Raw genomic sequence first — 57,671 nt, forward strand, 5'->3', positions numbered from 1 at the left:
CGAGACCCTGCACGACAGGACCATCAGGTGCATGGGCTACACGTCCGAGAACGGCACGGTGAACTGGTTCGGCTGCGTACCTCGCTGACTACTCGCCGGGGGCTCCCGAGCCGGCGCCCCTGCCCCCCAGCCTGGTCGGGCCTTCCAGACCGCCGTCGTATGGCTTGCTGTCCGGGAGTTGGTGCGTCACAGGTTCAGTAATGACATACGTTGTATGGAAAGTCGAAGCCGGCCCTGTCGGCACGGGAGAGATCCGTCTCCCACTGATGACGAACGGGACCGGGTGGCGCGACCTGATGGATGGCGTGAGGCGTACGCAAAGAGCCCCGCCTGCCCGCGGCTGTCGCGGGCAGGCGGGGCCCAAACGTGGAACGGCCGACGACAACGTTCGGAACTGACCGGAACCGGGGTGCGGCGCTGCTCAGGCCCAGGTGACGGCGTCATGGACGGGCACGCGGGGCAGCCGCGGGAACCACGGGTCGGCCCCGGGGTGACCTATGTTGACCACCAGATGCGAACGCCAGCTGGTACCGGCGAAGAACTCCTCACCCCTACCGGACCTGTCGAAGCCCGCCACGGGACCGGCCGCGAGCCCTGCCGCGCGCACCGCAGCAGGAACATCCCGGTCTGCGGTGCCGAGTTGTGGGCGGCGAGGCGCTCGCGCCTCTCGGTCCGGCCGGCGAACGCTGCTCGTAGCGCGGCGCCGCGGGCCGGGAACACCACCGGCATCTGCTCGTGGAAAGCGACGTCGTACGCCAGGATCGCCACGGCCGGTGCACTGAGCGTTTTGGCCCTGTTGCCCTCGTCGAGATGCCCGGCCAGCCGGTCCTTGCCCTCGCGGGTGCGCACGAAGAGCACACGCAGGGGCTGACCGCTGGCGGCGCTCGGCGATCAACGGGCGACTTCCCAGATCGTGGTGAGTTCGTCGTCGGTAACGGTCGGCCGCGGTGAAGGTGTTCGCCGTACAGGTCTCGGTGAACAGCAGCTATCGACCGGCGTCGTCGAGCACATCGAGGGGCTGCGGTTCGCGATCGGTCATGCTCACGGTTTCTCTCTTGCTTCGGTGCGTGGATGGTGTGGTTCCTGGCCGCTTGCGCCGCTCCGCGCCCAACCGGGCGAAGTAGGCGACCAGTTCGGGGGCGTCGACCGCCCCCGGGCTGAGGACCCGGTCGGCGGGGGCTCCCTGGAGGAGGCGTTTGACCGGGACTTCCAGTTTCTTGCCGGTGCGGGTGTGCGGGATGGCCGGCACTGCCACGATCTCGTCGGGGACATGGCGGGGTGAGGCGCCGCTGCGGATCGCGGCGCGGATCTTCTCGCGCAGGGCGTCGTCCAGGCCGACCCCGTCGGCGAGGACGACGAACAGGGGCATCCAGTAGCCGCCGTCGGGTTCCTCCGCGCCGATGACGAGGGCCTCGGTGATCTCGGGGAGACGCTCGACGACGTCGTGGATGTCGGCGCTGCCCAGGCGCACGCCGTTGCGGTTGAGGGTGGCGTCGGAGCGGCCGTGGACGATCACCGAGCCGTGGGAGGTGAGGGTGATCCAGTCGCCGTGCCGCCACACGCCCGGGTACGCGGCGAAGTAGGCGTCCTGGTACCGGCTGCCGTCGGGGTCGTTCCAGAAGTGCAGCGGCATGGACGGCATGGGGCGGGTGACAACCAGTTCGCCGACCTGGTCGACGACCGGCCGCCCCGCGCCGTCGTACGCCGCCAGCGCCACACCCAGGTTGGGCGCGGACAGCTCCCCCGCCCGGACCGGCGTCGTGGGGGCGCTGCCGGCGAAGCCGGAGACGACGTCCGTACCGCCGCTGGTGGAGGCGAGCCGGATGCCCGCGCCCACGTGGTCACGGACCCAGGGGTAGGCGGAGGCGGGCAGCGTGGAGCCGGTGGAGCCTATGACGCGGACGGCGGACAGGTCGTGCACCGTGGGTTCGACGCCGAGCTTGGCCATGGCCAGCAGGTACTGGGGGCTGGTGCCGAAGACGGTGACCTTGTGGCGGGCCGCCAGCTCCCACAGGATGTCGGGGCGCTCGGGCGGCACCGGGCTGCCGTCGTATGTGCAGGTGGTCCCACCGGTCAGCAGGGTGGAGACGACCAGGTTCCACATCATCCAGTGGGTGGTGGTGTACCACAGCAGGCGGTCCCCGACGCGCAGGTCGCTGTGCAGGCCCAGGATCTTGAGGTGCTCCAGCAGGACGCCGCCGTGCCCGTGGACGATGCCCTTGGGCAGGCCGGTGGTGCCCGAGGAGAAGACGATCCACAGCGGGTGGTCGAAGGGCACCGGAACGGCGGTGAGGTACTCGGTCCGGGTGGCCGCGTCCTCCCAGGAAAGCGTCAGTCCGGTGTGCCGGGTCTCGGGCCGGCCGAGCCCCAGGTGGTCCACGAGCACCGTGGCCTTCAACGAGGGCAGGGCGTCGGCCAGTTCGCGCGAGGCGGCGCGGCGGTCGTGTGCGGCGCCGTTGAAGAGGTACCCGTCCGCCGTGATCAGCACCGTGGGCTCAAGCTGCGCGAAGCGGTCGGCCGCGGCCTTGGGTGCGTAGTCCTGCCCGCACACCGACCACACCGCGCCCAGGCCGGCGGTGGCCAGGAAGGCGACGACGGCGTGGGGGGTGTTGGGCAGGTAGCCGACGACCCGGTCGCCCCGGCCGACGCCGACGTCGCGCAGGGTGGCGGCGACGGAGGCTACCTGGGCGCGCAGCTGCCGGCCGGTGATCTCGTAGGCGGCGCCCGTCTCGTCCAGCGCGGTGATGGCGGGAGCGTCCGGGTGCAGGTCGCGCAGTGCGTGGTGGGTGTAGTTGAGGGTGGCGCCGGAGAACCAGCGGGCGCCGGGCATGGACTCCTCGGCCAGCACCCGCTCGTAAGGAGTCGTCGCGTCGATGTCGAAGTAGTCCCACACCGCGGCCCAGAAACCTTCCAGGTCGGTGACGGACCAGCGGTGCAGGGCCGGGTAGTCGGTGGGGTCCTGGACGGCTTCGGCGCCCCGGTGACGGGCGGCCCATCGGGCGAAGTCCGCGATGCGACTGGCGGCGGCCGCCCGCGGGTCGGGCGAGAGGAACGGCTGCGGATACGGCGTGGGGTGCGGGGTGGTCATGGTGTGGTGCTCCTCGTCAGCGAACCGGCGGGGCGACGGGCCGTGTGCAGCAGCGGTGCCCAGGCGACGGTGTCGGTGAAGCCGCCGGTGCCGGCGGGGACGGTGTCCAGTACGACGCGGTCCGGGCGCAGCAGGACGGCGTCGGCCCGGCCGCGTCCCAGCCAGGCGGCGAGAGTGCCGGCGTCGCCCAGTGCGTCGAGGCGGACCGTGGACGCGCCCAGAGCCGAAGCCACGGCCGTCATCCGCGCGGTGGGCGGCACAGCGGTCAGTACGGCGAAGCCGTCCCCGAGGACGTCGTCCAGACGCACTCGCCTGGCATCGACGATCACCCAGGGCTGCGGACAGAAGGTGCCGGCCAGCGCCCGGACGGTCAGCCCGGGACGGCGCCGTACCAGGGGACCGGAGGCCAGCGCGGGGCTGAGGTCGCGGCTCACCGTCGAGGTCACGCCGGGGATGCGGCAGGCCGCGCCCACGACGGCCCGGCGGAGTGCCGCGCCGCGGTCCTGTCCGCCGGTCATCGCCCAGCCGACGGCGACCGCGACGCGGATCATGTGGCGGGTGTGCGGCTTGCGCTCCTGCTCGTAGGTCTCCAGCAGCCGTTCGTCCGCGCCCTGTTGGAGTACGCGGGCCAGTTTCCAGGTGAGGTTGTGGGCGTCGCGCAGGCCCGCGCACAGCCCCTGCCCGATGAAGGGCGGGGTGAGGTGGGCGGCGTCGCCCAGCAGGAAGACGCGTCCCCGGCGCCACCGGTCGGCGAGGCGGGCACGGAAGGTGTACTGCGCCTGCCGGATCACCTCGAAGTCGTCGTCCGTGGCGTCGTATGGCGGCAGGTCCACCCAGGGGGCGACGAGTTCGCGCAGGCGCTCCCGCCCGTCCGGGCCGTCCAGCTGCTCGTTCTCGGGCAGCCGGAACTCCCAGCGGTAGCGGTCCTCGCCGACCCGCATGAAGGTGGCCGGCCGGGTGGGGCAGCAGATCTGCTCGGCGCCCTCCCAAGTGCGCAACCGGCGGCCGGTGCGCACGTCGATGACCCTCCAGCTCTCCTCGAAGCGCAGGTCCTGCCACGCAGCGCCGATGGCGTCTCGAGTGACACTGCCCGCGCCGTCGCAGCCGAGGACGGCGTCGGCCCACACGTGTTCGTCCTCGTCGCTGCCGTCGGGGCGGAAGGTGACCCGGACGGGGCCCGCCGGACGGTGCGATCCGTCGGTGTCCTGGCTGACGGACACGACCTCCACCCCGCCGCGCAGCTCGCACTCCGGGCGGCGCGCCAGGGCGTCGCGCAGCAGGCGTTCCAGCTCGGGCTGGTCGAACATGCTGGTCTGGGGGAAGCCGTGGTGTCCGTGTGCGGACCGCGCGAACTCGACGATCACGCGGTGCCGGGCGTCCAGCAGCCGCAGTCCGCGGGCCGGTCGGGCGATGGCGGCGAACTCCTCGTGGACGCCGACGCGCTGCAGGATCCGGCGGACCTCGTCGTCCACGACGACGGCGCGCGGCAGGGGGTAGACGTCCCGGTGGCGTTCGAGAAGGAGACTGCGAACTCCGCGCCGGGCGAGCAGCAGGGCGGCCAGGACGCCTACGGGCCCCGCGCCGACGATGACTACTGGTCTCCGGGAGGCGGCGCTCACCTCGCGTCCGTCACGGGGGTCCGCTGCTCGCCGAGGTCGATCCGCCCGTCCGGGGTGGCGATCGTGGCGGTGATGATGTCACCGCTGCGCAGATAACGGGGGTTCTTGGCCTGGCTCTTGAAGAACGCCTTCCACTTCACCGCGGGCGGCAGCAGTGCGCTGATCTTCTCGACCGGCCTGGGCGGAGCCTTGAGAGCCGTGCCGCCGGGCGTGCCGGTCAGCAGCAGGTCGCCCGGATCCAGGGTCTGGAAGCGAGCGAGCAGGGTCAGCGCCTGCGCGGGCCGCACGATCATGTCGGCGAGCGTGCGGTCCTGGCGCGATACGCCGTTGACCGACAGCCGCAGCCGCAGGTCGAGCAGGCGGTCGAAGTCCTCGGGGTCCAGCAGGGCCAGGTACGGCCCCGTGGGCGTGAAGGTCGGGTAGGACTTGCTCTCGTAGAACTGGGTCTTGGTCAGCTGCACGTCGCGGGCGCTGACGTCGTTGGTGATGACCAGCCCGGCGACGTAACGCGGCAGGTCCCGCTCGCCCACGACGGTGCCCACCGGCAAGGGGGCGCCCAGGACGAGGCCCAGTTCCACCTCGTAGTCGAGGAAGTTCACATGCGCGGGGCGGACGATCGTGTCGTACGGGCCGCTCACCGAGCCGGACGCCTTGCGGAAGAAGGTGGGCGGGATGTCACCGCGGAAGCCCGAATCGCGGGCGTGACTACGGTAGTTGACCATCTGGGCGACCACCCGGCAGGGGGTGGTGACCGGAGGCAGGGCCACCAGGTCGGCGACGGGCGTGCCGGTCTCGGCGGACGCGGCGGCCTCGCGGACCGCGTCCCGGTCGGCGAGCAGCTCGGCGGTGGTGACCGCCTTGGTCTCGACGCGGACGGCGCGCTCGCCGCGTACGACCCACCAGCCGTCCGTGGTACGCAGAACATTGGTGCTCATGAGCTCATCGCTTTCATCAGGCCCAGCAGCCGTGCCGGGTCGAGTTCGTTGTCGCCGCGCAGGGCCGTCATGACCTCGCGGAGCTTGGCGGGGGACGGGCCGGCGCCCAGGAAGTCGCGGGTGACCGGCGGGCCCCACTGGGCCAGGCCGCTCGCCGACATCGGCGCCCAGCCGGGCTCGACGTCGCAGGAGAACAGGTCGCCGTCGGCGAAGTGCTCCAGCATGAAGTGGTCGGGGTCGCGCCAGTAGTCGAAGAGCTGGCTGCCCTGGATGTGCCGGCCGATGCCCCAGCTGCGCCGGTAGCCGCGCTCGGTCAGGTACTCCCCGCCGACGGCGATCGCGTCCAGGTCGGTCACCTGGTAGGCGGAGTGGACGTAACCGGTGCCGGGCCCCAGGTGCAGGGCCAGGGTGTGGTGGTCCACGGCCAGGCTGCCCTGGTCGCAGCGGATGAACGCCATGGTCGGGCCGCGACCGCGCTGCCCGTCGAGGAAGAGGAAGTCGGACACGATCAGCCCGAGGGTGTCCAGGTACCAGTTCAGGGCCCGCAGGAACACGCGGGTCTCCAGCACCACGTGCCCGAGCCGCTGGATACGCGAGGGCTCGCGGGGCGGTCGCTGGGTGGCGTTCGTACGGCGGGTCTCGGTGCCGGTGTTGAGGATGAGCGGCGGCTGCTCCGGCAGCGCGGGCAGCTGTTCCGCGCAGTGCACGACCCGGACCGGGAAGCCCGAAGGGTCGAGCAGGGCGACCGACTGTCCGCCACCGGGTACGCCGATGTCCTGGACCGTACCGCCGGTGGCGCGGGCGAGCCGGTCGAGATCGGCTCCTTCGGCCGCGCGGAACGCCGGCCCGATGAACCGGGAGGCCGGGCCCCTCCGGATGACCATGCAGGGTGAGCCCGCGAACGTGCCGCGCAGCCACAGTTCCCGCTCAGTGCGGGCGGCGATCGCGAATCCGAAGTCACGTGCGAACACCTCGGCCCGCTCCAGGTCCGGCTTCTCGAACTCCAGCCATGCCAGGTCCGTGACCTTGATGACCGGGTTGCGTGCGCGTCCGGGGTGCTCGCCCCGCAGGGCGCCCACCTCGCTGTGGAGATCTTGGTGAGGCGTCTGGAGATCGGCTCTGTTAACGGGGATGTGGGACATGGTGTCCTCCAAGCAACACTGCCGTAATGAGGAAATCATCAACTTTGCCGGTACCCATCGTCAATAGGGTGAACCCAAATAATTGATGATCTCATCAGTAATGGCAGATCCATCGCATCGGTCGTTACACTCGGCGTATGCCGATGTCAGCCCCGCCCAGGAACCGCTTCGAGCGGCGACGTGCCGAAACCCGGCAGGCGCTCGTCCGCGCGGCCCGGCAGATCCTCGCGGAGACCGGGGGCATCAGCGCCAGCCATGTGCCGCTGAAAATGCTGGTCTTCGACCGCCGCGATGCTCTCGTTCCGCTCACCGCCGGCGCCGACGGCCTGCGCAGCACTGCCGCCCTCGTTCACCGGTCACCGCTGTGCGACGCCCTCGTCGAACTCTTCGAGGCGAGCTGGCAGCGGGCCACCCCCGTGTTCGGCAGCGAGGCCCAGGAGCCGCACGAACCGGAAGACCATCCCGACCTCGGGCAGGCCGACCGTGCTCTGCTCCACCTGCTCCACGCCCGGGCTGAAGGACGAGACCATAGCCCGCCAACTCGGCCTCAGCGAACGCACGCTGCGCCGCCGGAGCACCGACCTGACCGCACGCCTGGGGGCGACGAGCCGATTCCAGGCGGGCGCGCAGGCGGTCCGGCGCGGGTGGCTGTGAAGAACCGAGGGGGCCCGCTGTGCGGAGCCGGGGGGCGAATAACCGTGGGCGCCGGTGCTCCCTCAAGCACCGGCGCCCACTCACCCCTGCCCGAGGTGGCTGTGATGTCCCACTGAACGGGTGTCAGGGGACGAGGATGAGGCGGATCGGGTGGCCGATCTTGTTCGCCAGCCGGTTGACGGCATCGGGGGCGTCGGCCAGCGGTATGTGGTCGGTGATGGAGGGGGCCAGGTCCAGGCGGCTGTTGGGGGCCAGCCGCACCAGCTCGGAGACGGACTCGGATGAGCTGCCGTAGTGTCCCCGTACCTGCTTCTGCAGGTAGTTGAAGGTCAGGCCCTCGGTGATGGTGAGCGGCCTGGGTGTGATGCCCACCGGGATCAGGGCGCCGCCCAGGCCGAGCACGGAGGCGGCCTGCTCGCGTACCGCGGGCACGCCGGCGCAGTCGAAGGCGAAGTCCAGGCCGCGTCCGCCGGTGGCCGCGCGTACCTGGTCGGCGAAGGCGGGGGCGGCCGGGTCCAGGGCGAAGTCCGCGCCGAAGGCCAGGGCGCGCTCCCGGGCGCCGGGCAGCGGGTCGACGGCGATGATCGGCGCGGCGCCGACCAGGCGGGCGGCGCGGACGTTGTGCGCGCCGACTCCGCCCACGCCCCACACGCCCACGGACTGGGCGGGACGGACGCCTGCGGTGGTGACGACGGCGGAGTAAGGGGTGGACACCGCGTCGGGGATGATCGCGCCTGGTCGTAGGGGAGGCTGTCGGGGATGGGGATGAGGGTGTCCTCGCGGGCGACGGTGTACTGGGCCCAGCCGCCGTCGTAGTCGAAGCCGGCGGTGAGCATCTGGGTGCAGGGGCGGCGGCGCACGCAGCCGGCGCACTGGCCGCAGGTCTTGCCGGCCTCCAGAGTGACGCGGCTGCCGACGGTCAGGCCGCGTTTGAGGCCGGGGCCGAGGGTGTGGATCACACCGGAGACCTCGTGGCCGACGGTGACCGTGTCGGAGGTGGCGAACAGCGGGACGAGAGAGCCGTCGATCAGGTGGACGTCGGAGAGGCAGACGCCGGCGGCCTTGACCTCGATGAGGACCTCGCCCGGACCGGGCACCGGGACGGGGACCTCCTCCACGACGAACTTCTTGCTGTCCAGGTGGAAGCGACCGGCGAGCATGGTGTCCATGGTCATCTGCTTTCTGTGAGCGGCACTTCCGGCGATGCGGGCCGAGCGGTGCCATGAGTCCCTGACGGGCTTGTGATGGCCGGGAGGCGTGCGGGGCGGCAGGACAGGCCGCACGCCTCCCGGTGTCCGGGGGCAGGAGGTCAGGCGAAGACGTCCTGCTGGTAGCGCTCGTCCGCCTCGAGCTGGGCGAGCCACTGCTGAGCGGCCTCGTCGTCGCCGCCGGTCCGCTCGCGGTAGACCGCGGCGAGGGCCTCGCGCACGGCGGGTGCCATGCGGCGGCCGTCACCGCACACGTAGATGTACGCGCCGTCCTGGATCGCCTGCCACACCGTCTCGGCGGAGTTGGCGATGGCGTTCTGCACGAACCGGGCCGGGTGGCCGGTCACCGCGGAGTAGGCGGTGTGCACCTGGGCGATCCCGGCCTGCTCCCAGTCCTGCATCTCCTGGCGGTAGAAGTAGTCGTGCTCCGGGTGGCGGCAGCCGACGAACACCTGCGACAGGCCCACCTGCGTGCCGCTCTCGTGCTGCTGGGCGCGCTCCTCCAGGAAGCCGCGCAGCGGCGCGATGCCGGTGCCGGGGCCGACGAGGATCAGCGGTGTGGCGGGGTCCGCCGGCGGGGCGAAGGTGGGGGAGGGCACGCGGACATAGCCGTAGACGACGTCACCGGGTTCCAGGCCCGCGATGTAGGAGGAGCAGGTGCCGCGGTACCGCCCGTCGCCGGACAGGGCGGGGCCCTCCAGCAGGCCCACGGTCAGGCGGACATGGCGCGGGTTGGCCAGCGGGGCGGAGGAGATGGAGTAGAAGCGGGGCCGGATCGGTCCCGTCATCTCCAGGAAGACGGCCAGCGGAAGTTCGACCGCGGGGAAGCGCTCCAGCAGGCTCAGCACCGAGACCCGCTTGCCGAGGACGTCCTTCTGGTAGCGCTCCTCGGCTTCGTCGGTGTCGGCGACGTAGGCCTGCAGTTGCGGCCGGGTCCACGGGCACTGGGTGTACTCGGACAGGGTCTGGATCTGGGAGCGGGTGGCCACGTCCTGGAGTTCCAGGAACTCGCTGAACAGCAGTCCGGCGGTGACGGGCGCGCCCACGGGCAGGTGGGTGCGGCCGCCTGCGGGCTGGTCCAGGCGGAGCACCTGGTCGCGGTCGACGCCGAGCCGTGCCAGCGCGCGGTCTACCAGCGGGGGCTCGTTCTTGGCGAAGACGGCGAGGTGGTTGCCGGTGTCGTAGGTGACACCCTCGGGCAGCTCGATGGTGATGGACTTCGCGGACGGGCGCGGCGGTTCGATGCTGAAGTCCCACAGGCCGGTGGCGTCGGCCACGAGTTCCTCGTTGGCCACCACGGTCAGCGGGTAGGCCTGCTCGGAGACGATCGCGGGGCGTACGTCCGCTTCGGTCAGCAGCTGCACCTGGTAGCGCGGGCCACTCGCTTCCGAGGTGTCGGCGGCGTACTCCTCGGCGAGGGTGGCCCACAGGGTGTCCAGCCAACGGGTGGCCATACCGTCGAAGTCACCGGCGGCGTCGGCGATGCCGCGCTCGATGACGGGGGTGGCACCGGCGGCCAGGAGGCCTTCCTCGATCCGCCTGGGGAAGGCCTGGTAGGTGGCGACCCACTGGGTGTTGCCGGCGCCCAGCAGCGCGAACCGCACGTTGGACAGCGAGCCCTCGGGCAGCCCGGCGGCGAGCAGGTCGTCGAAGCGCTGGGCATTGTCGGGGGCCTTGCCGTTGTAGCTGGCGGCGACGACGGCGAGCAGGCCCTCGGTGGGCAGGTTGTCGCCCAGCGCGTCCAGGCTGATCAGCGTGGTGCCGAAGCCGGAGCGCTCAGCGCGGTCGGCGATCGCGTGTGCCAGGTCCTCGCAGGAGCCCAGGCTGGAGCCGTAGGCGACGGTGAGGTTGACCCCGACGCCGCTGACGGCGGCCTGCTGCTGCGTGTCATCGGTCTGCAGGTCGGCGGTGCCGAACACGGTGCGCTCGTGCTCCTGACGCCTGCCCACGACCAACTGGAAGCCGCTGGGCTTGCGGGTCAGCGTCTCCAGGGGGTCCATCTTGTAGTCGGTGGTGTCGGAGAACTTGAACTTCTGCAGTATCAGCGCTACGGCCAGACGGGCCTCGACAAGCGCGAACTGGCGGCCGATGCAGGCACGCACGCCGTTGCCGAAGGACTTGTAGGCGTGCGGGTGGTGCTGGACGCGGTTCTCCGGCAGCCAGCGGTCGATGTCGAAGTCGTGCGGCCGCTCCCAGGCCTTGGGGTGGGTGTGCAGCGGGCCCATGAGGATGTTGACCCGCGTGCCCTTCTTCAACTCGTAGCGGCCGCCGAGGACGGTGTCCTCCAGCGGGGCCTTGCCGATCGACGGGATGGGAGCCCACAGCCGCAGGGTCTCCTCCAGGACGCGCGGGATGACGTCCAGCTGCATGATCGTGTCGTAGTCCGGGACGGTGTCGCCGGGCAGCAGACGGTCCACCTCGGCATACGCCTGGGCCAGCACGGACGGGTTGCGCATCAGCGAGTACGTGGCGAACGACAGCAGACCACTGGTGGTCTCGTGACCGGCGATGAGGAACGTCAGCACCTGGTCACGGACGTTGTCGACGTCCAGCGACTTGCCCGTCTGCGGGTCGCTGGCCTCCAGCATCAGGCCCAGCAGGTCCTCCTCACCGCTGGACCTGCCCTCGCGGCGTTCCTTGATCACGCTCTCGACCAGGTCCTGCATCAGCCGGATGTTCTCGCCGTACTTCCTGGCATCGGCCTTGCGGAGCTTGGTCATCATCGGCAGCTCCTGCGAGCGCCGCAGCGACTCCACCAGCGACTCCAGCAGTGCACTGAGGAAGGGGTGCAGCTCCTCCTTGTCGAAGGACTGGAACCGGTAGCCGAACCCGGACAGGGCGATGGTGTCCAGGGTGAGCCGGGTGTAGTCGTCGGTGATGTTGACCGGCTGGCCCTCCCTGCGCCCCCACTTGCCCGCCAGGTTCTGGGCGATCTCCAGCATCTGGCCGTAGTAGTTCCTCATGGCCCGCTGGCTGAAGGCCGGCAGGAGGATCCGGTGCGCCATCCCCCATTCCTCTTCGTACTGGTGGGCGGTGAACAGTCCCGCACCCGCGAAGTCCCGGACGTGGTAGAGCGGCGTCTTGTCGATCTGCTTGAAGAACCGCGTCTCGTCACAGACCTCGGCCACCAGGTCCGGGTCGTAGACGAAGACCTGCTCATGCCCGGCGATGTCCATGCCGTAGATGCCCTCGGGGAACTGCTTGGAGAGCTCACCGAAGTACTCGATCGGGTTGGTGTCCGGGATCTGCGGCGTGTGGCCGAGGAGCGGGATCCCGCGCGGGGAGCGGATGGGGCGGAGGTCGTTCGCGGAGTGCGTGGTCATGGCTTGCTCCTTTGGGTGGAGGAGATGGGCAAGGGCGCCGGTCGATGCCGCGGTGCACCACAGAAACATACGTCGTATGGAATTGGTACCATACGATGTATGGAAATGCGAGCGCAAGTCCGGTCCGAGGCGCGACCGATGTGATCGGGCTCCTTTCCGTACGTCGTACGAAACTGATATCGTACGAGGTATGGAAAAGCCCAAGCGCCCCCCGCGGGGAACCAGGAAGAGGGACGTGCCTCTGACCGAGGCAGGGATCTACACCGCCGCGCTGCGGCTCATCGACGCGGACGGGGTCGAGGCGCTCACCATGCGCAAACTCGCGACCGAGCTGGATGCCAACCCGATGTCGCTGTACCACCACGTGCCGAACAAGGAGGCTGTGCTGCGCGGTGTGGCGAGGGTGGTCGGCACCCAGTTCCGCACCGTGACGCTGGAGGACGCTCCCTGGCAGGAGCGCATCCGTCTGCTCGCCACGGACTTCCGGACGCTGGCGCACCGTCACCCCAAGCTCATGGCCTACTCCTTCAGCCACCAGCCGGACTTCATCCAGCCGGAGGACCCGTTCCTGGCGACGCTCACCGCGATCCTGGCCGCCGCCGGGGTACCGCGCTCCGAGATCCCGGAGACGTCTGCTGCGGTGAGCGCCGTCGTCACCGGTGTCCTCACCGCGGAACTCAACGGCGCGCTCCGCCAGTGGGCGAACATCAAGCCGCCCACCGTCCCCACCGCCGACGAGAACGGCCACATGAATCCAGGCCCCGATGAGGACCGCATCTTCCGCCTGGTCCTGGACACGATCATCACGGGCCTGGAAGGCCGGCTCGCCGCCGAGCGTGACGGCCAAGGCGCGGGCCGTTGAGGGCTGCAGCGCGTAGATGAAGAGGCAGCGGCGCTGAGCACGGAGAGGTCGTGCGGTCAGGTGGCTGCTGAGGGAGGCCGGAGGGCATCCGCCGGCGCGGATGCCCTCCGGCCTCCCGATTGACACCCCCAGTCGGTCACATCACCCGCACTCCGGTTGATACGGCGTCCCGCGTGCCGTCGTCTTCCTGGGGCAGCAGGCCACGGAACGTGGCCACCAGGCGCGGCACGTCCGCCATGCCGACGGCGCCGCCGAAGACGTAGTGGTCGGGGCGCAGCAGCAGGGCCTGTCGCCCGGTCCGGGCCAGGTAGCGCAGGTAGGTGCCGTCCACGTCGATGACATCGGCCGGCCCGTGTGCCGCCTGGTCGTCGGTGACCCGCAGCAGGCGGATCCCGATCCGCTCGCACCAGGCCAGGGCGTCCTCGTCGAGGACCTCACGCGAGTCCCGGGTGGCCAGGAGGGTGAACCCGGTACCGACGGCCTGGTCGAACAGGCCGGTACGGATCCGATGGCGCACGCGTCCCTGCGGCCCGAGCTCCCCGGCCGGCCCCACCGGCGCACCGGTGGCGTCGCAGGCCAGCAGGCCGACGGTCAGGGGGCGGTGCGGCACGAAGGCGTCCGGGTCGCTCTGCTCGGCGAGCAGGCGGGCGTCACGTTCCTCGGCCGCGACCGGGTCCGGCTCGCAGATGATCCTGCCGAGGTACATCGACGCCCGGATCGCATGCTGCAGGTGCTGGGACCGTTCGACCGTGTAGGTGTCCAGCAGGTCCGCGCCGGCCCGCCCGGACATCACCAGGTCGAGCTTCCAGGTCAGGTTGGCGAGGTCCCGGATGCCCGAGCACATGCCCTGCCCGGCGAACGGGGGCATCTGGTGGGCCGCGTCACCGGCCAGCAGCAGCCTGCCCGCGCGCCAGGAGTCGGCCCAGCGGGCCTGGAAGGTGTAGACGGTGTGGCGCTCCAGGGTGGCGTTGCCGGGGTGCATGTCCCAGGGTTCCAGGAACTTCCACGCGGTCTCGGGCCGGTTGAGTTCGGCCATGCTCTCACCGGGCAGTCGCATGAACTCCCAGCGGCGGCGGCCCGGTCCGCCGGAGACGACCGTGCTCGGCCGCGCCGGATCGCACGCCTGCAGGTTGCGCGGCGACCACACGCGGTCCCGGTCGCGGGGAATCACGTCGACGACGAGCCAGTCGTAGTGGAAGCCGAGGTCGGTCATGGAGGTGCCCATGCGGGAGCGGACGAAGCTGTTCGCGCCGTCGCAGCCGATCAGGTAGGCGGCCTGCAGGTGCCGGCGTACGCCGTCGCGCATGAGCGGCGTGTCTCCGGCGCTCTCCGCGACCGTGAGGCGCACCGAGGTGGCGTCCTGGTCGATGTCCACGGCCTCCCAGCCGCGCAGGATGCTGCCCACGTCGGACGACGCCTACAGCTCACTGGAACTGCGCCTGGCACTGGAGATCGCGCAAACCCTGTAGGTCGCGCCCCGATGTGCCGTGCAGAGAATGCCGGTCCTGGCCGGTCAGGCCACCGGCCGACGCCAGCGCAGGACCGCCCGGGTGCCGCCCGTCGCGACGGCCGTCAGTTCAAGGCCTTCCCGGGTGAACCGGACGCTGCGTTCAAGGACCGTCCCCACCCATTCCCCGTGGTGGCTGACCTGGACGTGATGAAGTACCGCTCCGTCCGGTGTGCGCTCCCAGGGCCCGGCGTACGCCACGGTCCCGCCGGCGATCTCCGGCAGCCCGGAGGCACGCACACCACGGCCGGGGTCGGCCGTGAGCAGGGCGCTCATCCAGCCGTTCGCCGTGTAGAGGAGCATGCCGCCGGGACGTTCCCCGAGGGGGTGGGAGGTCACTCCTCCCTGTTCGACCGTGAAGTCCTCCAGGACCCAGGTGCCGACGATGTCTTCCATGATCACCTCACATGTGGTTCGCGTGGGCCGCGGACATGGCACCGGGCAGTGCCCGAGTGGGCGGGCCAAGTGGCCGACTCCCGCCACCCACGACGTCGAGTGAACGGCCCCCGCCTGCGGCAGTTCTGGGTCCGCCGAGCCAAAAAGTCCCCTCGCCTTTGTGCCGGCAGGCTGCCTCGGCCTCGGCTGCGCTCCGCCACCGGGCCGGCAGCGAAACGGGACCTACCGACACGAGCTGCGCGGCTCACCGGTGACCGTCATTCCGGTCGAGGTGGTGCCCGTCCAGGCCGTCGTGCCGGTACCAGTCGCCGGACGGCCAGTCGCGTCCTTCACCGTACGAGCGGTGGAGGTGACCGTCGTGACCGCGCGAGGCCGAATCGGCGGCGCGGTCGTCCTGGTGCCAGCCGTGGACCGCGTCCCAGGAGTAGCCCTGTTCGAGCAGGTAGCCGACACCGTGGTCCCAGCGGTGGTCGTCGGCCCTGACGCTGACGCCAGGGTGCTCGACGGGCGCGGTCGCGGTCGTCGCGGCGGACGCGGTGCCCCCGGCACCGAGAACGGCTGCACCCGCGACCGCTACAGAGGACACGGTGACGGCGATGCGCTTCGTGAGGTTCTTCATGGTCTTTCCTTCCGGTTGGCGCGGTCCGCGTCATCGGCTGTTGAGCACGCGATGTGAGACGGCCGGCGTGGTCGAACAAGCTTTTCCATACGTTGTATGGAAGCGTGCGTCCAGTATTACCATACGTCGTATGGAACTGACGAGCTCTCGGTCTCCGCACCCTGGGTGGCCGTGCGTGGGTCCGGAACCCGCCTCATGCTGGAGACGAGGGGGGGCGTGACAACGGAGGAAGTGGTGAAGATGCGGACCGTTGTCGACCTCGCGCGCTGCCAGGGCTATGCGCAGTGCGTGTTCCTCGCGCCGGCGGTTTTCGAGCTGCACGGCGAGGAGGGACTGCTGTACGCCACTGCTGTGCCCGACGACCAGGTGGAACGCGTACGTGAGGCCGCGGCCGCGTGCCCGGTCCAGGCCATCCTCCTGGGGGAAGAGGTGACCACCGGTGCCCGCTGACCTCAAGGACGGTCGTATCGTCATCGTCGGTGCGTCGCTGGCGGGGCTGCGGGCCGCGGAGGCGCTGCGTGAAGAGGGCTTCACCGGCTCGCTGACCGTGGTCGGGGACGAACCCCACCCGCCTTATGACCGGCCGCCGCTGTCCAAGCAGGTGCTGCTCGGGCAGGCCACGGCGGAGACCACCGGGCTGCCGATGCGCCGGGACCCGGACGCCGAGTGGCGCCTCGGCGTACGTGCCACCGGTGTGGACCTGCTGGCGAAACGGGTGTCCCTGGAGGACGGGGAGTCGCTGCCCTACGACCGGCTCCTGATCGCCACCGGAACCCGGGCGCGGCCCTGGCCCAACCCGGAGGAGGGCGCCCTGGACGGGGTGTTCACCCTGCGGACGTGGGAGGACGGCGCAGGTCTGGCGGAGCGGCTGGCCGCCGGTCCGAAGCGGGTGCTGGTGATCGGCGGCGGCTTCACCGGCTCGGAGATCGCCTCGGCCTGCCGTGAACTGGGGCTGGAGGTGACGGTCGCCGAGCGGGGCCCGGCACCCCTGGTGGGAGCCCTGGGCGGCACCCTGTCGAAGCTCGCGGCCGTCATGCACCGCAACCACGGCGTGGACCTGCGCACGGGGGTGACGGTCACCGCCCTGAACGGCAACGGCAGCTTCACAGGCGCGGAGCTGTCCGACGGCAGGCGTGTCGAGGCGGACGTGTGCGTCGTGGCGCTGGGCGCGATCCGCAACGTGGAGTGGCTGGCGGACTCCGGGCTGGCGTCGGGCCCGCGTGGGATCGCCTGCGACGCCGGGTGCCGGGCCTTCACCATGTACGGCATCGTCACCGACGACGTCTTCGTGGCCGGTGACGTCTCCCGCTTCCCGCACCCGCTGTTCGGCTACCAGATGCTCTCCCTGGAGCACTGGGGCAACGCGGTGGAGCAGGCCGAGGTGGCGGCCTACAACATGCTCAATCCGGGGCCCCTGCAGCGCCCGCACCTGGCCATCCCGACGTTCTGGTCGACCCAGTTCGGGCTCAACATCAAGTCGGTGGGCGTGCCCACCTACTCCGACTACGTGGTCATCGCCCAGGGCTCCCTTGAGGCACGCCGTCTGGCGATGGTCTACGGCTACCAGGGGCGGGTCACCGCCGCCGTCACCGTCGACATGGCGAAGTCGCTCGTGTACTACCGGCATCTGATCGAGACGGGCGCTGCGTTCCCGCCCCCGCCCGGCGCGGCGGACCGGGCGATAGCGGCCGACGTCCCGATCCCGTCCGCCGTGCCGGATCCTTCCGTGCTCTCCCACGGCCCCACCGTGGCGCTCACCGGATATCTGCCCGACCGCCGGCTGACCGTGGTACCGCCCACGCGCTGATCCGCGGCCCGTCCCACGACTCCCACCATGAGGAGCCACCATGGACTCCGAGACCCTTCTGGCGCGGATCACCGACTACGCCAGCCGCCCCGACCCCTACCCGCTGTACGCGGAACTCCGCGAGGCCGGACCCGTGGTCCGGCAGGCGGACGGAAGTTATCTCGTCGGCGGCTACCACCAGGTCGCCAATCTGCTCCACGACCCACGGATGAGTGTCGATCCCCGTATCCGTGGCGAGGTGACCCACAAGCCGCCGTTCCTGCGGCTCGACGACCCGGAACACCACAGGCTGCGCACCCTGGCCATGCGACCGTTCGGACCCCCGCACTGCCCCGGTCGCATCGACGGCATGCGCGGCGAGATCGACCGGATCACCAAGGAACTGCTGGCACCCTTCGAAGCCGGCCGGCAGTTCGACATCGTCGACGACTTCGCCTACCCGCTGCCCGTCACGGTGATCTGCCGTCTGCTCGGCGTGCCGCGCGAGGACGAGCCGCTCTTCCGGGCCTGGTCCGACGCTATCGTCGCGGCCGCCGATGTCAGGCCCGACGAGGACACCACCGAGGCCGACAAGGCCGGTGACCAGGCACGGACCGAGATGGGTGGCTACCTGCTGAACCTCGCCGAACAGCGCCGCGGCAATCCGAGCGACGACATGCTCTCCGCGTTCGTCAACGAGCCGGACCCGAACCTGCGGCTCACCCAGGAGGAACTCGCGGAAACCGGCATCCTGCTCCTCATCGCCGGACACGAGACCACGGTCAACCTGATCACCAACGGCGTGCTCACCCTGCTGCGCCAACCCGAGCAGCTGGACCACCTGCGCCGCGAACCGGACCTGATGCCCCGGGCGGTGGAGGAGTTCCTGCGCTACGAACCCCCGGTCCACATGCGCGAACGCCTCCCGCGTGAGGACATCGAGATCGCCGGCACCCCGATCGCCCAGGGCACCTCCGTCATCCTGGTGCTGGCTTCGGGCAACCGCGACCCCCTGCGGTTCCACGAGCCCGACCGGTTCGACCCCACCCGCCCCGACAACGAGCACCTCGGCTTCTGCAGCGGTATCCACTACTGCTACGGCGCGCCCCTGGCCCGTGTGGAGGCCTACTCCGCACTCGGCGCCCTGCTCCCGCATCTGGGCACCGCACGCCTGGTCGAGGACCCGCCCCCCTACCGGCAGAACGCCATGCTCCGCGGCCCCCGCCACCTGCTCATCGACATGTGAAGCCACGTGGGAACCCGCGCCCTCCTCACGCCGTGGCGGGAAGGGGGCGCCGGGCGATGTCGCGGGCCTCGTCCACGGAGAGGCCGAGCATGTGCAGGAGCATCTCGGCCATGCTGTCCGAGGCCCGCCCGCTGTCCACCTCGGGCCCGGTGAACCACAGCTCCAGGAGCGCCAGCAGGTTGCCGTTCACCGCGACCAGTACGACGACCGGGTCGACCACGGTGAAGCGGCCCGAGGCCATGCCCCGCTCCACTTCGCGCCTCGCGCGCGGAGCCAGTCCTCGGCCGGCGTATATGCGGCCGAGCCCGCTGTGGCACAGGATGCGCATGATCTCCGGGTGGGCCCCAGCCATGCGGGCGCTGATCCGCACGCCGCCGGCGAGACGCTCGGCCGGGTCGTCGAGGCCGTGCAGACGCTCGTCAATGGCCTGGGCGTACTCCTCCAGGGCGTCGGCCACAGCCGCGTCGAACAGGTCCGGCTTGCAGGGGAAGTGGTTGTAGAAGGAGCCGAAGCCCACGTCCGCGAGCTCCGCGATGGCCCGGATGCTGGTGCCGGCGTCCCCGGACTCGGCCAGGATCGCCCGCGCGGCGCGGACGAGAGCCCGTCGCGTCTCGGAGCGCCGGCGTTCGAAGCGATTCCTGAGTGATCCTGACATCTTCATCACCAGCGTATGACAGCAGCAATTGTGATGTTTTCATCATCACATTGCCGCCATCCCCCGTCCACCCGGTTTCTGATTATTCGGTCAAACCTGAAGAACTTGACGGATGGGCCTACGTATCTGACTATTTCATCAGAACTGGGCGAAGTGGCCCCAAACGGACATGCGTCGCGCTGTGGGCCGCTCCATCGGACATCGCCTCTCCCCACGGCCGCAGACCAGACCTCCGCACCGATGGGAAGAACCACGATGACGAAGACCAACCACACCTCACCCGCCGAGCCTGCCGTCGGCCTTCGCGAGATACCCGACGCGGCCATAGCGATGGTCGACGCGGAGGGCACCGTGATGGGGTGGACGCAGGCCGCACAGCAGCTGGTGGGGCACTCGGCCCGGGAGGTGGTGGGCCGCTCCGTCGCACACGTGCTGCCGCCTCCCGAGGACGCCGGGAGGACTTCGGCGTTCGCCGAGCAGTGCCGGGCCCAGGGCGGCTGGTCCGGCACCGTGGCGGTCCGCCACCGCGACGGCCACACGCTCACCATGACGCTGCGGATCTCGTTGCTCTGGGGGGAGGACGCCGACACCCGGTGGCTGGTGTCCGTGACCGACATCGGTTCCCTGTCCTCAGGGGCGGCCGACGGGCCGGTGCGGGAGTCGCTCCTTGCCCGCGCACCGATCGGCGTCATCGTCCGTGACCCGCAGCTGCGCTGTGTCTGGGCGAACGACGCCATGGAGCGTCACGACGGCGTGCCCCGTCACCAACGGTTCGGACACCGCCCGAAGGACGCACTGCCCGCCTTCGAGGCCGAAGCGCTCGAGGCGGTGTTGCGGCAGGTGCTGGAGAGCGGCACGACCATGGTCCACGAGTTCCGGGCGTGGCCGCCGGCGGACCCGCGCCGTGAGCACGCGTTCTCGGTGTCGTTCTTCTGCCTCCAAGGCGCGGACGGCACGCCCCTGGGCGTGTGCGCCATGATCGTGGACGTCACCGGCAACCGGCGGGCACGCGAGCGCCTGGCCATCCTCAGCGAGGCCAGCACACGCATCGGCAGCACCCTCGACGTCATGCAGACGGGGCAGGAACTGGCGGATCTCGCCGTGCCCCTGCTGGCCGACCACGCCATCGTCGACCTGGTCGAGTCGGTTCCGTTCGGCAAGGAGCCCTCGCCGCGGACCGGCACGACGAGCGACCGCACACCGCCGCTGCGCCGTGCCGGTGTCGCCACCATCGACCCGGACCTGCCGAAGCTGCCGTTCGTCCGCGAAGAGGTGATCCACCCCCACCCGACCTCGCCGTTCGCCATCGCCCTGCACACGGGCAGCTCTCACCTGGAACCAGTGCTGGACACCCATGCCGGCCCCTGGGTCGACCACGACCCGGTACGGGCGCAGAAGGTCCGGGACAGCGGCATCCACTCCCTGATGGTCGTACCCATCCGTGCCCGCAGCTGCGTGCTGGGCCTCGCGCTGTTCGGCCGCTCCGCGGAACAGACGCCGTTCCAGGAGGACGACCTGCTCCTCGCCGAGGAACTCGTCACCCGGGCCGCCCTCTGTCTGGACAACGCGCTCCGGTACGCGCGCGAACGCAACACCGCCCTCACCCTGCAACGCGAGCTGCTCCCTCACCGCGTGCGAGGCGGTGCCGCTGTCGAGACCGCCTCGCGCTATGTGCCGGCCGACATGGACCACGACGTGGGCGGTGACTGGTTCGACGTGATCGAGCTGTCCGGCGCCCGGGTGGCCCTCGTCGTCGGCGATGTGGTGGGTCACGGCATCAACGCCGCCGCCACCATGGGCAGACTGCGCACCGCCGTGCGCACGCTCGCGGACCTGGAGCTGCCCCCCGACCAACTGCTGGCGCACCTCGACGACACGGTCCGGCGGTTGGACGACGAAGACGCCGACGTCTCCGGCGAGGTGCCCACGGTGGTGGGCGCCACCTGTCTGTACGCCGTCTACGACCCCGTCACCCGACAGTGCACGCTGGCGCGGGCCGGGCATCCGCCGCCCCTGATCGTCGACGCGCGGGGCCAGGTCACCGTCCTCGACCTGCCCACCGGGGCCCCACTCGGCCTCGGTCTCGGCCTGGCCCCCTTCGAGTCCGTGGAACTGGAACTCCCCAAAGGGAGCCTGCTCGCCTTCTACTCCGACGGCCTGATCGAGTCCCGCGACGACGACATCGACGTCGGCCTCCGCCGCCTGGGCGCCGCCCTGGCACAACCCGGCTCATCCCTGGAGGACCTGTGCTCGCGGGTGATGCGGACGTTGCCGGTCCAGGCTCCGGCCGACGACGTCACCCTGCTTCTGGCCCGCACCCGGGTACTCCAACCCGCCCAGATCGCCTCCTGGGACCTGCCCAATGACCCGGCCACCGTCCCGACCGCCCGGCACCTGGTCGCCCGTCAGCTCAGCGAATGGGGGCTGGAACCGCTCGTGACGCCCGCCCAGCTGATCGTCAGCGAACTGATCACCAATGCCATCCGCCACGCCGACGGCCCGAGCCGGCTACGGCTGATCCAGCACCGGGTTCTGACGTGTGAGGTCTCCGACACCGACACCGGCCGGCCGCGCCCGCGCCACCCCGGCGCCTTCGACGAGCACGGCCGCGGCCTCTCCCTCGTCGCTCGGCTGTCGCGCAGATGGGGCTCGCGCTCCGGGGTGGACGGCAAGGTCGTCTGGGCCGAACAAGACCTGCCGCCCACCACCGTCGCGCAGTGAATCGTCGCTCCGCGATCTACCAGGGAAGGGCAGAAATGGCTACCGACAGTACCGATGGCACGGATTCGGTGAGCGCCTCCCCGCAGGCGCCGAGCGCCTCCGGCGCCCCGCCCGCCGGGGCACCCGCCCGCGCGGACCTGGCAGCCGCCGTGCTCGACGGCCGCGGTGCGGTGCTGCGGTGGACCGAGGCGGCAGCGGACCTGACGGGGTTCACCGCCGAGGAGATCTGCGGCCGCCCCGTGCGGGACCTGGTGGCCGGCCTGCCCGACGAACCGCGCGGCGCCACGAAGGCGCCGGCAGCCGGCCGGGTACGGCTGTGGCACCGGTACGGCGGCACGATCGACGTCACCTTCCGGATCACCAGGGTGAGCGGCTCGGCGGACTTCCTCGTGCTGGCGGCACTCGCACACCCGTTGGCCGACCATGAGCACGGCGCGGCGCTTCTGCGCGCACTGTCCGCACAGAACCGGATGACCGTCGCTCTGCACGACACCGATCTCGCCACCGTGCAGACGAACGCCACGCCGGGCACTCCCGACGGCCGTCCGGTACCACCCGGCGCGCGGTTCCGCGACGTGCTGTGTGCCGAGGACGCCGAGAACCTCGAGGCCGTACTGCGCGGGGTGCTCGAGACGGGCGCCCCGGTGGTCCGCAGCAGTCTGCAGGTGAGCTGGCGGCACGACCCGGCGCGGCGGGTCGCGCTGTGGCTGTCCGCCTTCCGGCTGGAGGACGTGCGCGGACGCCCCACAGGGGTCGCGGCCCTGTACATCGACCGCAGTGACCAGCTGCGCGCCCGCCGCCATCTGGACCTCGCCCGCGAAGTGGCCGAGCGGATGGGAGGGTCCCTGGATGTCGTGGGCACCGTGCAGGAACTCGCGGACGTTCTCGTACCCGCGTTCGGAGACCTCGCGGCGGTCGACCTCGCGAAATCCGTCTTCCACGGCGACGAACCACCCAGGCGGCTGGGCGGTGGAGACCCCCATCTGCGCACCGCCGCCCTGGCACCGGCCACCGCGGTATGGCCGGCCGGCATCAGGCCCGGCAACCATGTCCCCCCACTGTCCGACCACGCCCTCCTGCGCAGCTCCCAACAGGGCAGGACAGTCGTCTACGGCCGTGACGACCTCGTCGCCCTGCTCGGCGGCCCGCGCACGGCCGAGGATCTCCTTCCGCACGACGGCCGTACGGTGATGGTGGCGCCGCTGTACGCCCGCGGCCTCACCCTCGGCAACATCGTGGTCTGGCGCACCAGCCGGTCGGAGCCGTTCACCGAGGACGAGGCGGACCTCATGAGGCAGATCGCCTCACGGGGTGCGCTCGCCATCGACAACGCCCGCCGGTACACGCGCGAGCACCGGGCGGCCGTGGCGCTGCAGCAGAGCCTGCTTCCTCCGGCCACGACCGACACTCCGGCAGCCGAGACCGCCGGGATCTATCTGCCCGCCGGCGGCGGAGCGGACATCAGCGGCGACTGGTACGACGCCATCGCTCTGCCCTCCCTGCGGCTGGCCCTCGTCGCCGGGGACGTGGTCGGTCACGGCATACCCGCCAGTGTCACCATGGGCCGCCTGCGCGCAGCCATCCAGACGCTCGCGGACCTCGAACTCGAACCGGACGAGCTGCTCACCCGGATCGCCGACCTGGTCCAGCGCCTCGCGGCGGAGGCCCGGTCCGGCGACCAGGACATCGTCGGTGCCACGTGCCTGTACGCGGTGTACGACCCCATTACCGGCCGTTGCGCCATGGCCAGTGCCGGGCATCCGCCGCCTGTCCTGGTCCGGCCCGACGGGACCACGGAAGCCGTCCCGATCTCCCCGGGCCCACCCCTCTCCCTCAGCGGCATGCCGTACGAGACCACGACGATCGACCTCCCACCGGGCAGCGTCCTGGCGCTGTACACCGACGGCCTGATCGGCCCGGGCGCGGACGACACCGACGACGGACTCGGGCGGCTGATCCATGCGCTCGCCGCGTCCTGCCGCCCGAACCGCGCTCTGGACGAAACCGGCCGGGCGCTCCTGGCCGACCTGGTGGACGGAGCGCCGCCCGACGACGCGGCCCTGCTCCTGGCCCGCACCCGCGCCGTCCCGGCGGAGGACACCGCACACTGGGAGATCCCGGCCGATCCGGCCGCCGTGTCCGAGGCGCGAGCATGGGCAACGCGCCAACTCACCAGCTGGGGGCTGGAGGACCTCGTCTTCACCACCGAACTCATCGTCAGCGAACTGGTCACCAACGCGCTTCGCTACGGCCGCCCGCCGACGGAGCTGCGGCTGATCCGCCACGACGTGCTGGTCTGCGAGGTCACCGACTCCAGCAGCACCCAGCCCCGCCTACGACGTGCCCACACGACCGACGAGGGAGGACGCGGCCTGTTCCTGGTCGCCCGGCTCGGGACCCGCTGGGGCTGCCGCCACGGCCAGAACCGCAAGACGATCTGGTCCGAACAGCTCATCGACCACCCCGACCCACCCCCGGCCTGAGCCAGCTCCTGGCCAGTGCCGACCGCGCCCTTCTCAGCGGTGGTGCCTACTCCTGGCCGCTGGTGGTGGTGAAGCGTCTGCGGTAGTGGGTCGGGGTCGTACCCAGGTGGCGGGCGAAGGCGCGGCGGAGGGTCTCGTCGGTGCCGAGGCCGCTGTGCTGCGCGGCCGAGGTGACGCTGTGGCCCTCCAGGAGCAGCTGCTGCGCGCGGTCGAGACGGACCCTCTCGACCCAGCGCGCGGGCGTGGTGCCCAGTTCGGCGCGGAACAGCCGGGTCAGATGCCGGGGGCTGACGGCGGCGGACGCTGCCAGCACGGGCAGGCTGTGATCGGCGGTCGGATCGGCGAGCACGGACGCGATCAGCGTACGCAGGAGGTCGTCGCGGGCCGGCGGGGTGGTGATGGCCGTGGAGAACTGGGACTGACCGCCCGGGCGTTGCAGGAAGACGACCAGTTCCCGTGCGATGTCCCGGGCCACGCCGACGCCGTGGTCGTCCTCCACCAGGGCGAGGGCGAGGTCGATGCCCGCGCTGATGCCCGCCGAGGTGACGTACCGCCCGTCGCGGATGTGGATGGCGTCCGGCTCCACCCGCACCCGCGGGTAGCGGCGGGCGAACGTGGCCGCGTGCCGCCAGTGGGTCGTCGCACGGCGGCCGTCGAGCAGACCCAGCTCGCCCAGGACGAACGCGCCGGTGCACACCGAGGCGACCCTGCGCGCCCGCTCGGTGAGTTCGCGGGCCGCGCCCAGCAGCTCGTCCTCGATCGGCCGCTCGGCCAGCCGGTCACCGCCCGCGACCAGGACCGTGTCGACCGGCCCGGCGTCGGCCGCCCGGACCGTGCCGCTCAGCGCCAGCCCGGTGGAGGTGGTGACCGTCCCGCCCCGCGGCGAGACCAGCACCAGCTCATAGCGGTCGGCGAGCCGGCCAGCCTGGTGCAGCACCTCCGACGGGCCGCTGACGTCGAGCATGGTCACGCCCTCGAAGACCACAAAGCCCACCCGATGCGCCATGTCCGAATCCGTGGTTTTCCTGGCAGCAGAGACATGGCCCAGCGTACGACCTCCGGACAACCCTGGAGGCACATCACCCATCCGGTATGGAGGCTGAGAACGATGAGCGAACAGATCGCAGGTATACGGATCCCGGACACCGCCCTGGTACGGGAGGCCACCGAGATGGTGTGCGATGTCGCCACGCCACTGGTGTTCGACCACTCCCGGCGGGTCTTCCTGTGGGGCTCACTGCGCGGCCGGGCCCTGGCGCTGGCCTTCGACCCCGAGCTGCTGTACGTGGGAGCGATGTTCCACGACCTCGGGCTGACCAAGCGCCTGCGCCGCACCGACCAGCGCTTCGAGATCGACGGCGCCGACGAGGCCCGCCGCTTCCTGCACGCCCACGGCATCACCGGCGAGCCCGCCGACCGGGTCTGGACGAGCATCGCCCTGCACACCACGCCCGAGATCCCGCTGCACATGGCACCCGAGATCGCCCTGGTCACCCGCGGGGTCGAGCTGGACGTCCTGGGCATCGGCTATCACGAGGTCACCGACGAGCAGCGCGCGGCGGTCGTCGCGGCGCACCCGCGCCCGGACTTCAAGAACCAGATCCTCGCCGCCTTCACCGAGGGCATCCAGGACCGCCCCGACACCACCTTCGGCAACGTCAAGGCCGACGTACTGGCCCACTACGTCCCAGGCTTCCGCCGCGGCGACTTCGTCGAGGTGATCAAGGACTCCGCCTGGGCCGAGTGACCGGGCATGACCGGAGGCCACTGCCGGCCCGACGTTCGCCGGGCCACAGCGGGCGAGACCCGTCAGCGCGTGACCGGCTGGGGCAGGTCGTGGGCTTCCAGGCTGATCAGCTGGTCCGAGGTCGGGGCGGTGAGCTCGGCCACCCGCTGGGCCTGGCGTTCGGTCATCTCCTGGAAGAGCTGGCGGGCCGAGCGGCCGTTGCCGAAGCCCTCGCCGCGGGGCATCGTCTCGAAGAGGGCGAGGAGTTCGGTGCGGGCCGTGGGCGTGAGCTCGTAGCGGTGCTGTGCGGCCTGGTATTCCACGATCGAGACCAGTTCGGCGGACTCGTAGTCCTCGAAGAGGAGGGTGCGGCCGAAGCGGGATGCGAGGCCCGGGTTGGAGCCGATGAAGCGGTGCATGTCACCGGGGTAGCCGGCGGCGATGACCACGACGTCGTCGCGGTGGTCCTCCATCAGCTTCACCAGGGTCGCCACGGCCTCGGTGCCGAAGTCGTTGCCCGCCAGCGCCGGGGCCAGCGAGTAGGCCTCGTCGATGAAGAGCACACCGCCCAGCGCCCGGTTGAAGGCGGCGGTGGTCTTCGGGCCGGTGTGGCCGACGTACTCGCCCACCAGTGCCGTTCGGTCGACCTCGATCAGATGGCCCCGGCGCAGCAGTCCGAGGGCCTTGAGGAGACGGCCGTAGAGGCGGGCCACCGTGGTCTTGCCGGTGCCGGGGTTGCCGGCGAACACCAGGTGGCGGCTGAGCGGCGGGGCAGGCAGCCCGGCCTCCTCGCGGCGGCGGACCGTCTGCATGAGCTTGACCAGGGAGCCGACGTCCTGCTTGACGCGGTCCAGGCCGACCAGTTCGTGCAGTTCGCCGAGCAGGTCCTCCAGGTTCTCCTCCTCCGGCTCCTCCATGTCGTCGGCGGACCTGGCGGACCTGGGGGAGGGCACCGTCCCGGGGGTGCGGTTCGCCGGGGTCGCGGCCGGAACGCCGAAGGTCAGCGGATTGCCGTCGGCCGTGCAGTCCTCCAGAACCGGCTTGGCGCCCTCGTCGGTGCCCAGCGCCTCCGCACAGTCACGGATCCGGCAGTGCCGGAACACGGGGTCGGCCCCGGCGGCGACATGCAGGGCGGGGAATCCGGAGCGGGTGACGTCGAGCGCGGTGAACGTGCCGCCCGCACCCTCCGCCAGGAACACCCCGTTCTTGCCCGGCCGGTCGATGTGCAGCCCGGTCACCTCCGGCCTGGCGCCCGTCCAGACGACGGCGCCGGAACCCGCGCAGTTCTCGACCCAGCCACCGTTCACCGTCGCCTCGGCGCCCTCGTCGACCACCAGCCCGGCCGCCCCGGCACCGCTGATCCGGATCCCGGCGAGGGAAGCGGCGGCGCCCTTGGCGACCTGCACGCCGATCTCCTTCGTCCCGGTCACCGTGGAGTCGGCGACCGTGCTGCCGGTGGGCGAGCCGATGCCGATCCCGGCGGCGGACCCGGCGACCCGGCAGCCGGTCAGCGTGGCCACCGCCCGCTCCTGGACACTCACCCCCGTCATCGCGACGTCGGCGATCCCGCAGTCGGTCAGCTCGATCCGGGCCTCACCCGTGGCGTGCACACCGTGTTCGGAGCCGCCGCGCACCCGGCAGTCGGCGAGCCGCCCCACGGCCGTACCGGCCAGATGGACCGCGCTGAAGGCACTGCGGTCGATCCGGCAGTCGGCCAGGTCCGCCTCACCCGCACCCGTCACCAGCAGCCCGTTGGCCCCCGCGTCGGCCACGGAACAGCCGGACGCGCTGAGCCGCGCGGTCTCCTGCACCACCAGACCGCTGGCGGCCGCCCCGCGGATCCGGCAGTCGGTCAGCTCGGCACGCGCCGACCCGGTCAGATGCACCCCCGCCGCCCCGGGCGTCTCGATGCGCGACTCCCCGGCGGTGGCCTCGGTGGCGTCCTCAAGGAGCAGCCCCGCCCTGCCACTGCCCGCCAGCACCGAGTCGGTCAGCCGCAGCCGGGACCGGCCGCGCAGCCGCACCCCGGAGCCGGTCGTGCGCTCCAGACGCAGCCGTACGGCGTCCAGGCTCGCGGTGCCGGACAGCACCACGCCGGTCCCGTCGACGCCGGTGACCGCCGTGTCCTCCAGCCGCGCCCTGACGCTCCCCGACAGATGCAGGCCGGCCAGCCGGGCGCCCTCCAGACGGCAGCGGCGCAGCACGACCGCCGTCGTACCGCCCTCCTCGTCGTCCGGGCCCTTCACCTGCACCCGGCCGCCCTCCACCGAGCACTCCTCCAGGACCAGACCGGCCCCTGGGGACACGCTCACGGCGGGCAGGCCCGCGTCGGAGCCCCACACGGTGATGTTGTGCAGGGCGCAGTCCGGCCCGTCCACGGCCACCGCGGGCTTCTCCCCGGGCGGGGCCGCGATCACGACGCTGCCCCGGCCGTGCTCGGCCGTGAGCACGACGGCCCGGTCGAGCACCAGGTTCTCCGTCCAGGTGCCGGGGGCGATCACCACCAGATCGCCGGGCGAGGCGGCGCGTATCGCCTCGCCGATGGTCCGGTACGCGCCCCGGCCGCCCTGGCCCTTGGGCGCCACACTGTGACGGGTGGTCATGTACGTTCCTCAGTCCTCGGTGATCGCGGCTGCCCCGGTCACGGTGCCTGGAAATAGGTGGGATTGATGCTCGCACGATAGGCACTGGTCAGGTACAGCGACTGGATCGACTTCTCGAAGATCTTGAAGGGTAGCTGGATCCAGAAGTCGGCGAAGCCCTGGCGGTGGAAGAGCCGGCCGCCCGCGCTCATCACGAACACGTTCTTGACCAGTCCGGTGGTGGCGGCCGTGGTGACGGACGCGGCGGCATTGATCCCGCCCTCCCACACCGCGTCCCCGCCGTGCAGCTTCACGGTCTGGCCGTCGGCGTTGGTGACGCCCCACACGGCCGCGTTCATACTGCCGTTGACCCAGCCGGACAGCGCGCTGCTGAGGACGCCGAACGAGAAGTCGTAGGTACCGGCCCGCCAACGGGTCGGCGTCTCGTTGCCCGCCCACTCGTTGGACCAGGTCTTGTCGTGGTTGAGGGGACGCCGGGTCCAGGGCTTGCCGCCGTCGATGTTGGCGAGACCGGTCTTGAGGTCGCCGAGCTTGCTGAACCCGAGGACCCGGTTCTCGTGGACCGCGATGCTCAGACCGGTCTTGATGCTCGCGCCGACCGCCGCGTTGGCGAACGACTTGAGCGCGTCCTTGCCCGTGAACGGCTTGTTCTGGACGGCGGCCACGATCCCGTTGACGGCCAGGTTCGCACCGAACTCCAGGATGAACTCCTGACCGAACTCCAGCGCCGCCTTCTTCGCCACGGTCTGCCAGTACGGCTCGTAACGCGCCTCGCGCAGCGCCGCGTTCCCGTCCGGCAGGACGGTGCCGGACCAGGGCATGCGCTGGGCCTCACGGGTCGTACGGCCCCAGCCGCGGATCTCGGTGAGCGGGCCGCGGAAGTCGTACTCGTTGCCGGTCAGCTGCATACGGCCGAAGCTGTCCCGCTCGAACACCAGCCCGCTGTCGGTGCGCTGGGCGATCAGATCGCCCCGGTCGTTGTAGCGGTTCCACTGGCCGCGCCAGGCATCGGACTCCAGGAACCCGCCGCCGTCGACCTTGCGTTCCCGGACCACGCTGCCGTGGTCGTACTCCTTCCACACCGAATGCGTCGTATCGGCACGGGTGTCGTACGTCCGCACGCGCACCGGACCACACCCGCGCACCGGGGTCTCGCGTACGACCGTGGGTGCGCCCTGACCGGTCCCGGGCAGCGAGTCGCGGAAGTGGCGGGCGCCGGGTGCCCACTGGTCCTGCCAGGCGCCGTCGTGCCACCAGCGGCGGACCTGGTTGACCATGTTCGGGTCGAGGGCCGAGCCGTCGCGCTTGTAGACGTTGGCGGTCCACCATCCGTTGTCGTCGCGCCAGGCGTCCACGTGGTTGCCCGAGTCGAGCATCCGGCGCTCGCGGACCAGCTGCCCGGCGGCGTTGTAGTCCCGGTAGGAGTCGTCCCAGGGCAGCCGGGAGTCGCCGGAGCCGCGGAAGAACTCCCGTCGGCCGGAACCGACTTCGGCGCCCTGGGCGTCCAGCTCACGCCAGGTCCAGCGGCCGGAGTCGGCGCGCCCGGAGCCCTGGACCACATGACCGGCGGTGCCGTCCGGGTTGGCGTGACTCAGCCCGGCGAGGTTGCCGTGCGGGTCCCGGTCCACCCAGGTGCGGTCACCGGTGAACTCCCGGACGACGCCGCCGGGGCGGCCCTCACGGGCCACCTGGGGGGCTCCGCCGGCGTCCTGGTAGGTGTCCCGCCAGAGCACGCCGTCCGGGTCGTTCCGCACCTGGACGCGGTAGCCCCGGCGGCCGCCGGACTCCGACCAGGCGTGGGCGGTGACACCGGGGGGCGGCTGGTGGGCCGGGGCCTGGGAGTGGTCGCCGACCTTCAGGGAGCTGCCGTCGTGCAGTTTGCCGCTGAACCGGGCGAAACTTCCGTCGGCCGCCAGGTCGAGGGCGCTGCCGTCCATGCCGACGTACCGCACACCGGAGGCGGTGACGGTGCCGTCGTTCGCCTCCTTGGTCCAGGTGAACAACTGGTAGGTGTTGTCGGCCTGGACATGGGCGTACGGCGGCCGGGTGTGCTCGGCGCCGGCCAGCCAGCGGGTGCGGACCCAGGTGGGCGGGCGCTGCTCGCGCCAGCGGTCGGTGGTCAGGAAGCCGTCGCCGAAGACCTCGTGCTTGCCGACCTCCTTGCCGTGCGGGGAGTGCCGCTCCCAGGTGCCGCGCAGGGAGCCGTCGGCGCCCATCGCGTGCTCCTGGTACTGCCCGGCCCGCTCGGGCCACTCGGCCATGCCCCACTGCCGCTGGGCGATGTCACCGCCGGCGGTGCGGTCGGTCCAGCCGCTGCCGACGCGTTCATGGGTCCGGGGACCCGAGGCGATCTCCTTGCCCGCGCCGTCGTAACGGTGCCAGGTCCAGGCGCCGTTGTCGTCGATCCCGAGGGTGTGGCCGGCCCGGCCGTTGAACTTCTGCAGCCCGTCGCGGTACTCGCGCACCGTACGGCCCCAGCCGTCGCTGTCCCGCCAGCCGGTGCCCGCCGTGTCGTAGTGCCGGCTGCCGGTACCGGCCGGGGTGCCGGTCTCGTCCCAGCGCACCCAGTGGGTACGGGGGTTGGTGCGGGCGAAGGAGATCGTGTCGGTACGGCGGAAGGAGTCCACGACATCGCCGGCGGCACCGGGCAGCACCCGCCGCTCGAAGACCGGTACGTGCGCCTTGGTCGAGCTGAGCAGCCGGATGTGGCCGCTCGCGGCGCCCGAGAGGTCGGCGGAGCCGTGGTGGAAGGAAGCCGCGGCCGTCGGCGCCCCGGCCCGGGTGGTCCGCTCCCAGGTACCGGTGGTGTGGTCGACGACGTACCGGAAGTCCGTTCGCCGCCCGTCGTCGAGCACGTTGAAGCCCTGCCGGACCGGGCTGCCATCGGCGGCCAGGTGCAGGAACTCGCCGTGCCGCGGGCTGGTCGGGTCGTTGAACCCGATCCGAGTGGTGCCGTCGGGCCGCCGCACGGCGTCCCAGTGCCCGAGCCTGCCGCCCGCCGCGTCCTCCAGCCAGGCGCCGGGGTGCGCGGCGGTCGGCGGCTCCACGACGAGGAAGCGTCCGCCGTGGCCCGCGGGCAGCGGGGTGCCGGTGGCCGTGAGAGCGCCCTGGCCGTCGTACCGGGTGAACGACGTGTCGGCCAGGGTGATCCGGTGGCCGCCGCCGGGCAGCGGGACCGTCTCCTGGAGGAAGCGGCCGGTGGTCTGGTCGAAGACCTGGCGCCCGCCGCCGGGCCGCGCGATCTCGATATGACCGGCCGGGTCGAAGGTGACCGCGCGCGCCGGGTCCGGGGCGAAAGCGTCGTCCAGCCGGCGCGGGGCCGCGCCGAGCGGCCGGTCCAGATGCCCGGCCGGCAGGCCGTCGCGTCCCGTCAGCCGCAGCCCGTCGCCCGCGAAGTCGCCGCCCGGCCCGAAGGTGTGGTGGCCGGTGTCGTGGACGGTACGGAAACCGCCGTTGTCCGGGAGCGCGGTGACGGTGCCGGGCAGCCGGTTGCCGTGGGCGTCGGTGAGGTGGTGACCGCCGACCCCGTCGGGCTCGGCGAACCGCCAGCCGCGCGGGCCGCCGGCCGGGTCGGCCAGCGCGGTCGAGGTGCTCAGCGGGCGGCCCTGGGCGTCGTACAGCACGGAGTCGCCGGTGACGTCGTCGATCGTGCGCGGCCGGTTGCCGCCGACCTCGACGACGCGTTGCGGCAGCGGCTGCCCGGCCGTGTCGGTGAGACGGTGGCCGCCCGCGCCGTCCGGTACGGCGATCCGGTCGCCCCGCGCGTTCGCCGCCGGGTCGAACAGGGCCAGCCCGGAGTCCTGGAAACGGCCGTCGGCCGTGTACCGCGTGGTCGCGCCGGTCGTCTCGTCGGTCACCCGGAAGCCGCTGCCGTCGGGCAGCGCGGTGACCGTCTCGGTCTGACGCGCGCCGGCCGCGTCGGTCACGGTGAAGCGGCCCGTGCCGTCGCCGGCCAGGAACCGCTGCCCGCGCGCGCCCTGCGGGTCGGTGAGCGAGACACCGGTCTCCTGGAGCCGGCCCCGACCGTCGTGGCGTACGGACACTCCGGACGTGCCGTCGGTGATCCGGACCCCGTTTCCATCGCCCAGGTCCCGCACCTGCAGGTCCATGCGGTTGCCCGCGAGATCGGTGACGTGGGCGTCCGTGCCGTCGGTGACGCGAACCCGGTCGGTCCCGGCGGGGACGCCGTCGCGGCCGGTGAGCTGGACGCCCTCGTCGAGCCGGTGGCCCTGGGCGTCGACGCGGTGGGTGACGCCGGTGTCGAGATGAGTGATGCGCGTCGAGTCGCCGGGCAGGGCGAAGGCGGTCAGACGGTCCGCGCCGGGGCCGTTGACCGTCACGGTCTCCGGGCGGCCGTGACCGTTGAGATCCGTGTGCAGACGCATCCCCGTCGGCCGGCCGTCGGCTCCGTGCAGCGGGATGTCGTCGGCGATCCGGTCGCCGTTCGCGGTGTACGTGGTGACGATGTCCGACTGCGTGTGCCGGACGTCGAAGCCGCCGTCCGGCCGGGCGGTGACCGTGCGTCCCGGGTCCGGATGCAGCTGCCCGTCGAGCACCCGCAACGTCACCGCGTTGTTCTCGGCCACGCTGTGCTCGACGGTGAGGCCGTTCGGTCCGGAGACACCCGAGTTGGTCAGGGTGATCCGGTTGACGGCGGGCGGGGCGGTGTCGGGCAGCGGGTCGTGCTTGCCCGCGCCCAGCGTCGCGCCGCGCCGGGTGGCCCCCGCCTCGATCTCGCGGATCCGGGTCTCGATGTCGGTCGGACGGACGCCGAGGTCCTGCAGATTCCGGTAGGCGGCGCGGAACCTGTCCTGAGCGGTGACCAGTTCGTGGTTGAGCTGCACGTCGAACGCGCTGACGCCCTGTGAACTGCTGGCTCCGCCCGGTCCGCTGCGCAGATCCTCGACCCGGTTCAGTTCCTGCCGGGCGGAGGACAGCTCGGTCCAGGCCTCGCGGAACGGCCGGCCCTCGCCGCCCAGGAGGTCGTCGATCTGGGCGGAATCCGCCGCCCACGGCGTGTCACCGGGCTGTCGGGCCGGTGTGGCCCGGCCCTTGCCGCGGTCCTGGCGGGCGGGTGCTGCCGGGGTGGTGTCGCGGTCCTGGCGGGCGGGCGTGGGGAGGGTCGTGTCACCTCCGCCCCGGACCGGCGGGGCGGGCTCCAGGAGGTTCAGGGCGTCGCTCTGCCGCTGCGCCTGCGCGGCCCTGTCCATGCCGTCGAGCATGGTCTGGAGCCGGGTGTGTGTCTGCGGGGTCGTGCCACCGGCGGCGAGGGCGGTACGGGTGCGGCCGGCCAGGTCGTCCGCGCCGCCGCCGAATCGCCGGAAGTCGTCGAGCAGACGGTACGCGTTCGCCTCGGCCTGTGCCTGGTTCAGCAGTCTTTCCACTCCGGTCCGGCGGACCGACTGCGGACGGTCCCGCAGGAAGCGCTGGGCGGCCCCGGCCAGGTTGTCGAGCGCCTCGGCCCGCTGCGCCAGCTGGTCGGCGGGGACGCGGTGGAAGGCGTCGAGGGCCCGGTCGACGTGCTGGATCTGAGAGTGGGAGCGGATGCCGTTCGCCCGGTACGTGTTACGGCGGAATGTGGCCCGGTCGAGGAGGTCGGGCGCGGCCGGGTGAGCGGTGCCGGGCGGCGTCGTTCCGGTGGTGTCGCCGGTCCGCCGGGGCGGCCTGAGCATGTCGTCCAGGAGGGAGTCACCGAGCGGCCGCGCGGACCGGCCGGCCCCGAGCCTGGTGTCGTCCCTTGGGGGCATCGAGGCGAAGTCGCCGTTGTCGCCACGGTGGGGCGCGGCCGAGTGGACGTCGTCGAGGTGGGTTGCGGCCGTGTCGGATTCCGTGAGACGAGGCGTGGTGGTGTCGGTTTCGGCGGGGTGGAGCGGGGTGGTGTCGGTGTCCGCGAGGTGGGGTGTGCGCGTCTCGGTGCCGGCGAGGTGAGGGGTGGTCGTGTCGGTCTCCGCTAGACGGGACGGAGGCGTGCCGGCGTCGAGCGGGTGCGACTGGAAGGTCTCCGTCTCGGTCTCGGTGAGACGGTGCGGCGTGGCGGTGTCGGAGAGGTGCTGCGGTGCGGTCTCCGCGTCGTGGCGGTGTGGGGAGGCTCCGAGGTCCGTGGAGTGCGAGACGGTGGTGTCGCTCTCCTTGACCGGCGGCGGGGCCGTCTCGGAGTTGACGCGGTGCGGTGCCGGCGACTGGGTGTCGGTGCTGTGCGGCGCCGGGGGCTTGGTGTCGAGATCGTGCGGCGCCGGGGGCATGGTGTCCGTGTCGGCGTGGTGCGGTGCCTGTGAGTTGGTGTCCAGGCTGTGGGACGGGATGCCGTCGCCGGTGAGCGCGGGGGCCTTGGTGTCGGGGCCCAACTGGGTGTGGGGGAGCTGGGGCTGGGCGTGGGCCGGCGTCGTGTGGACGTCGGTCGCGCCGGACAGGGGCGGCCGTGAGTCCATGTGGGAGCCGGTGTGGACCGGGCTCGGCAGTTCCCTGCCCCACGACGCGGGCGTGGGCAGGGAGTTGAGCAACTCGTTGTTATGGAGCACATGGCCGCGCAGGTCGGCGGCGAGGTCGTTGAAGCCGGTGCCGCTCCACTCCTTGGTGAAGGTGCGGTCGCCGCCGGTGATCGTGACGGAGACGGCGTTGTCGTCCACCTTGTGGGTGACCGTGATGGTCATCTGGTCCGCGAAACCGGGCCGGCTCACGATGAACGTCTTCACGTGCGGGCCGTCACCGCCCTCCCGTACGATCGCGTCGCCGAGGCCCTCCCAGCGGCGCATCGCGTCCTGCCCGAAGGCACGGCCGAAGTCCTCGAACGCCTCGCCCGAGTGCAGCCCGGTCCACTTCTCGTTGATGAGCCCTTCGAGCTGGGCGTCCGGGATCTGCTCGGCGCGCACCGGGACGACCGTGATGCCGTCGGCCTCGACCCGGGCCGGGCCGGTCCGCACCAGCCGGGTCGGGGAGAGGGTGACCTCCCACTGGTCCTGGTTGAGCGCGAGGGCGTCGTCGGCGGCCTTGGTGTAGCCGGGCGGGTAGGCCATGGCGAGCTTGCCGTGGTCCGCCGGTACGTCGATCTCGAAGACGACGCGGTTGCTGTTGACGCCGTTCTTCGCCCACTCCGCCTGAAAGGCACGGTTGTTGGAGGTCGAGGCGGGCAGCCGCTCCACGAACACGTCGGCCTGCGCCGCCCGCGGGTCCATGGACACGCCCCGCCACACGGTCATGCGCTGGTTGGGGCCCTCGAACATCAGGTCACCGGCGACCTTGTTGAACTGCTTAACCTTGCCGACGAGGCCCGGATTGGCCTCCAGGGCACTGGGGTTGACGAAGCCGCCGTACCCCTTCTTCGAGGTGAAGGCGCCGCCGATGACGCCCTGCATGAACAGCTTGACGTCGTTGTCGCCGGCGGCCTTGCCCATGTGGCCGCGGGCCGCGTGGGCGGCGGCGTCCCAGCTGTCCGCGGATGTGCCGGTGATCCCGACCGGACGCGGGGGAAGCGTGACGTCCGGGGTGGACGAGCGGAGCAGCTCTCCGGTGGACCGGCTGTACACATGGCTGCCCGAGGTGGACGCGACGACGATCTCGTCCTCGCCGTTGAGCTTCGCGGGCCAGGCGCCGACGCCGTCGCTCACGGAGTCCACGGACTTGCCCGCGACCTTGACGCTCACCCCGCCGAACGGGCTGTCGCCGAACCGCACGGTCTCCTCGGCCAGGCGGATACCGCCCAGCCGCTTGAACGTCCAGCTGTGCACCACGGTGCCGCCGACCGCGTCCAGCTGCCGTACGACGAAGCCCGTGCCCTGCTTATCCACGGTGTACAGGCCCGACTCGACCGCGCCGCCGTGGAGTTCGGGCGTCCCGCCGCGCGGTGCCTTGACCGCGAGTTCATGGCTGCCGGGGACCTTGACGACGTTGGGGTCCTTGAGGAGTGCGTCGAAGGCGCCGGTGGTGTCGGCGGTGTGGGTGGCTGGTGCGGGGGAGGAGTGGGCCGGCAGCGGGGTGTGGGTCCCGGGCGGGTTCGGGGTGGCGTGGGCCGGCAGGTCTTCGGGGCCGTGCGCCGAGGTGCCGTTGGCCGAGCCGGCGAGGCCCTTGTCGGCGTCGGTGTGCGTGGGCGTGCCGGCGAAGGCGGGACCGTCGGTGGTGCGGGCGCTGCGGCCGGTGTCGACGAGGTCCAGAGCGGAATGGCCGGGGCCACCCGAGCCGGAGTGCCCGGCCCCGCCGGTGGTGGCGGGCGCCGGCTCGTGCGGGGTGGGGTTCGCCGCCAGACGGTCGGGCGTGGCGGGGCCCACCGGGCCGATGGTGAGCCGGTCGGGGGTACCGGGGTTCACTGGGCTGATGGTGAGCCGGTCGGGGGTACCGGGGTTCACTGGGCTGATGGTGAGCCGGTCGGGGGTACCGGGGCCCACTGGGCCGATGGTGAGCCGGTCGGGGGTACCGGGGCCCGCCGGGTTCACCGTGAGCCGGTCGGGAGCCGTGGTGGCCGCCGAGTTCACGGTGAGGCGTTCCGGTGTTGCCGGGGTCGGGTTCGGCGAACCGTGCAGCAATTGTTCGGGCGGTGTGCCGGGGTGTGGGGAGCCGGGGCTGTGGACGAGTTCGTCGAGGTGGAGCCGGGTCTGGTTGGCGTGCAGGGCGCTGGTGGTGCGCTCGGCGAGGGTGCCGCCGGCGCCGGGGGCCACGGGGGTGTTCGGCGTGTTGTGCCGGCCCCCCGCCAGCAGGTCGAACGCCGAGACGCTCGCGTCGACATGGCCCGGCCCGGCGTGCCCGATCCCGGTCGGGGACGGATGGGCGACCGTGGTGTGGCCGGTGAGCAGAATGCCCGGTGCCGTCACGTCGTGCGGGGTGCCGGGCACCGGCGACGGGGTCGAGTTGAGCGCGGTGTGCGCGACGCCGGTGCCGGGGGTGCCGGTCAGCGTCGTGTGGAGGTTCCCGACCCCGGGGGCGCCCGGCGTGTGGATGGTGCCCGGGTTGCCGGTGAGCGCGGCGTGCACGGTGCCCGCCGTCGGCGAGCCCGGCGTGGACAGGTCGCCGAGGGTGGCGGCCACCGGCGGCGGCGACGCGTGGGTGCCGGTGAGGATCGAGGTGCCCGGCACGTGCGTGCCGTTGTGCGCCCCGCCCGGCAGCAGCACGTCGGCGGTGGACGTCAGGTTCGTGGGCGTGGAGTGCAGCCCGGTGAGCGTGGTGTGGGCAGTGCCGGAGACGCCCGTGACCGGCGTGTTGGTGATGCCGTGCGTGGCGCTGGGGACACCGGCCGACGCGGGCACGTGGAGGCCGGAGGCGGTGGTCACGGTCGGCGTGGCGCCGACGCTCACCCCGACCTCCGAACGCCCGCCCAGCGCACCGAAGTTCCCCACGTGGACGTTGCCGAGCTGCACATGGGGCATGTCGACCAGTGCGTCCACCGTGCGCGCCGCGTGCACACCGAAGTTTCCGCGGTGGGCGATGGCTCCCACGTCACCCAGGTTCAGGGAGGGCGGACGCAGGGTCGAGGTGACGTCCAGATGCGTGCTGGGCAGGTTGAGGTCGAGGTTGCGGAGACCGTTCTGCCCGGCGCCCGCCCCGAAGCGCACCTCGTTCAGCTGGATGCGCGGCATGTCGACCAGGGCGTCGACGGTGCGCGGGTCGACGGGGACCGAGCTGATCGTGCGGCCGACGGCGCCGGTGATCGGGGCGCCGAAGACGTGCTGGCCGAGTACACCGCGGTCGAAGATGCCGATGCGCAGCGCGTTCCGGAAGCCGTACTGGCCGATCTCCGCCGCGTCCACCGGCAGGATGATCCGTAGCCACTTGGTGCCGCCGAACTCCTGGCCCACCCAGGTCTTGGTCGCCTGCCAGCCCCGGGAGAACGTCTCGGGCAGGCCGCGCACGAACCCGGGGATCGCCTTGAAGCCCTGCACGATCGTCAGGCCCACCGAGCTGACCCCGTGGCCGATGATGTTGGGCAGGTTGTGGATGCCGTCCAGCACCCACAGGCCGCCCTTGAAGACCCAGGTGCTGCCGAGCCTCACCAGGTCCTTGAGGCCGAGCAGCAGGGTGGTGGGGCGGAAGCCGTTGGTGAACAGGTTGCGCAGGGCCTGGAACGTGCCCCGGGCGATGTTGGCGAAGCCCTTGGCGAAGGCGCTGGTAGCGACGCCCTTGATGATCTGGAAGATCGGCAGCGCCTTGGTGGTGGGCGCAAGGATGCCGAGCCCGGCGAGGAAGAGGTCCAGGAAGCTGGCGTTACCGCTGGCGAAGTCGACGATCGTCTTGATGAAGAGGGTCAGGTTGACGCCGAGGGCGAGTAGCGCGATCGGCCCGCCGAAGATCAGCGCGGGCACGATCAGGATGATCGCCAGCCACTGGAACGCCTCCCAGAAGATCTGGCACTCGGAGATCGGCAGCTGGATGTTGGCGACACCCTGGATGCTCCCCGCCGCCGTGGAGGCGCCCTCGCTGTGCTCGGTTCCGGCCTGCCGGGCCGTGGAGGCGTACGTGTCCCGGTCCGGATTGTCCTCGGACAGCCCGCGGCCCGAGTTGAGGGCGCCGTCCGCCCGCTGCTGGAGGTCCACCAGCTTGTCCGCCCAGGTGGTCAGCGCGGTCGCCGCGGTCTCGAAGGACTGCGCCACATCCTCGATGTGCCCGCGCAGCCGGTCGTCGACCTTACCGCGCAGGGCGTTGGCGGCCTCGCCGACGAAGACACTGTCCCCGGCGGTGTTCATGACCGCGTCGATCGCCGTGCTGATGCGCCGGGCCTCGGAACCGAGATGGTTGAGCTCGGTGGACAATGTCCGGATCTGGTCGGGATCGCCCGGAGTGGGGTCCCCGTCTAGCCCGATCGCGTTCCAGTCGGTCGGGCGTGCCATGCGAAGTTCCTCCCGGATACGACGGGGCTCGGGATGCTAACCCCCAACTGACCACGCCACAGTGGCCGCCGCGGTTCACGTGATCTGGGTTACACCCGTGGTTCGCGGTGAACCGGCGGGACGTGTGCGGCGTGGTCCAACTGACCGGAGTCTCGACTGGGAGGCCCACCCATGGCCGATAGCCTGAAAATCGAATACAACGTTCTCAACGACGCCAAACGGGACCTGGAGAGCCTGGCCGGCGACATCGGTCCGCTCCTCGACAACAGCTCGTTCTCCCGGCTGGGCCAGCGGGACTACGACGGATACACCTCCAGTGACGCCCTGGCGGTCCTCGGCGACTCGACCCTGGCCGACGCGCTCGCGAGTTTCTACGACAACGCGAGCAGCACCATGTCCCATGCGGACAAGGGCATCAAGGAGCTGGCGGGCGCGTTCGGTTCGGTGGGCGAGGCGTTCCTGTCCTTCGACTCGGAACTGTCCCAGGGCATGGGTATCACGGGCAGCAACCTGGGCCTGCAGAACTACTTCCGGGACAAGGACCTGTGGGACTACAAGCAGGCCCACCTCGACCAGTGCGTGCCCGGCCCGGACGGCAAGATGCCGGACTTCTGCTCCGCCACCGATCCCGGGAACCCTCCGCTGGACCAGACGATCAACACCGAGCGGGGCAGTGTCCACACCCACCTCACGCTCGACGACCAGCGTCATGTGATCAAGGAGGAGTCCACCGTCACCTATGACGGCAAGACGTACACCTCGGTCACCAACTACTCCAGCGACGGCCTGCACTACACCACCGACACGTCCTACCCGGACGGCTCCACCGTCCACTCGGACACCAATCTCAACCAGGACGGCAGCGGCTCGATGGTCACCACCGGCAGTGGCGGTGACCGTACCGAGTACACCCGGGGCCCAAAGGACGCCAACGGCAACCAGCCGGACTGGCAGAAGGTGGGCGGCGACACCAGTGACGGCGGCGGGGGCAACGACTTCAACTCCACCCCCGCCGCCTGGTGACCGCCCGACAACCGCATCGAGATCGACAGGAACGGACAGGAACCCCATGGCCAGCTACAACGGCATCAACCTCGACTACAGCAAGATCGAGGAGGTCGTGAGCCTGCTGCACGACGCCCACGAGAACCTGCTGCCGGTGCTCAGCAACCTGCGCAACCGGGTCAATACCCTCGTCGACGACGGCATGGTGTTCCAGCAGTCCAGCGAGGTCATCCGGACCACCTACAACAACTTCGACACCAGCCTGCTGGCCGCCGTCAAGGGCATCAACGACTTCTCGGAGATGTTCAACGGCATCAAGGACAACGCGATCCAGTTTGACCAGGGCATCAGCAGCAGCCTGCAGAACAACTCTTAACTCCCGTACGAAAGGGCCTCCCCGGAGTTACCGGGGAGGCCCTTTCGGTCCGCTGTGCGGGTCAGGCCCGCAGGGGCGTGAGCGGCACCTGGACGGCGAGCAGCGTGCCGCCGGGACCGGCCGTCCAGGCCCGGCCCGGATGCGTGGCCGCCCGGACCACACTGGGCTGCAGGCGCAGGCCGACCAGGTCGCCCTCGGACAGGTTCTTCGGCGCCAGCAGCAGCCCGTTCCGGGCCCGCCTGGCGGCGAGCGTCCAGCCGCTCATACCGCTCAGGAAGCCGTCCGCGGAAGCCGCGTAGACCAGTCCGAGGCCCTGGTCGCGACCGGAGACGGCGATCTCCTTGAGGAGCTTGTCCGCTGCCGAGCTGGTGATCAGATCGGCGTCGTCGATCATCACCGCCCGCGGTCCCGGCAGCGCGTCCAGCGCCGCCCGCACGGTGTCGGCCGAGGGGTCGCTCTCGGTGAGCACGGTGGCGGTGGCATGCCGGTCCAGGGCGCGCAGCGGCGACTCGCGCGGAGTGAGCACGACCAGCGAGGTGCCGCCGGCCAGCAGCGACACGGCGATCGAGGCGAGGGTGTTGCTGCGCCCCGACCCGGCCGGGCCGAACACCCCGAACGCCGAGGCGGTGCCGGCCAGGTCCGTGCCGACCGGGCCGCCGTCGTCGCCGCCGACACCGAGCAGCCCCCACAACGGCCGCCGCTCGGCCGCCCGCACCTTCTCGTAGGCCTCGGCGAACTCCACCGAGCGCGGCAGCACGGCGACCTGGAACGGCCGCCGGGCGTCCGGCACCTGGGCGTCCCGCTTGCGGGCGCTCTCACCGATCGAGCGCAGCGCCTCCGCCTGTTCGGTGCCGCCGCCGGCGGCGAGCAGCGCCACCTGGGTCTCGGTGCCGCTGAGCACATGCCAGCCACGGCCGGCCGGGATGTCGGCCGGGATCTTGTTGGGCATCATGCCGACGGCCTGATAGTCGCTGCGGTCGCCCTGGCGCAGCAGCAGCTTGTGGTCGTTGTGCGCGGCCATCCGCCCGCCCAGCAGGGAGCGTTCGGAGGTGGCGACGACATGGATACCGGCGGCGGCACCCTCGCGCATCAGCCGGATGACCTCCTGCAGCAGCTGGCCGTGGTCGTGTTCGTCGAGGATGACCTGCAGCGAGTCCCAGCCGTCGATCAGCAGCATTATGTGCGCCGGGCGTTCGGCCTTCGGCAGCAGCCGGCGCAGCTCCGCGATGCCGGTCGCGCTGTGCGTCTGGGCCAGGTCCTGCCGTTCGGTCAGCTCCCGGTTCAGCCGGCGCAGCATCCGTCCGAGCCGCTCCAGGTCGTGCCGGGAGACCACCCCGCCGCAGTGCGGGAGCGCACCGACGGCGGTGAGGCCGCCGCCGCCCGCGTCGATGCCGTACAGGTGCACGTCGGCGGTGCCCGCCACCCGCGCCGCCGAACCGGCGATGGTCCGCAGCACCTGGGTACGTCCGGAACGCGGTGCGCCGATGATGTACAGATGCCCGAAGGTGCTGAGGTCGGCGACGGCGACCCGGCGCTGCTGGAGCTGCGGGACGTCCTCCAGGGCGTAGGGGATGACCAGGCGGCCGTCACGGGTGGCGCCGAGCTCGTCCAGGTCGTCCAGGACCAGCTGGCGCTGGAGCGGCGGCAGCCAGGGGCTGGGCTGCTGGGTGAAGTCGTCGAGCAGGTCGGCGGCGGAGCGGATCTCCTCGACGAGGACCTGGAGGTCGGTCGGGGCCGGTCCCTGCGGGGACGACGTCGTCACCGTCCGCGTCTCCGCGGGGAGTGCGGCGGGGCGGCCCAGCGCGTCCCAGCCGACGTCCACCGAACGCACGGGCTTGCGGGGGCCGGACTCCGGTTCGGTCGCCGCGGCCGGGGTGTCCCGGGGGCGTTCGGCACCCACCCAGGCGGTCTGGAACGGATCCGCCTGCCGCGGTCCGCGCCGCACCAGGGCCCGGCCGGGCGTGGCGGAGGAGATGTCGACGGCGTCCTTGACGTCGATGATGTCCTGGCTCTCGGTCTGGTCGGTGACCCGCAGCGCGATCCGCAGGTTGGTGTTGGCGCGGATGTCGCCCGTGACCACACCGGCCGGCCGCTGCGTGGCCAGGATCAGATGGATGCCGAGCGAGCGGCCCCGCTGGGCGATGCTGATCAGCCCGGGGACGAAGTCGGGGACTTCCCGGACCAGGGTGGCGAACTCGTCGATGACCAGCAGCAGTCGGGGCAGCGGCGCCAGCGAGGGATCGGCGGCCCGCTTGGCCCGGTACTCCGGATGGTCCTTGGCGTCGGCGGCGGCCAGCACCTGCTCCCGGCGCCGCAGTTCGGCGCCGAGCGACTCGAGCGCCCGCTCCACGAGGTGGGCGTCGAGGTCGGTGACCATGCCGAGGGTGTGCGGCAGGTTGGCGCACTCCTTGAAGGCGCTGCCGCCCTTGTAGTCGACCAGCACGAAGGTGAGTTCGTCGGGCCGGTTGGCGGCGGCCAGGGAGGCCACGAACGTCTGCAGCAGCTCCGACTTGCCCGAACCCGTCGTACCGGCGACCAGGCCGTGCGGCCCGTCCTGCACCAGGTCCAGGGAGAGCGGTCCGTCGAAGCCGGTGCCGATGAGGAAGGAGGTGCTGGCGGGCTCGCTCTGCCAGCGCTCCAACAGGGCCTGCGCGTTGGGCGGTTCCTGTTCCAGCAGGTCCAGGAGACGGACCCGCTGGGGCAGTCCGGCGTCGTGCTCGGGGCTGACGTCACGGATCGGGGCCAGCGCGCGGGCCAGCTGCTCGCACCACTCGGGGGAGACCCGGTCGGCACGGACGGCGGGCAGGTCGGGCGCGCCGGGGCGCTTCACGGTCAGCCGGCCGTCGGCCGCGAGGACCACACCGGTGCTCTCCTCGGGCAGCAGCCGCTCCTGCTCGTCCAGACAGACGCTGAAGATCCGCACCCGCGGACCCTCGGTCAGCACCTGGACCATGCCGGGCACGTCGCGCAGCCGCCGCGCCCCGTCCGCGATCACCAGCACATCGGGGTCGGTGAAGACCACGTCACGGTCGTTGCCGGCCTGCCGGCGGCGCGCCTGCACCTGCGAGACCAGTTCGCTCATCCGGGCGGCGGTGGACTCGGGGTCGTTGCCGATCAGCACCACCGGCCCGCCGGCCGTGCCGGGCTTGAGATGCGGCAGCCAGCGCGTCCACGCCCAGTCCGCCACCCGGTCCGGCTCGGTCAGGACGACGATCCTCAGGTCGCGCGGGCTGTGCAGCACGCCCGCCTGCGCCACCAGCCAGCGCGCCAGCGGCTGCACCTCGGTGGCCGGACCGGCGATGCCCACCACACCGTGCGCGGTGATGTCGACGCCGATCGGCGTGTCGGGGATGTTCCAGCGGATCGAGCGGTGGTTCTCGTCCCGCGCCGGGTCCTCCAGTTCCCGTACCGACGGCTGGTCCACCGTGCCCAGACGCAGCACCAGATGGTCGGGATCGCGCCGGCGCCGCTCCCACAGCCGGCCGCCGGGACCGGTCGCGGTCAGGGCGACGGCCGCCGGGTCCGGGCCGGTCTTGTCCCGCACCCGCCGCTCGCCGACCACCGCGTCCCGGACCTGGTCCTCAAGGACGTCACGGCGCTGTTCATAGGCCCGCTCCGACTCCAGGAACTGCTTGCGGGCCGCACGCCGGCCGGTCGCCCAGTTCGACAGCATCATCATCGGGCTGAGGAACAGGAACACCAGGAAGTAGTACGACTTGAAGATGCTGACCATGAACAGACCGAGGACGATCGGGGAGATCATCATCACGGTCGGGAACGGCCGCTTCTGCGGCGGCGACGGCGGCTGCGGCAGCCGGATCCGCTCGGCGTCCAGGTGCGGGGCGATCCGCGGCGGCCGGTTGTAGTCCACGCCGAAACCGTCGGCGGACGGGGCGACGGCCGCGTCCGCTTCGACCGGCACGCTCATCCTCAGCAGCACCGGACCGACCGTCAGATCCTCACCGGCCGGCCACGGCACGGGGCCTGACCCCACCGGGCGTTCACGCGGCGGCTGGGGGCGGGGCCGGCGCAGCTGGGTGATGGCGTCGTCGGGCGGCGGCGAGGCGAGCCGGGCCCGGACGGTGGCCCCGGGGTCGCCGTCGGTGCGGTGCCAGGCCGCGGAGCCGTCCGCGCCCACCGTCACCCACAGCCCCGACTCGGGCACCCCGTCGGCGGCGTCGAGCCGCAGGGCGCACAGCGGGTCGGTGCCGATCTCGTGGCTGCCCGGCCCGAGCCGCCAGGTGTGCCCGGCGCCGGGCCCGGAGACGATGTGCACCTCGGCGAGGACACCGTCCTGGTCGCTGTCGTCATGGACCCGGACCAGGTCGGCCGGGCGGGTCGGCCCGCCGAGGCCCAGCAGCCCGCCGTCGCGGACCCCGCTGCCGGAGACCGGTGTCGCGGGGTCGAGCCGGTGGCCGTCGGCGTAGAGATTGCGGGTCTGCGGCGCACCGGCCGTGGCCCAGTCCGCGCCGCCGGCGGCGGCCTCGTCCTGGGTCAGGGCCGCGGCGAGATCGCCGACGGTGGCGTTCGAGGGCAGCCGGACCTGGTGGTCGCGGCGCTGTCCGTCCGTGGCGTCCACGGTGGTGATGGTGAGGTTCACGGCTCCCAGCCGGGCGTTCGTTCGTGCGGGATCGGGGGACGGGTACGGCGGTTACGGCGCCGGCGGCGAGCCGGCGGAGACACCGGCCGCACCGGAGGTGCTCGGTTCCGCGAAGTCGTCGTCGCTCTCGACCGCCGCGGCCGGAACCGGTACGGGCGCGGGCGCGGCGGCGGGCTCGGGGACCGGCCGGGTCGCCGACACACCGGTCGGCTCGGTGACCGGCGCCGCGCCGGCGTCGAGGTTCGGCTCGTCCGGCAGCAGGTCGGGATCGGCGGCGGAGGTGACGTCCGCAGGACGCGTGACCTCCTCGTCCGGGCGGTCGGGGCACGGCGGCAGGGCGGACAGCGTCCGGGCCACGGCCCGCGACAGCGGCAGTACGTCGACCCGGGCGGCGGCGGGTGCGCCGTGCACCCTGAGCAGCGAGTCCGGCGCGATCTCCAGCAGCCGGGTCCGGCCCCGGGCCACGCCCAGACTCAGCAGTCGCAGACCGGACGGCAGCGGCCGCTCCAGCGGGTCGGCGCACACCGCGACCTCGATGCCGGGCTGCCCGACGGCGGCGGCGGCCGGCGCCCCCGGATGCCGGGGGTGCACCCCGGCGGCGATGGCCACCCGGCCCTCGGGCAGCCGGGCGTCCAGCTGGGCGGCGAGTGCCTGGAGCACGGCGCGGGCCGTACGGGCGGCGCGCGGCGGGCCGTACACGGACAGCGCGGGTGGGCCGGAGCGCACGTCGAGCAGCACGGCGTGCCCCATGTCGTGCCCCACGCACACCAGCAGGGGTACGGCCGAGCCCTCCGCCTCGTCCGTCAGGTCGGCGCGGTCGATCCACCACAGACGCGGGTCCGTCTCGTCGGCCGCCCAGGGCTCCGGCGGCTCGCGCAGCGCGTCGCCGTCCGCCGCGACCAGCACGGCCATCCACTCGGGCCCGGCCAGCACGCCGTAGGGACGGACCCCGGGGCGGACGGACGCGGCCAGGGCCGTGGCCCGCTCGGCGTCGGCCCACACGGCCGGGTCGCGCAGCAGCCGGACCAGCAGGCGCAGTCCGCGCCGGTAGCGCAGTTCGGAGCGCACCGGACCGGTGAACGCCCGCACGGTGAGAGTGATCTCACGCCCGAGCCGGCGCCACAGGGCCTTCCAGCCGCCGCCCCGCCGCACCAGCCAGTGCGTGACGGTGAGGACGAGGACCAGGACGCCGACGAGGCCGAGCAGGGTGGTGATGGTGTCGGAGGTCATCGCGTCCCTCCCCGGAGTTTCTCGGCGCCGGCCGGGTGGCAGCCGTGGGATTCGAGGGTGGCGCGCAGTGCGCGGACACCGTGATGGGTACGGGACTTGACCGTGCCCAGGGGCAGCCCGAGCTGGCGGGCCACGTCGTCGCCCGCCTGTCCCAGCAGATGGACACGGGCGACGGCTTCGCGGTGTGCGGGAGCCAGCGTGCGCAGCCCGGAGACGAGCACCCTGCGGTCACTGACCTGTTCGGCGTGGTCGGGCACCGGCGCCGGCATGGCACTGCCGAAGTCCGCCGCCGTGACCCCCACCGGAACGGTCCGGTCCCGGCGCCGGCCGTCGACCACGAGATTGCGGGCCACCCGGAACAGCCACATACGGATGGGCCGGTCCTGCCAGTCCAGCCGGCCGGCCGACTGCCAGGCCCGCAACAGGGTTTCCTGGACGACGTCCTCCGCGCCATGGGGGTCGCGCCCCATCATGCCGGTCACGAAGCGGCGCAGGCTGTCGCGCTCCGCGAGAAGGAGGCCGAGCGTCCGGTCCGCGCCGTCGGCGCGCTCATGGTCCATGAGGCTCAATGCCTCCGCCTTCCGGTGTCGGTGTTGCTGTTGTGCAGTCTTGCTGTGTTGCTCCGTGTCACTGTGAAATGCTTCAGACGCGAACGCTAGCGCGAATAACGCCAGTTCCCGAAGCCGTCACTGCAGCGGACTCCAACAAATCGGTCATAGGCAACTCCTCGCAGGTGTACGGAAGGTGACGTTCGGAGGGATCTTGGTGGACGGGCGGGCGGATCGGTGCCGTGCCGCGGTTACTGTTCCTGTGTCCCGCTCGTTCCGGGCGTTCCGAGACCTTTACGAGACCTTCAGGAGACGACGTGCCGCCCCTTCGTAAACCCCGGCCCTCAGCGCAACGGCCCGGCGCTCCGGCGGGACGTTTCAGCGATACCTTCGCCAGCCGTCCCGCCGTGCCCCGCCGCGGGCTGGTGCCGGGGGTGCGGGTGTGGGCGACCGTCGGCGCGGCGGCCGGACTGACCGTCGTCGCGGCACTGGCCGTACCACTGTTGAGTCACGTCGACCTCTTCCCGGCCCCGGACACCACGCCGGCCGCGGTGGTGGCGGCGGGGGAGCCGACCACGCTGTCCAGCGCCTCGCAGTCCCCGTCTCCGTCCTCGTCACCGACGCCGTCGCACAACCCCTCCCACAAGTCCGCCAAGACCACCTCCGGTGGCTCCGGGTCCGGGGGCGGCACGGGCAGCGGCTCGACCGGGCAGCAGTCCGGCGGCGGCTCCGTCAGCTCCGGTTCGAACTCTGGCTCCACCTCGTCCGGTTCGAAGTCGAGCGGCTCCAAGTCCTCGTCGAGCGGGACGTCGTCCTCCGGGAAGTCCTCGTCGAGCAGCGGCGGTACCACCAAGCCCCCCACCGTCCCGGGCGTGCGGCTGATCGGCACCGGATCGGGCCGCTGCATCGACGTCACCAACGCGGGCGGGGACGGCACCAGGCTGCAGATCCTGGACTGCTCGGGCGCGGCCAAGCAGAAGTGGGTCTTCCAGTCGGACGGCACCATCCGCTCGCTCGGCCTGTGCATGGACCTGGCCTGGGGCAACTCCGCCAACGGCACCGCGGTCCAGGTCGCCAACTGCAGCGGCAACCGCGCCCAGCTGTTCTACCTCAGCTCGGCCGGCGACCTGGTCAGCGCCCTGGCCGACAAGTGCGTGGACGTCCCCGACAACGGCACCGGCAACGGCACCAAGCTCCAGCTGTGGACCTGCTCCGGCACCGCCAACCAGAAGTGGCACAAGGGCTGACCGGTCCGGGGTCCTCGTTCACCGGCCCTTTCCGGTGAGGGAGCCGAGGTCGACCCCGTCGGCCATGGCCTGCGGCCCCGCGTCGCCGAAGTGCGGCTGGTCGCCGGCGTCGTAGGTCGGCAGGATCCGGCCGGGGGCGGCGGGCCGCGGACGACGGCGTCGAAGGCGACGACCGCGTCGAAGACGCCGCCGTACCGGATCAGGCTGTTGACGGACCGCCGTACCGCCTCGCGTGCCGCGGCCGGCCGCCGTCGCCGTCGTACGGCGTGCTCGCGGCGCCGGTCACGCTGATGCAGTGGGCGTGCGCGCGGGCCGCGATCTCGCGGTACGCGGCCTCGAAGGCGGCCGGATCGGTCTGGCGGGGCTGCCCTCGATGTCGTTGACGCCCTCCATGACGACCAGTGCGCGCACCCCGCTGGTCAATGTCAACACTGAGCACGCACCGCCCTGCGGCGGGCACCGAGCACCAGCTTGAGGGTGCCCGCCGTGGACGGTGATACCGAGCCGCGCAGGACGTCCGTGCCGGGCGCGAGCACGGCCTCGGCGGTGAGCAGTTCGATCCCGATCAGCGTCTCCACCAGCGGGCGGTGGGCGGCCGGGAGCAGCTCGAGCAGTTCCCGGGCGCACCGCAAGTCGGCGCGGGCAGCCTCGACCTCGTGTTCCACGAGTGAGCGCAGACCGGGCGACGCCCGGCCCGCCGTGAGGTCCTCCGCGGTGACGGAGAAGCGCTTCAGGGTCTCCGCGGGGATGCCCGGCCGGCCCTCTCGCAGGTCCTCGGCCAGGTCGTTGACGAAGTCCAGCCGTTGGCTGCCGTCGATGAGCCTGCGGCAGCCGGCCAGGAACCGTCCGCCGGGATCGGTCTCGGGGCCCAGCAGCGCGCCTATCAGCAGGAAGGCCGGCATCGAGTAGGCGTCCAGGTAGTCCTGGTAGTCGGCCTCGGTCGCGAACCCGGTGAACTCCAGTTCGGCGGTCGCGGTGGCCAGATAGGCCTCCACGACCTCCCGGTGCCGGGGGTACGCGGTGACCGTGTGCAGGAGGGTACGGACCAGGGGATCGTCACTGGTCCCCGTCTCCAGCCCGGTGCGCACCCGCTGCTCCCAGCCGGCCCAGGCCTGCGCACGCTGCGACTCGGGACCGCTGTCCAGCAGGTCGTCCCCGTGGTGCATGACGGCCGTCGCGCCCACCACGTGGGGCTGCACCGCGGGCGGCAGCAGCATCCGGCAGGCCAGATAGGCGCTCCGGCGATACCGCCGGACCGTACGCCGTTGGGTGCTGTAGTCCCGCCGCAGCTCCGGTTCCCGGATCCCGGCCGCGGTCAGGCTCTGACTCCACGCGCTCACGAGGAGATCGTAGAGGTACGCGCGAACCACCGGGCCCGACCGCGGAAGTGGGCTCAGGAAAGGGACTTGAGGAAGTCGACGAGCGCCCCGTTCACCTCGTCCGGGCGCTCCTGCTGGGTCCAGTGCCCGCAACCCGCCAACTTGAGGGGCTCGCGCACCAGGTTGGGCATCAGGGCGGGGAGCCGCTCGATGAGTTCGGGCGTGCCGGGGAACGCCGGTACCACGTCACGGTCGCCGTAGACGTACAGCGCAGGCGGGGTGACGACGGCACCCTGCCAGGGAGCCGTCAGTTCCCAGTTGCGATCGAGGTTGCGGTACCAGTTGAGCGCCCCGGTGAAACCCTGGGAGAAGCTCTCGGTGAGAGCGTCCAGATCCTCCTCGGTGAGCCACTCCGGCAGCTCCTCGGGATCCGGCATGTCGGCGAGCCAGCCGCGCTCGGGATCCACCAGGGGCTGCGCGACCGCACCACCGTCACCGGCGGCCGAGGAGAAGAACTTGCGCAGCGTGGTGCGCGGGTCGCGGGCGAACTCGGCGTCGGCGACACCCGGCAGGTTGAAGTAGTTCCAGTAGAAGCGGCCACCGAACATCTCGTTCATGGCCTGGAGCGGAGGCTTCGTCCCCCGGAACGGCGGCGGCACGCTCAGCCCGGCCACCCCGCGCACCAGGTCCGGCCGGAACAGCGCGGTGTGCCAGGCCACCGGCGCACCCCAGTCGTGCCCGACGACGAACGCCTTCTCCTCGCCCAACTCCCGGATCAGCCCGACCACATCGCCGACCAGGTGGAAGATGCTGTACGCGTCGACGTCCTCGGGGTGGTCGCTGCTGCCGTAGCCCCGCTGGTCGGGGGCGACCACATGGAAGCCGGCCTCGGCCAGCGGGCCGAACTGGTGCTGCCAGGAGTGCCATGACTCGGGGAAGCCGTGCAGCAGCACCACCAGCGGGCCGGAACCCTCCTCGGCGATGTGCAGCCGGATCCCGTTCACGTCGATCAATCGATGCTGAACCATGTGCACGAGCGTACGCGCAACGATCTTTGGCCACCGTGCCCGGTGCTCCGGCCGGCGCGAGTTCAGGACGCTCTGTCGAGCGCGGTGGCGGTGGTGTCGGAGGCGTGCGTGACCTCCCGCTCGATGCCGGTGGCGAGCAGCAGCGGCAGGGCGGGGCCGCCGTCGCGGAGCGCGAAGGCGCCGACCGACCCGCTGTGACCTGCCCCCCCCGGGCGGGACCCGCTAACCGACGGTGACCGCCGCCCCTGCCCGCCCTACCCGCTTCTGCCGGCCAGCAGTCGGCGGATGCCGCCGGCGGCCGCGACGGTCAGAGCCGTCGTGGTCACGGCCGTCGCCGCGGGGTGGCGGGCCAGGGCGGCCTGCACGGAGTGCGCGTGGGACCGCTCGTCGAACTCGCCGTGGGCTCCGTGGTCGCTGCCGGGCACCGCGTCGGCCGGGGCATACAGGTTGCCGGGGCCGGCCGGCACGGGAGTGCTCGTCTGCTGGGAACCGAATCCGGTGCGCGCCAGGTAGCGGTCGAGGAGGGCGGGGGCGAGCCGGTTGGCCCAGATCGTCGCAGCGGTGGTGGCCCCGACGTAGCTCTGCTTGCGCCGGGGGTGGTCCGCCGCGTGTACGACACCCCGTGCGGCCACCTCGGGCTGGTAGATCGGCGGCACCGGCTGTGGATGCCGGGGGAGCCGGGAGCGGACCCAGGAGAACTGGGGGGTGTTGACCGCGGGCATCTGCGCGACGGTGATGTGCACGTTGCTGCCCTGGTGCAGCAGTTCGAGGCGTACGGACGAGGTGAAGCCGTTGATGGCGTGCTTGGCCCCGCAGTAGGCCGACTGGAGCGGGATGGCCCGCTCGCCGAGCGCCGAGCCGACCTGCACGATGGTGCCCCGGTCCCGCGGAAGCATCCGGGCGAGGGCGGCCCGGGTGCCGTTGACGAAGCCGAGATACGTCACCTCGGTCACCCGCCGGTACTCCTCCGGGGTGATCTCGGTGAAGGGCGCGAACACGCTGGTGAAGGCGCAGTTGATCCAGACGTCGATGGGCCCGAGGTGCCGTTCGACGGCATCGGCGGCGGCCTCCACCTGGTCGGGGTCGGCGGTGTCGGCCTGCTGGATCAGCGGGTGGCCCCCGAGTTCCGAGACCTCCCGCGCCGCTGCTTCCAGCCCGGCCTCGCCCCGCGCGAGGAGGGCGACGCGCGCGCCGCGCTGGGCGTACAGGCGCGCCGTGGCACGGCCGATGCCGGCGCTGGCACCGGTGATGACGACGACTTGCGACATGGTCGTTTCCCTAGGGGTTTCGAGGGTCCTGGTGGTCCTGATGGGTGGTCAGCGGATGCGGAAGGAGCGGGCCCGCTCGGCGTCGAGGCGCAGACCCAGACCGGGCTCCCCGCCACCGCGCACGGCCAGGGAGCCTCCGCGCTGGGCGGGTCCGCCGTCGAAGAGCAGGCGCTCGATGCGGACGTGGTCGTGGAACCACTCCAGATGCCGCAGATTCGGCACCGAAGCCGCCACGTGCGCGTGGGCGTACGGTGCGCAGTGCCCCGAGATCTCCAGCCCATGGCTCAGCGCCAGTGCCGCGACCCGCAGCCACACGGTGATCCCACCGCACCGGGTGACATCCGCCTGGAGACAGTCGACGGCACCGGCGCCGAGCAACTGCCGGAAGTACGGCAGCGTGTAGCCGTACTCCCCGGCCGTGACATCGGCCAGGACCCGGCCGCGGACGCTCGCGAGGGCGTCGAGGTGGTCGGAGGAGACCGGCTCCTCGAACCAGGCCACTCCCTCCCCGTCGAGCCCGGCCGCCACCCGCACCGCCTGCTTCGCGCCGTAACCGCCGTTGGCGTCCACGTACAACTCGGCCGCGTCACCGACGCTCTCGCGGGCCCGGGCCACCCGCGCCAGGTCGCGTGCCTCACAACTCCCCCAGGACTCCCCGATCTTGATCTTCACGCGGGGAATCCCCTCCTCGGCCACCCAGCCGCGCAGTTGCCGGTCCTGACGCTCCTCGTCGTACGTCGTGAAACCGCCGCTTGCGTACACGGGCACCTCGTCACGGGCCGCACCGAGCAGGTCCACGAGCGGGAGCCCGAGCAGCCGCGCCTTGGCGTCCCAGAGCGCGATGTCGACGGCGGAGATCGCCTCGGCGGCGATCCCCGGCAGACCGGCGTTGCGTACGGTGCGCTGCATGGCCTCGTTGGCGCGCGGTACGTCGAGGGCCGGGATACCGGTGACGACAGCGGCGAGCAGATCGTCGACGACCCGCGCGGCCGCCGGCGGGGCGTAGGTGTAGCCCAGCCCGGTGACCTCGCCGCAGCGGACGGTGGCCAGGACGAGCGTGGTGCTGTCCCAGGCCAGGGTGCCGTCCGCCTCCGGCGCGTCCGTCGGGACGGTGTAGACCGCGCTGTCCACCCGTTCGACGGCCGGCAGGTCGCTCACCGTCGCCCCGTGTCGTGACGGTGCGGCAGGAACTCCTGCACCTTGGCCTTGAAGCCCTGCCGGACCATCGCCACCCGGTCGCTGTCGCCCTTGAGCACGGCGGCCGCCGCGGCCTCGATCTGGTCGAGGGTGGCGTGCGGCGGGATCGGGGGTACGGCGGGGTCGGTCACGAAGTCGAGCACGCACGGCCGGTCGGCGGCGAGGGCGGCCTCCCAGGCGCCCGTCACCCCGTCCGGTGTCTCGATCCGCATGCCGGTCAGGCCGAGGGAGCGGGCGAAGTCGGCGTACCGGACGTCCGGGAGGGACTGCGAGGGCAGGAACTGCGGTGCGCCTTCCATCGCGCGCATCTCCCAGGTCACCTGGTTCAGGTCCCGGTTGTTGAAGACGGCGACGATCAGCCGCGGATCCTCCCATTCCTGCCAGTACTTGGCGATGGTGATGAGCTCGGCCATGCCGTTCATCTGCATCGCCCCGTCGCCGACCAGGGCGATCGCAGGCCGGTCGCCGTGCGCGAACTTGGCGCCGATGGCGTACGGCACGCCCGGCCCCATGGTGGCCAGCGTCCCCGACAGCGAGCCCCGCATCGCCCCGCGCAGTTTCAGGTGCCGGGCATACCAGTTGGCCGCCGAGCCCGAGTCGGCGGAGAGGATGACGTTGTCCGGGAGCAGCCCGTTGAGGGCGTGGGCGACGTACTCCGGGTTGATCGGATCGGCCTCGACCTCGGCCCGCCGCTGCATCACCTCCCACCAGTCCCTGACGTTGTTCTCGATCTTTGTCCGCCAGGAGGGGTCCTCCATCTGGTCCAGCAGCGGCAGCAGCCGGCGCAGCGTCCGGGCGGCGTCTCCGACCAGGTTGACCTCGAAGGGGTAGCGCAGTCCGACCATGTGCGGATCGATGTCCACCTGCACGGCCCGCGCCTTGCCGAACGCCGGCAGGAACTGCGTGTAGGGGAAGGACGAGCCGATGACGAGCAGCGTGTCGCAGTCACGCATCATCTCGTACGACGGCCGGGTGCCGAGCAGCCCGATCGCGCCGGTGACGTACGGCAGGTCGTCGGGGAGGGCGTCCTTGCCCAGCAGCGCCTTGGCGACCCCGGCGCCGAGCCGGTCGGCGACCTGCTTGACCTCCGCCCGGGCGCCGCGCGCGCCCTGACCGATCAGGATGGCCGTCTTGCCGCCGGAGTTGAGCACATCGGCGGCCCGCTGCAGGTCACCGTCGTCCGGCACCGGCGCGTAGTGCGGCATGCCAAGGCTGGACGGCACCATCTTGAAGGCGTGCTCGGGCGGCGAGTAGTCCAGCTCCTGGACGTCGGCCGGGACGATCACGGCGGTCACCGAACGGCGTGCCATGGCGGTGCGCATCGCCCGGTCGAGCACGTTGGGGAGCTGCTCGGGGACGGTGACCATCTCGCAGAAGTCCGAGGCGACGTCCTTGTACAGCGTCAGCAGGTCGACCTCCTGCTGGTACGAACCGCCCATGGCACTGCGGTTGGTCTGCCCGACGATCGCCACCACCGGCACATGGTCGAGCTTGGCGTCGTACAGGCCGTTGAGGAGATGGATGGCGCCGGGCCCGGAGGTGGCGGCGCAGACGCCGACCCGGCCGGAGAACTTCGCGTAGCCGACGGCCTCGAAGGCGGACATCTCCTCGTGACGGGACTGGATGAAGCGGGGGTTGTTCTCCGCTCGTCCCCAGGCCGCGAGCAGACCGTTGATACCGTCGCCCGGGTAGGCGAAGACACGCTCCACGTCCCACTCGCGCAGCCGCTGGAGGATGTAGTCGGAGACCTTCGTCGACATGTTGGACCCTTTCCTGACGTGATGGGTGACTTACGGGCGGCGCAGATGCCGTACGGCGCGCAGGGCGGCCGCGGCCGTCACCGTCCCGGCGACGGCGGTGGTCGCCCACCGGGCCGTGCCGGAGGGCCCGGCGGGCCGACGGGCGAGCCGTTCGGGCCGGTCGCTCGGCAGCGGGCCGTCGAGTGCGAGGGCCAGCGCCTCCGCGAGATGCAGGGCCCGGCGCCCGGTGCCGCCCTGCTCGATCTGGGTGCGGCAGCTGAAGCCGTCGGCCAGCACCAGGCTGTCGGGGGCCGCCGAGCGGACGGCGGGCAGTACCCCCAACTCTCCGACGGCCATGGAGACTTCGTGGTGTCCGCGCTCGAAGCCGAAGTTGCCGGCCAGACCGCAGCAGCCCTCGTCGAGGACGTCCGCGTCGAGACGGGCGCGGCTCATGAGTTCACGGTCTGCGTCGAACTTCATGATCGCGTGCTGGTGGCAGTGGGTCTGTACGGTCGCCTGCCGGGCGAGGAAGGGCGGCTGCCAGCCGGCGGGCGCGTGCTGCACGAGCTGTTCGGCGAAGGTGCGTGTCCGCCCCGCCAGCCGCTGCACGTCCTGGTCGTCCGGCAGCAGCTCCGGGGCGTCGGACCGGAAGACGGCGGTGCAGGAGGGTTCCAGACCGATGACCGGGGTGCCCGCCTCCAGATAGGGGCGCATGACCTGGAGAGTGCGGCGCAGCACCCTCTTCGCCGTGGCCAGTTGACCCGTGGAGATCCACGTCAGACCGCAGCACACGGGTGAGTCGGGCACGGCGACCCGGAACCCGGCGTCCTCCAGGACCCGGACGGCCGACATCGCGATGGCGGGGTGGAAGTGGTTGCTGAAGGTGTCCGGCCACAGGACCACGGTCGCCGGATCGGCCGGGTCCGGCTCGGCGGTGCCGAGGGCGCGCCACCACCGTACGAAGGACCGCTCGGCGAAGACCGGGGCCCGCCTGGCCGCATCCACCCCGGCGAACCGCTTCCCGAACCGGCCGAGCACCGGCGCCTGCAGCGCGCTGTTCGCCAGCCCCGGCGCGTGCTCGGCCAGGTGGGCCCAGACGGGCAGCCAGCCCATCGAGTAGTGGGCGGCCGGACGCGGCCGGCCCGCGTAGTGGTGGGCGAGGAACTCGGCCTTGTACGTGGCCATGTCCACGCCCGTCGGGCAGTCCGACTTGCAGCCCTTGCAGGCCAGACACAGATCCAGGGCGTCCCGCACCTCGGCCGACCGCCAGCCGTCCTTGACCGCCGAGTCGGGATGCCCGTCGAGCATCTCGAACAGCAGCCGCGCCCGCCCGCGTGTCGAGTGCTCCTCCTCCCTGGTGGCCCGGTACGAGGGGCACATCACGTCGCCGTGCAGGCCCCGGCAGTTGCCGATGCCGACGCAGCGCAGCACCGCCTGGGTGAAGGACCGGTCGTCCTCCGGATAACCGAAGTGGGTGTCATGGCCGGCCGGCCGCCAGGCCGCCCCGAGGCGCAACTGCCCGTCCACCGGATTCGGGTCGACCACCTTGCCCGGGTTCATGCGCTTGCCCGGGTCGAACAGCGCCTTCAGCTCGCCGAAGGCACCGACCAGCCGCTCCCCGAACATCCGCGTCAGCAGCTCGCCCCGGGCCTGCCCGTCCCCGTGCTCGCCCGACAGCGAACCACCGTAGGAGACCACGAGGTCGGCGGCCCGCTCCAGGAACCGCCGGAAGTCCGCCACCCCGTCCGCCGTCTTCATCCCGAACGGGATCCGGGTATGCACACAGCCCTGCCCGAAGTGCCCGTACAGCGAGGGGTGGTCGTAGCCGAACTCCTCGAACAGCCTTTTGAGATCCCGTAGATAACCGCCCAGCCTCTCGGGCGGTACCGCCGAGTCCTCCCAGCCCTCCCAGGTCTCCCGGTCGTCCGGCGGCCGCGCGGTCACCCCGAGCCCGGCCTCCCTGGCCCGGAGCATCCTCCGCTCGCGCCGCGGGTCGTCGGAGAACGCGACCGAGGGGTCCTCCTCGGACCGGCCGATCGCCTTCAGCAGGGCGTGCGCCTGCTCGTCGACGTCGTCCTGGGCGTCCCCGATGAACTGCACCAGCAGCCAGCTGTCCGCCTCCGGCAGGGCGCGCAGCGAGTCCAGGTAGGCGTGCTCCTCGCGCATCAGCTGCGCCATCCGCCCGTCGAGCGCCTCCAGCTGACCGGGGGAGCAGTGCTCCAGCAGGTGGGGCACGTCGTCGGCGGCCCGGCAGATGTCGTCGTACCCGAGCACCAGCAGCGACTCGTACGGCGGCACGGGGACCAGGTCCAGCTCGGCGTGCAGGACGGTCACCAGCGTGCCCTCGCTGCCCACCAGGGCCTTCGCCACGTCGAGGCCGTTCTCTGGGAGCAGCGAGTCGAGGTTGTAGCCGGAGACCCGGCGCGGGATCTTCGGGAAACCGCGCCGGATGTCCGCCAGATACTCGGCGACGACACGGTCGAGACCGTCGTACAGCTCGGCCCGCCGGCCGCCCCCTGCGGCGATCCGCTCCCGCTCGGCCCGCGAGGTGGGCCCCACCCACATCCGCAGTCCGTCGTACGTCAGCACTTCGAGCCGGCGTACGTTGTCGACCGTCTTCCCGTACGCCTGCGCGGACGCCCCGCACGAGTTGTTGCCGATCATGCCGCCCAGCGCGCAGTGGCTGTGCGTCGACGGCTTCGGGCCGAACTGGAGGTGATGGCGGGCGAG

General features: G+C 71.9%; 34 protein-coding genes and 2 pseudogenes (2 of these 36 only partly in view). 12 read left to right on the forward strand and 24 right to left on the reverse strand.

Annotated elements, in window-relative coordinates; genetic code table 11:
• Positions 1-88 carry the final stretch of a hypothetical protein gene (locus ABZ396_RS21630; RefSeq protein ID WP_358920555.1) on the forward strand. The gene continues 278 nt to the left of window position 1, outside the view, so the window shows 88 of its 366 coding nt (coding positions 279-366); its start codon lies beyond the left edge, outside the window; it ends in the stop codon at positions 86-88.
• A 407-nt stretch (positions 89-495) separates the two neighbouring features.
• On the opposite strand, the gene ABZ396_RS21635 is transcribed toward ABZ396_RS21630, so the two are convergent.
• The 5 genes from ABZ396_RS21635 to ABZ396_RS21655 form a co-directional block, all read right to left on the reverse strand.
• Positions 496-858: a hypothetical protein gene (locus ABZ396_RS21635; RefSeq protein WP_358920557.1), complete on the reverse strand. Its 363-nt coding sequence runs from the start codon at positions 856-858 to the stop codon at positions 496-498.
• A 127-nt stretch (positions 859-985) separates the two neighbouring features.
• Positions 986-3,088 carry an acetoacetate--CoA ligase gene (locus ABZ396_RS21640; protein WP_358920559.1) on the reverse strand — a complete coding sequence of 701 codons (2,103 nt, stop codon included), beginning with the start codon at positions 3,086-3,088 and terminating at the stop codon, positions 986-988.
• Positions 3,085-4,707, reverse strand: a complete 1,623-nt coding sequence (locus ABZ396_RS21645) for a bifunctional 3-(3-hydroxy-phenyl)propionate/3-hydroxycinnamic acid hydroxylase (protein ID WP_358920561.1) — start codon at positions 4,705-4,707, stop codon at positions 3,085-3,087. The genes ABZ396_RS21640 and ABZ396_RS21645 overlap by 4 nt, the downstream gene beginning before the upstream one ends.
• Complete coding sequence (locus tag ABZ396_RS21650) at positions 4,704-5,642, reverse strand: fumarylacetoacetate hydrolase family protein (RefSeq protein ID WP_358920563.1); 939 nt, start codon at positions 5,640-5,642, stop codon at positions 4,704-4,706. Before ABZ396_RS21650 ends, ABZ396_RS21645 begins: the two co-directional genes overlap by 4 nt.
• On the reverse strand, positions 5,639-6,784 hold the full coding sequence (locus ABZ396_RS21655) for a VOC family protein (protein ID WP_358920565.1): 1,146 nt from the start codon (positions 6,782-6,784) through the stop codon (positions 5,639-5,641). The genes ABZ396_RS21650 and ABZ396_RS21655 overlap by 4 nt, the downstream gene beginning before the upstream one ends.
• A 137-nt stretch (positions 6,785-6,921) precedes the next feature.
• Between ABZ396_RS21655 and ABZ396_RS21660 the strand changes: the two are divergent.
• A pseudogene (locus ABZ396_RS21660) lies at positions 6,922-7,038 on the forward strand (TetR/AcrR family transcriptional regulator); the annotation flags it as partial.
• Between the two features lie 102 nt (positions 7,039-7,140).
• Here the strand turns inward: ABZ396_RS21660 and ABZ396_RS21665 are convergent.
• The 3 genes and pseudogenes from ABZ396_RS21665 to ABZ396_RS21675 all read right to left on the reverse strand — a co-directional run bounded on the left by ABZ396_RS21665 (position 7,141) and on the right by ABZ396_RS21675 (position 11,969).
• Complete coding sequence (locus tag ABZ396_RS21665) at positions 7,141-7,314, reverse strand: hypothetical protein (RefSeq protein ID WP_358920599.1); 174 nt, start codon at positions 7,312-7,314, stop codon at positions 7,141-7,143.
• A 247-nt stretch (positions 7,315-7,561) separates the two neighbouring features.
• Positions 7,562-8,607, reverse strand: a pseudogene (locus ABZ396_RS21670) (zinc-binding dehydrogenase).
• Positions 8,608-8,747: 140 nt separating this feature from the next.
• Positions 8,748-11,969, reverse strand: coding sequence for a cytochrome P450 (locus ABZ396_RS21675; protein WP_358920567.1), 3,222 nt, complete (start codon positions 11,967-11,969; stop codon positions 8,748-8,750).
• 235 nt (positions 11,970-12,204) lie between these two features.
• Between ABZ396_RS21675 and ABZ396_RS21680 the strand changes: the two genes are divergently transcribed.
• Positions 12,205-12,831, forward strand: coding sequence for a TetR family transcriptional regulator (locus tag ABZ396_RS21680; protein WP_358920569.1), 627 nt, complete (start codon positions 12,205-12,207; stop codon positions 12,829-12,831).
• Positions 12,832-12,967: 136 nt separating this feature from the next.
• On the opposite strand, the gene ABZ396_RS21685 is transcribed toward ABZ396_RS21680, so the two are convergent.
• From ABZ396_RS21685 to ABZ396_RS21695, 3 genes are all read right to left on the reverse strand, one after another.
• Complete coding sequence (locus ABZ396_RS21685; RefSeq protein WP_358920571.1) at positions 12,968-14,206, reverse strand: bifunctional 3-(3-hydroxy-phenyl)propionate/3-hydroxycinnamic acid hydroxylase; 1,239 nt, start codon at positions 14,204-14,206, stop codon at positions 12,968-12,970.
• 138 nt (positions 14,207-14,344) lie between these two features.
• Positions 14,345-14,734, reverse strand: a complete 390-nt coding sequence (locus tag ABZ396_RS21690) for a lipocalin-like domain-containing protein (protein WP_358920573.1) — start codon at positions 14,732-14,734, stop codon at positions 14,345-14,347.
• Positions 14,735-14,978: 244 nt separating this feature from the next.
• Entirely contained in the window at positions 14,979-15,353 is a 375-nt protein-coding gene (locus ABZ396_RS21695; RefSeq protein ID WP_358920575.1) for a hypothetical protein, read from the reverse strand.
• A gap of 240 nt (positions 15,354-15,593) precedes the next feature.
• Between ABZ396_RS21695 and ABZ396_RS21700 the strand changes: the two genes are divergently transcribed.
• Genes ABZ396_RS21700 through ABZ396_RS21710 form a run of 3 tightly spaced genes read left to right on the forward strand, consistent with a single transcriptional unit; the run spans position 15,594 to position 18,385 of the window.
• Entirely contained in the window at positions 15,594-15,803 is a 210-nt protein-coding gene (locus ABZ396_RS21700; RefSeq protein WP_358920597.1) for a ferredoxin, read from the forward strand.
• Complete coding sequence (locus tag ABZ396_RS21705; RefSeq protein ID WP_358920577.1) at positions 15,793-17,160, forward strand: FAD-dependent oxidoreductase; 1,368 nt, start codon at positions 15,793-15,795, stop codon at positions 17,158-17,160. The genes ABZ396_RS21700 and ABZ396_RS21705 overlap by 11 nt, the downstream gene beginning before the upstream one ends.
• Positions 17,161-17,200: 40 nt before the next feature.
• The gene (locus tag ABZ396_RS21710) at positions 17,201-18,385 is read left to right on the forward strand and encodes a cytochrome P450 (protein WP_358920579.1); all 1,185 of its coding nucleotides are present in this window, start codon (positions 17,201-17,203) and stop codon (positions 18,383-18,385) included.
• Positions 18,386-18,410: 25 nt separating this feature from the next.
• On the opposite strand, the gene ABZ396_RS21715 is transcribed toward ABZ396_RS21710, so the two are convergent.
• A complete protein-coding gene (locus ABZ396_RS21715) occupies positions 18,411-19,040 on the reverse strand; it encodes a TetR/AcrR family transcriptional regulator (protein WP_358920581.1) in 630 nt (209 codons plus the stop codon).
• A gap of 255 nt (positions 19,041-19,295) precedes the next feature.
• Here ABZ396_RS21715 and ABZ396_RS21720 point away from each other — a divergent pair, with 255 nt between their 5' ends.
• Complete coding sequence (locus ABZ396_RS21720; protein WP_358920583.1) at positions 19,296-21,761, forward strand: SpoIIE family protein phosphatase; 2,466 nt, start codon at positions 19,296-19,298, stop codon at positions 21,759-21,761.
• Between the two features lie 35 nt (positions 21,762-21,796).
• On the forward strand, positions 21,797-24,244 hold the full coding sequence (locus ABZ396_RS21725) for a SpoIIE family protein phosphatase (RefSeq protein WP_359185480.1): 2,448 nt from the start codon (positions 21,797-21,799) through the stop codon (positions 24,242-24,244).
• A gap of 46 nt (positions 24,245-24,290) precedes the next feature.
• On the opposite strand, the gene ABZ396_RS21730 is transcribed toward ABZ396_RS21725, so the two are convergent.
• Positions 24,291-25,250, reverse strand: a complete 960-nt coding sequence (locus tag ABZ396_RS21730; protein ID WP_358917895.1) for a GlxA family transcriptional regulator — start codon at positions 25,248-25,250, stop codon at positions 24,291-24,293.
• Positions 25,251-25,352: 102 nt separating this feature from the next.
• Between ABZ396_RS21730 and ABZ396_RS21735 the strand changes: the two genes are divergently transcribed.
• A complete protein-coding gene (locus tag ABZ396_RS21735) occupies positions 25,353-25,991 on the forward strand; it encodes an HD domain-containing protein (RefSeq protein ID WP_358917897.1) in 639 nt (212 codons plus the stop codon).
• Between the two features lie 62 nt (positions 25,992-26,053).
• On the opposite strand, the gene ABZ396_RS21740 is transcribed toward ABZ396_RS21735, so the two are convergent.
• A complete protein-coding gene (locus ABZ396_RS21740; protein WP_358917899.1) occupies positions 26,054-28,573 on the reverse strand; it encodes a right-handed parallel beta-helix repeat-containing protein in 2,520 nt (839 codons plus the stop codon).
• A gap of 38 nt (positions 28,574-28,611) precedes the next feature.
• On the reverse strand, positions 28,612-39,384 hold the full coding sequence (locus ABZ396_RS21745; protein ID WP_358917901.1) for a hypothetical protein: 10,773 nt from the start codon (positions 39,382-39,384) through the stop codon (positions 28,612-28,614).
• 171 nt (positions 39,385-39,555) lie between these two features.
• Between ABZ396_RS21745 and ABZ396_RS21750 the strand changes: the two genes are divergently transcribed.
• Both ABZ396_RS21750 and ABZ396_RS21755 read left to right on the forward strand, forming a co-directional pair.
• A complete protein-coding gene (locus ABZ396_RS21750; RefSeq protein ID WP_358917902.1) occupies positions 39,556-40,407 on the forward strand; it encodes a hypothetical protein in 852 nt (283 codons plus the stop codon).
• A gap of 46 nt (positions 40,408-40,453) precedes the next feature.
• On the forward strand, positions 40,454-40,765 hold the full coding sequence (locus ABZ396_RS21755) for a hypothetical protein (RefSeq protein ID WP_358917904.1): 312 nt from the start codon (positions 40,454-40,456) through the stop codon (positions 40,763-40,765).
• Positions 40,766-40,826: 61 nt separating this feature from the next.
• Here the strand turns inward: ABZ396_RS21755 and ABZ396_RS21760 are convergent, their stop codons facing one another.
• From ABZ396_RS21760 to ABZ396_RS21770, 3 genes are read right to left on the reverse strand one after another with little or no spacing between them, the layout of a single operon-like run.
• On the reverse strand, positions 40,827-45,365 hold the full coding sequence (locus tag ABZ396_RS21760) for an FtsK/SpoIIIE domain-containing protein (RefSeq protein ID WP_358917905.1): 4,539 nt from the start codon (positions 45,363-45,365) through the stop codon (positions 40,827-40,829).
• A 51-nt stretch (positions 45,366-45,416) separates the two neighbouring features.
• Entirely contained in the window at positions 45,417-46,595 is a 1,179-nt protein-coding gene (locus ABZ396_RS21765; protein WP_358917907.1) for a hypothetical protein, read from the reverse strand.
• The gene (locus ABZ396_RS21770) at positions 46,592-47,155 is read right to left on the reverse strand and encodes a sigma-70 family RNA polymerase sigma factor (RefSeq protein ID WP_358917909.1); all 564 of its coding nucleotides are present in this window, start codon (positions 47,153-47,155) and stop codon (positions 46,592-46,594) included. Before ABZ396_RS21770 ends, ABZ396_RS21765 begins: the two co-directional genes overlap by 4 nt.
• 395 nt (positions 47,156-47,550) lie before the next feature.
• Here ABZ396_RS21770 and ABZ396_RS21775 point away from each other — a divergent pair, with 395 nt between their 5' ends.
• On the forward strand, positions 47,551-48,390 hold the full coding sequence (locus tag ABZ396_RS21775; protein WP_358917911.1) for an RICIN domain-containing protein: 840 nt from the start codon (positions 47,551-47,553) through the stop codon (positions 48,388-48,390).
• A gap of 425 nt (positions 48,391-48,815) precedes the next feature.
• Here the strand turns inward: ABZ396_RS21775 and ABZ396_RS21780 are convergent, their stop codons facing one another.
• The 6 genes from ABZ396_RS21780 to ABZ396_RS21805 form a co-directional block, all read right to left on the reverse strand.
• The gene (locus ABZ396_RS21780) at positions 48,816-49,730 is read right to left on the reverse strand and encodes a squalene/phytoene synthase family protein (protein ID WP_358917913.1); all 915 of its coding nucleotides are present in this window, start codon (positions 49,728-49,730) and stop codon (positions 48,816-48,818) included.
• 53 nt (positions 49,731-49,783) lie between these two features.
• Entirely contained in the window at positions 49,784-50,737 is a 954-nt protein-coding gene (locus ABZ396_RS21785; protein ID WP_358917914.1) for an alpha/beta hydrolase, read from the reverse strand.
• Positions 50,738-50,991: 254 nt separating this feature from the next.
• Positions 50,992-52,005 (reverse strand): SDR family oxidoreductase, encoded by a 1,014-nt coding sequence (locus tag ABZ396_RS21790; protein ID WP_358917915.1) that lies wholly within the window; start codon positions 52,003-52,005, stop codon positions 50,992-50,994.
• 48 nt (positions 52,006-52,053) lie between these two features.
• The gene (locus tag ABZ396_RS21795) at positions 52,054-53,163 is read right to left on the reverse strand and encodes an enolase C-terminal domain-like protein (protein WP_358917917.1); all 1,110 of its coding nucleotides are present in this window, start codon (positions 53,161-53,163) and stop codon (positions 52,054-52,056) included.
• Positions 53,160-54,962, reverse strand: a complete 1,803-nt coding sequence (locus ABZ396_RS21800; RefSeq protein ID WP_358917918.1) for a thiamine pyrophosphate-requiring protein — start codon at positions 54,960-54,962, stop codon at positions 53,160-53,162. Before ABZ396_RS21800 ends, ABZ396_RS21795 begins: the two co-directional genes overlap by 4 nt.
• Before the next feature lie 30 nt (positions 54,963-54,992).
• A protein-coding gene (locus tag ABZ396_RS21805; RefSeq protein ID WP_358917920.1) for an FAD-linked oxidase C-terminal domain-containing protein crosses the window boundary here: on the reverse strand, positions 54,993-57,671 show its 3' portion. It continues 375 nt past the right edge of the window; the window shows 2,679 of its 3,054 coding nt (coding positions 376-3,054); its start codon lies beyond the right edge, outside the window — the gene reads right to left on this strand; the stop codon is at positions 54,993-54,995.

This window comes from Streptomyces sp. NPDC005866 (genome assembly GCF_040629895.1).
GTDB lineage: Bacteria > Actinomycetota > Actinomycetes > Streptomycetales > Streptomycetaceae > Streptomyces.

What these genes read in the sequence shown, in the direction of transcription:
- ABZ396_RS21640 (WP_358920559.1), bottom strand. Translation starts at nt 3,088, where the DNA reads ATGACCACCCCGCACCCCACGCCGTATCCGCAGCCGTTCCTCTCGCCC.
- ABZ396_RS21650 (WP_358920563.1), bottom strand. Translation starts at nt 5,642, where the DNA reads ATGAGCACCAATGTTCTGCGTACCACGGACGGCTGGTGGGTCGTACGC.
- ABZ396_RS21655 (WP_358920565.1), bottom strand. Translation starts at nt 6,784, where the DNA reads ATGTCCCACATCCCCGTTAACAGAGCCGATCTCCAGACGCCTCACCAA.
- ABZ396_RS21665 (WP_358920599.1), bottom strand. Translation starts at nt 7,314, where the DNA reads ATGGTCTCGTCCTTCAGCCCGGGCGTGGAGCAGGTGGAGCAGAGCACG.
- ABZ396_RS21675 (WP_358920567.1), bottom strand. Translation starts at nt 11,969, where the DNA reads ATGACCACGCACTCCGCGAACGACCTCCGCCCCATCCGCTCCCCGCGC.
- ABZ396_RS21690 (WP_358920573.1), bottom strand. Translation starts at nt 14,734, where the DNA reads ATGGAAGACATCGTCGGCACCTGGGTCCTGGAGGACTTCACGGTCGAA.
- ABZ396_RS21695 (WP_358920575.1), bottom strand. Translation starts at nt 15,353, where the DNA reads ATGAAGAACCTCACGAAGCGCATCGCCGTCACCGTGTCCTCTGTAGCG.
- ABZ396_RS21700 (WP_358920597.1), top strand. Translation starts at nt 15,594, where the DNA reads ATGCGGACCGTTGTCGACCTCGCGCGCTGCCAGGGCTATGCGCAGTGC.
- ABZ396_RS21710 (WP_358920579.1), top strand. Translation starts at nt 17,201, where the DNA reads ATGGACTCCGAGACCCTTCTGGCGCGGATCACCGACTACGCCAGCCGC.
- ABZ396_RS21715 (WP_358920581.1), bottom strand. Translation starts at nt 19,040, where the DNA reads ATGTCAGGATCACTCAGGAATCGCTTCGAACGCCGGCGCTCCGAGACG.
- ABZ396_RS21720 (WP_358920583.1), top strand. Translation starts at nt 19,296, where the DNA reads ATGACGAAGACCAACCACACCTCACCCGCCGAGCCTGCCGTCGGCCTT.
- ABZ396_RS21725 (WP_359185480.1), top strand. Translation starts at nt 21,797, where the DNA reads ATGGCTACCGACAGTACCGATGGCACGGATTCGGTGAGCGCCTCCCCG.
- ABZ396_RS21730 (WP_358917895.1), bottom strand. Translation starts at nt 25,250, where the DNA reads ATGGCGCATCGGGTGGGCTTTGTGGTCTTCGAGGGCGTGACCATGCTC.
- ABZ396_RS21735 (WP_358917897.1), top strand. Translation starts at nt 25,353, where the DNA reads ATGAGCGAACAGATCGCAGGTATACGGATCCCGGACACCGCCCTGGTA.
- ABZ396_RS21740 (WP_358917899.1), bottom strand. Translation starts at nt 28,573, where the DNA reads ATGACCACCCGTCACAGTGTGGCGCCCAAGGGCCAGGGCGGCCGGGGC.
- ABZ396_RS21745 (WP_358917901.1), bottom strand. Translation starts at nt 39,384, where the DNA reads ATGGCACGCCCGACCGACTGGAACGCGATCGGGCTAGACGGGGACCCC.
- ABZ396_RS21750 (WP_358917902.1), top strand. Translation starts at nt 39,556, where the DNA reads ATGGCCGATAGCCTGAAAATCGAATACAACGTTCTCAACGACGCCAAA.
- ABZ396_RS21755 (WP_358917904.1), top strand. Translation starts at nt 40,454, where the DNA reads ATGGCCAGCTACAACGGCATCAACCTCGACTACAGCAAGATCGAGGAG.
- ABZ396_RS21765 (WP_358917907.1), bottom strand. Translation starts at nt 46,595, where the DNA reads ATGACCTCCGACACCATCACCACCCTGCTCGGCCTCGTCGGCGTCCTG.
- ABZ396_RS21770 (WP_358917909.1), bottom strand. Translation starts at nt 47,155, where the DNA reads ATGGACCATGAGCGCGCCGACGGCGCGGACCGGACGCTCGGCCTCCTT.
- ABZ396_RS21785 (WP_358917914.1), bottom strand. Translation starts at nt 50,737, where the DNA reads ATGGTTCAGCATCGATTGATCGACGTGAACGGGATCCGGCTGCACATC.
- ABZ396_RS21790 (WP_358917915.1), bottom strand. Translation starts at nt 52,005, where the DNA reads ATGTCGCAAGTCGTCGTCATCACCGGTGCCAGCGCCGGCATCGGCCGT.
- ABZ396_RS21800 (WP_358917918.1), bottom strand. Translation starts at nt 54,962, where the DNA reads ATGTCGACGAAGGTCTCCGACTACATCCTCCAGCGGCTGCGCGAGTGG.